Raw genomic sequence first — 57,671 nt, forward strand, 5'->3', positions numbered from 1 at the left:
CGCGGCAATCACGCTGATGATCAGCGGGTTGCTGAACACGCTTTTGCAGATGCTCCACGGATCGGACTTGATCACCGGGCTGTACACCGCCAGGACAATGGTCGACAGGGTGTTGTAAAACAGGATCACCAGCGCGGCGAGAATCGCCCCGAGGGAAATTCCGTAATCACCGTACATGCTCGCCGCCAGTGCCAGACCGATCACCCCGTTGTTGCCGCGAAACGCGCCTTGGGTGTAGATGCCGCGATCTTCGCGAGGGCAACGCAGAATCGCCCAGCCCCAGGCCAGGGCAAAACTCGCCAGCGTGGCGACGGCGAAGTAGATCAGCAGTGCCGGTTGCAGTGCGGCGTGCAGATCCGCATGCAGAATGCCGAGAAACAGCAGCGCCGGCATGCTGACGTTGAACACCAGCGACGAGGCGGTGTGGATGAAGTTGTCGTTGATCCAGTCGATGCGTTTGAGCAACACACCGAGAAACAGCATGGCAAACACCGGCGCGGTGATGTTCAGGGTTTCGAGGAAGATTGCCAGCATGCCGGGGGAGCCTTGGGTGAGCGTCGTTAGGTGGCAATGATAAAGCAAAAGCCCCTCACCCTAGCCCTCTCCCAAAGGGAGAGCGGACCGATCGCGGGATATTGGAGAAATCCATCGACCTGAAATGACATGGCTGAATCCAGCAATGCCTGTAGCAGGCCATAATCAACTCGGTCGGCCCCTCCCTAGCCCTCTCCCCAAGGGAGAGCGGACCGATCGCGGGATCTTCAGTCAATTCATCGACCTGAAATGACATCGCCAAATCCATAATCGACTCGGTCTTTCAGGTCGATGTAATGCGCAAGACACCTCGGTCGGCCCCCTCTCCCTCCGGGAGAGGGCTGGGGTGAGGGCCAAGCCGATCACGCATCAAGTAATCGGCGCCGGATTGAACAGCGTGATGTCGTTATGCAGCTTGTGCTTCTCCGCCCACGTCTGCTGCTTGCCGCTCGCCACATCCAGATAGTAGTGGAACAACTCCCAACCCAACTCCTCGATGGTTGCGCGACCGGTGGCAATCCGTCCGGCGTCGATGTCGATCAGGTCCGGCCAACGCTGCGCCAGCTCGGTCCGGGTCGAGACTTTTACGACCGGTGCCATCGCCAGCCCGTAGGGCGTGCCGCGACCGGTGGTGAACACATGCAGGTTCATCCCCGCCGCCAATTGCAACGTGCCGCAGACAAAATCGCTGGCCGGGGTCGCGCAGAAGATCAAACCTTTCTGCTTGAAGCGCTCGCCCGGGCCGAGCACGCCGTTGATCGCGCTGCTGCCGGATTTGACGATCGAGCCCAGCGACTTCTCGACAATGTTCGACAACCCGCCCTTCTTGTTGCCTGGCGTGGTATTGGCGCTGCGATCCGCTTCACCCTTGGCCAGATAACGGTCGTACCAGTCCATTTCGCGCACCAGTTCCTCGGCGACAGTTTTGCTCTGCGCACGTGAAGTCAGCAGGTAGATCGCATCGCGCACTTCAGTGACTTCGGAAAACATCACCGTCGCCCCGGCGCGCAGCAGCAGGTCCGAGGCGTAACCCAGTGCCGGGTTGGCGGTGATTCCGGAAAACGCATCGCTGCCGCCGCACTGCATGCCGAGGATCAGCTCGGAGGCCGGCACGGTTTCGCGGCGGCGCTGGTCGAGCTTCTTCAGGCGGACTTCGGCCAGCGCCATGATCTGCTCGATCATCTCGGTGAAACCGTGACCGGAATCCTGCAGGCGATACAGCCACGGCTCGCTCAGATCAACCGAAGCGTCGTCCTCGTGCATCACCTGCCCGGCCTGCAATTTCTCGCAACCGAGACTGATCACCAGCGCCTCTCCCCCCAGATTCGGGTTGCGCGCCAGATTGCGCACGGTGCGAATCGGGATGTAGGCGTCGGTGGCGGTGATCGCCACGCCGCAGCCGTAACTGTGGGTCAGCGCCACCACGTCATCGACGTGCGGGTATTTGGGCAGCAACTCGTCCTTGATGCGCTTCACCGCATGATCGAGCACACCAGTGACACACTGCACCGTGGTAGTAATCCCGAGAATGTTGCGCGTGCCGACAGTGCCGTCGGCATTGCGATAACCCTCGAAGGTGAAGCCTTCCAGCGGTGCCTGGGCGGGCGGCACTTCGGTGGACAGCGGCAGGCTGTCCAGCGGCGGCGCGGTCGGCATGCGCAGTTGATCTTCCTTGACCCAACTGCCGCGCGGAATGGGCTGCAACGCGTAGCCGATGGTCTGGCCGTAGCGAATCACCTGGCCGCCCTCGGGAATGTCTGCGAGGGTGACCTTGTGGCTCTGCGGTACAAAATCCACAGTCACCAGACCGTCGGGAAATTCGGTGCCGGCCGGCACGCCCTGGTCGTTGACCACAATCACTACGTTGTCCCGCTCGTGCAGGCGGATGTAGCGCGGCGAGTCGGAATGTTCAATCAACTGCATGACGCCGCTCCTCAGGAATGCGCTTGAGACAATTTGCCGGTGGCTTCAGTACCGCCATGGGTTGGCGGCTCTTTGAGTACCACGCGTTTGATCGGGCCGACGATCACCAGGTAGCTGAACACCGCAACCAGTGCGTTGGCACCAACGAACACCAGCGCCCATTTGAACGATCCGGTGGAGCTGATGATGTAGCCGATCACGATCGGCGTGGTAATCGAAGCGATGTTGCCGAAGGTGTTGAACAGGCCACCGCTCAGACCGGCGATCTGTTTTGGCGAGGTGTCGGAGACCACCGCCCAGCCCAGCGCGCCCACGCCTTTGCCGAAGAACGCCAACGCCATGAAGCCCACGACCATCCATTCAACGTCGACATAGTTGCAGGCCACGATGCTGCTGGACACCAGCAACCCGGCGATGATCGGCGCCTTGCGGGCGAAAGTCAGCGAATGCCCTTTGCGCAGCAGGTAATCGGAAATCACCCCGCCGAGCACGCCACCGATGAAGCCGCAGATCGCCGGCAACGAGGCGATGAAACCGGCCTTGAGAATGGTCATGCCACGCTCTTGCACCAGGTACACCGGGAACCACGTCAGGAAGAAGTAAGTGATGCCGTTGATGCAGTACTGGCCCAGGTACACGCCGAGCATCATACGGTTGGTCAGCAACTGACGAATGTAATCCCATTTCGGCCCGTCAGCCTTTTTGCCTTTGTTCTGGTCCATGTCGACCATGCCGCCGTTGTCGGCGATGAACTGCACTTCCGCTGCGTTGGCCATCGGATGCTGACGCGGGCTGTGGATAACCTTGAGCCAGATCCCCGAGAAGACGATGCCGAACACGCCCATGACAATGAACACGTGCTCCCAGCCAAAGCTATAGACGATCCAGCCCATCAGCGGCGCGAACAGCACGGTGGCGAAGTATTGCGCCGAGTTGAAGATCGCCGAAGCGGTGCCGCGTTCAGCGGTTGGAAACCACGCGGCGACGATGCGCGCGTTGCCCGGGAAGGATGGCGCCTCCGCCAGACCGACGAGGAAGCGCAGCATGAACAGCGCAACAATCGCCGTGGACATGCCGAACTCACCGACAAAGCCTTGCAGCACGGTGAACAGCGACCAGGTGAAAATGCTCAGGGCATAGACTTTTTTCGAGCCAAAGCGGTCGAGCAGCCAGCCGCCGGGGATTTGCCCGGCCACGTAGGCCCAACCGAAGGCAGAGAAGATATAGCCGAGGGTGACCGCGTCGATGCCCAGATCTTTTTGCAGGCTGGAGCCGGCGATGGCGATCGTGGCGCGGTCGGCGTAGTTGATCGTGGTCACCAGAAACAGCATGAGCAGGATCAAATAGCGGACGTGAGTCGGCTTGGACGATTGCATGTAGATGTACTCCCACTGATTATTTTTATGCGCGGGTGAATCTTCTTTGGTCTGTTTTTTGTGGGAGCTGGCCTGCCGGCGATAGCATCACTGCGGTTGTTCAGTTACACCGCGGTGATGCTATCGCTTGCAGGCAAGCCCCCACAGGTATTGCGTGTGTCAGGAGCCTATGTAGGCGGTTTTCACCACGGTGTAGAACTCTTGCGCATAGCGGCCTTGCTCACGTGAGCCATAGGATGAACCCTTACGGCCCCCGAACGGAACGTGGTAATCGACGCCAGCGGTCGGCAAATTGACCATCACCATTCCGGCCTGCGAGTGACGCTTGAAGTGGTTGGCGTACTTCAGCGAAGTGGTGGCGATACCCGCCGACAGACCGAACTCGGTGTCATTGGCCATTGCCAGCGCCGCGTCGTAATCCGCCACGCGAACAATGTTGGCCACCGGGCCGAAGATTTCTTCGCGGCTGATACGCATCGACGCTTCGCTGTCGGCAAACAGCGTTGGCGCGAGGAAATAACCTTCGGTGTCACAGGTCACCAGACCGCCGCCGCTGACCAGACGCGCACCTTCGGACTGGCCGATGTCGATGTACTTCAGATCCTGTTCAAGCTGCGCCTGGGAAACCACTGGACCGATGTCAGTGCCGGATTTCAGGGCGTGGCCGACCTTGATCGACTTCATGCGCTCGGCCATCGCCTCGACGAACTTATCGTGGATCCCGGCAGTGACGATCAAGCGGCTGGAAGCGGTGCAACGCTGGCCGGTGGAGTAGAACGCACTCTGCACCGACAGCTCGACCGCTTGTTTGAGGTCGGCGTCGTCGAGAATGATCTGCGGGTTCTTGCCGCCCATTTCCAGTTGCACTTTGGCTTGGCGCGACACGCAGTTGACCGCGATCTGCCGACCCACGCCCACCGACCCGGTGAAGCTGATGCCGTCGACTTTCGGGCTCTGCACCAGCGCATCGCCAACCACACGACCGCTGCCCATCACCAGGTTGAACACGCCGGCCGGAAAGCCTGCCCGGGAGATGATTTCGGCCAGTGCCCAGGCGCAACCCGGCACCAGATCGGCCGGTTTCAATACCACGCAGTTGCCGTAGGCCAAGGCTGGCGCGATTTTCCACGCCGGAATTGCAATCGGGAAGTTCCACGGGGTGATCAGACCGACCACGCCGAGTGCTTCGCGGGTGACTTCAACATTGACGCCCGGACGCACCGACGGCACGTAATCGCCGGACAGACGCAGGCATTCACCGGCGAAGAATTTGAAGATGTTGCCGGCACGAGTCACTTCGCCGATGGCTTCGGGCAGGGTCTTGCCCTCTTCCCGGGCCAGCAAGGTGCCGAGTTCTTCGCGACGGGCGAGAATTTCGCTGCCGACTTTATCCAGCGAATCGTGACGGGCCTGAATACCCGAGGTCGACCATGCCGGGAAGGCCGCGCGGGCGGCGTCGATGGCGGCGTGAACCTGAGTCAGATCAGCCTTGGCGTAATCGCCGATGGTGTCGCTCAGTTCCGACGGGTTGATGTTGGCCGAGTAGTCGGCACCGGCAACCCATTCGCCGTTGATGTAGTTGTCGTAGCGTTTTGCAGTTGTCACAGGGGCAGCCCTCAAATCTCAAAGCCTTCACGCAAAAAGCCGCTGATTGCTCAGCGGCCTCGCTTATATCGGGTGTTACTGCGCACCTTGCTTGTCGATCAGCGCGGCGAGCATTTCGTACTCTTCGCCGGTCAGGTCGGTCAGCGGGGCCCGCACCGGGCCTGCGTCATAGCCGGCGATTTTCGCGCCTGCCTTGACGATGCTCACGGCATAACCAGCCTTGCGGTTGCGAATGTCGAGGTACGGCAGGAAGAAGTCGTCGATGATCTTGCCGACGGTGGCGTGATCTTCACGAGCGATCGCGTGGTAGAAGTCCATCGCGGTTTTCGGGATGAAGTTGAACACCGCCGAGGAGTAAACCGGCACGCCCAACGCCTTGTAGGCTGCGGCGTAGACTTCGGCGGTCGGCAGGCCGCCGAGGTAGCTGAAGCGATCACCGAGGCGGCGGCGGATCGACACCATCAACTCGATATCGCCCAGACCATCCTTGTAGCCGATCAGGTTCGGGCAGCGCTCGGCCAGACGTTCCAGCAGCGGTGCGTTGAGGCGGCAAACGTTGCGGTTGTAGACGACCACGCCGATGTTGACCGATTTACACACAGCTTCAACGTGAGCGGCAACGCCGTCCTGGCTGGCTTCGGTCAGGTAGTGCGGCAGCAGCAACAAGCCTTTGGCGCCCAGACGCTCGGCCTCTTGAGCGTATTCGATGGCCTGGCGGGTTGAACCGCCAACACCGGCCAGAATCGGCACGCTGGTCGCGCAGGTGTCGACGGCCGTCTTGATGATTTCCGAGTATTCGCTGGCAGCCAGGGAGAAGAACTCACCGGTGCCACCGGCGGCGAACAATGCTGAAGCGCCATACGGGGCCAGCCATTCCAGACGTTTGATATAGCCCGCGCGGTTGAAATCACCCTGCGCGTTGAAATCGGTGACCGGGAAGGACAGCAGGCCGGCGGAGAGGATGGACTTCAGTTCTTGTGGATTCATTTTTCGAACACCCTGGGTGGCAACGTTTTTTGTGAGTTTTATGATTCAGCCAGCGCTGAAGTTGTAGGTCATCGTACAACTTAAAAGATAACCGTCAACTGCATTTCATCGCTGACCAGCATTTTTTGTCGGACAGGATTCTTTCTTGACGTAGGAAAATTCTCATCTAGGCTCAATTCAACTGTATATATATACAGTTAAATTAAACCCACCGATGACATATCAAGGAGAAAGAAATGTCCGGACTACAGCCCAAACCACAGGAAAGACCCAAGCCGGTCATCGCCCGTTTCGATGATCTGTTCACCAAGACCGGCATCCGCTTCAGCACCGACAACCCGCATCTGGTGCTGCACATTGCCGACGCCCACAGCGATGTCGAACCGGTCACCGGCCTCCCCGGCAAACCGCTCAAAGGCAAAGCGCAATTGCGCTTCGAAGGCGCTGAACACACGGCCATCGGCGACAACACCCTGCTGCGCTTCAGCGAAACCGCCGAACCGATCCGTGCGCAAAACGTGCCGTTACACCTGCCCAACGGCCTCGCCCTGACCTACGGCCAGATCCTGGCACTGGGCGGCGATTTCTACGGTGTGGTCGACCGGCCGATCAACGAAGGGGCGACCCCGGCCGATCGCCTGAACCGCTTCAACGCTGCCTTCGATTCCCTTGCCGTGCTGTCGGCGTCCCGTGCTGAGGCGCCGCAGATCCTCGCGGTCATGCAGAAAGAAATCGACGCGGTTAAACAGGCGATCAAGGACGGTAAACAACCGCATGAAGCCTACGATGCGCTAGGAGATACGTTGTCGGAAGAGTGGAACAAGCTCACCGGCGGCGGCAGCTTTGTTTCGGCGCTGTTCCCGCTTGGGCGTTATCTGAAACTGGCGGCGAACAACGCCGATCACTTCGGCGAATGGGCCAGACTGGCCTACATCGCCGGCCACACCGCCGCCCTGCAGACCGCCGTCGCGGCCCGGGCCAGTCACGATGAGCAACAGCTGGAAAGGGCCTACGCGATGAACGCGTTCGCCGACCATTTCCTCACCGACCTGTTCTCCTCCGGGCACCTGCGCGTGCCGCGCAAAGAGATGGCGGCGGTGGTGACGCCCAGCGATCTTGGCTCGCTGGTAACCCGCTTCATGCATGACGAAGACAGCAAATTCGGCCTCAAGGTGCGCAACGCCCATGGCGCTCAATGGCGTGCCTTCGGCGACAAGCGCTATTTCGAGGCCAGCGACGCGGACAACCGCACCCAGGTCAATCTGGCTGTGCAGGCCTCGGCGGATGAAGTCTTTGCCGCCTACCTCAGCGGCAATGCGCCCGCTCCGTCGGCGTTCGCCGCGCTGCAACGGCTGCCGGATCTGACGGCGGTACTGAATCTTTCCAGCAACTTCTCGCCGCTGTTCCGGGTCGAGGGCGGCAAAGTACTGCGGCGCAAGGACGTCAACAACCTCAACGACACCGCGACCATCGACGACTGGTGGGGCTGGAGCACCTATCTATTGCTAAAGGACTACCAGCCCACCGGCAACGTCAATTGAGGAGAACACCATGAAGATCACATTGAAACTGGAACTGGCCTCAGGCCAATCGCTCAAGGGTGCGCCGCTGGAACTGTTGGCCAAAGGCCTGCCAATTGCCCGGGCGACCGTGGATGATCAGGGATACGCGACGTTTAACGCCAAACCCGTCACCGGGCCGCTGGCCGTGAGAGTGGATCGCTGGATTCTGCCCACCCTCTAAACCCTTCCCAGCAGGAGCTACCGCAGGCTGCGATCCTTTGACGTTGATTTTTAATGATCAAGATCTAAAGGTCGCAGCCTGCGACAGCGCTTGCAAAAGGAAATTGAAATAGCTGGCAACGAACGGTTTAAAGCACCTCTGCGCAAAGGCCCGTACCGTGCACAAACCGCCGTGAACGGATCACGGCTCACCTCGCACGGAGAGCGAACCCATGACTTTTGCCCCACCAATCCTTTCCCAAGCCCCCGGTCACCCACCGGAAAAAGCCACTGTCAGCCTGTCGACACTCGGCGACGAATTGATTCTTCAGGTGCCTGACGCGACCGACATTCCGGCGAACTGGGAGGTCTACCCGATTCTCGGCGCCGATCCCGAAGACCCCGACTGGCAAGGGCAGACCCAGCCCACCGGGATCTGGGACGATGCCAGCGAAGAGGCAATGAAACTCAACGGTATCGAGTTGCGCATCCCCAGGGAGGCGCTCGAAACCTATCTGAACGAAGAGGTTGAGCTGCGCTACAAGTTCGCCGATGAGTCCAGTCTGGAGCCGTGTTCCGAGCTGCTGATGCTCTGCATCGAAACCTGAGGCTCAGCGCTGCGCCTGTGCCTCTTCATGGGCCTGGCGCAATCGTTCGCGGCTGTTGGTCAGGTGCAGACGCATGGCGGCACGGGCCGCATCGGAATCCTGACGGGCGATCGCTTCGTAGATTTCTTCGTGCTCGCGGCTCAGACGGCTCATGTAGTGCTGCTGATCGTCATGCGCCAGCCGCGCGGAATTCAGCCGCGTACGCGGAATGATGCTGGTACCCAGGTGGGTCATGATGTCGGTGAAATAACGATTGCCGGTGGACAGCGCGATTTCCAGGTGAAAGGCGAAGTCCGACGCAACCGCGTCACTGGCGTGTGCAGCGCTTTCGTTGAGCGCATCGAGAGCGGCACGCATGGTTGCCAGTTGCTCCGGGCTGCGGCGTTGCGCCGCGAGCCCGGCCGACTCGACTTCCAGGCTGATGCGCAATTCGAGAATGGCCAGCACATCCCGCAGGGTAACGACGGTGGCCGGATCAATCCGGAAACCGCTCGGGCTCGGGGTATCGAGCACAAAAGTGCCGATGCCGTGGCGGGTTTCCACCTGACCGGCGGCCTGCAAACGGGAAATCGCCTCGCGCACCACTGTGCGGCTGACCCCATGAGCTTCCATGATCGCCGACTCGGTGGGCAGCTTGTCGCCACGCTTGAGCAGGCCATCGCGGATCTGCTCGCTCAGCACCGTCACCAGTTCCTGGGCCAGGCTGCGGCGCTTGCGTGGGAGGCGCGGGGTGTCGATCAGGTTTTCCATGGTGTGCATCGGGTCTCGAAAATTCGGCTTGTGGGCATGATAGCTCAAGCGGGTTGTACGATCACTTTCCATTTCCATACAAAACCTGTGGGAGCTGGCTTGCCAGCGATGAGGCCATACCTGTCGACGAAAATGTCGACTGAACCGACGCCATCGCTGGCAAGCCAGCTCCCACATGGGATGTGTGTTGATCAGGCAGTCACGGTCTGTTCAACCAAATGGCCGCTGTCGATCCGCACATGCCGTGGGTGGAAGCGTTTCAGACTGCTGCGATGGCCGACGCTGACAATGCTCAGCCCCGGCAATTGATCGATCAGCGCTTGGTATAGCGTTGCCTCATCCTCTTCATCCATCGCTGAGGTAGCTTCATCCATGTACAGCCACTGCGGTGCGTAAAGCATTGCACGAGCGAAGGCCAAACGTTGCTGCTCGCCCGGCGACAGCATGCGCTGCCAGTGATTGGCCTCGTCCAGCCGCGCGACCAGATGCGGCAAGCGGCAGGTTTCCAGCACTTGTGCATAACGTTCCGGCGCGTAGGTGTCGCCCGGTTGTGGATAACTGAGCGCCTCGCGCAGGGTGCCGATCGGCAGATACGGTTTCTGCGGCAGGAACAGATACCGCGCCGCCGGCAGCCGAATGTTGCCGTGCCCCGCCGGCCACAAATGCCCCATTGCCCGCAGCAACGTGGACTTGCCGCTGCCGGAGCGGCCGCTGAGCATCACCCGCTCGCCCGGCTCGACAGTCATATCGGCATTGGTCAGCAGATGACGACCGTCGGCCAGATCCAGGCCAAGGTTGCGTACGTTCAATTCGCTCCCCTGATTCTGCACAACGATGGCCGGCGCGCGGTCTTCGTTGTCGGTCATGGCCTGGCGGAAACTCAGCAGTCGATCACAGGTGGCGCGCCAGGAAGCGAGGCTCTGGTAAGCATTGATGAACCAACTGAAGCTTTCCTGAACGTTGCCGAATGCCGAGCTGATCTGCATCAGCTCACCGAGCTCAATCTTGCCGGACAGGTAACGCGGCGAAGCCACGATAAACGGAAAGATGATGGCCGCCTGACTGTAACCGGCGGTAAAGAATGTCAGGCGTTTGGACACTTTCATGATGTCCCAGAAGTTGTGCCAGACATTACCGAAGCGGGCGCTCAATCGGCGATTCTCGTTCGGTTCGCCGTTGTACAACGCGATGCTTTCGGCATTCTCGCGAATTCGCACCATGGAAAAACGCAGGTCGGCTTCGAAACGTTGTTGCTGGTTATTCAGACCGATCAAGCGACGACCGATCAAATGCGTCAGCCAACTGCCCACCACAGCGTAAACCAGCACACACCAGAACATGTAGCCGGGAATGGTGACGCCGTACACTTCAATACTGCCCGACACGCCCCACAAAATGATCGAGAACGACACCAGGCTGACAATATTGCGCAGCAGCCCGATGCCCAGTTCAAGCGTGTTGGAGGTGAAGTTGTTGAGGTCTTCGGAAATCCGCTGATCCGGGTTATCGGTGTAACCACCCTGCTCCAGCTGGTAATAATTCTTGTCGGCAAGCCATCGGGAAAAATGCTTTTCAGTGAGCCAGGCCCGCCAGCGAATCGTCAGCATCTGAGTCAGATAAAGCCGGTAAACGGCACCGATAATCGCCACAGCCGCAATCACACAGAAATACAGGATCAGTTGCCAGAACGCCGCTTCATCCTTCTTTTGCAGCGCATTGTAAAAGTCCTTGTACCAAGTGTTGAACCACACCGAGATACCCACGCTCAGTAGCGAGAGCGCGATTACTGCGATCAACAGCGTCCAGGCCTTGCCCTTCTCTTCACTGCGCCAATAAGGCGTGATGATTCCCCAAACCTTGCGAAAAAACTGCCCGCGCACAGCATCGTTGACCGCGGAATATTCAGCGTTCTGATTCATGGATAAGGCTCAATATAGAAAAGAACAGACACGCACCGATCATAGTAGATCGGTGCGTTTTATCGCGAGGGCTGAAGATAGCCGTTCAGCGCAGGTTCAGCGACGAACCGGGCGCTTCTGCAGTTTGCGCTGCAGGGTGCGGCGGTGCATGCCCAAGGCGCGGGCAGTGGCGGAGATGTTGCCTTCGTGCTCGGTCAGCACACGCTGGATGTGCTCCCACTGCAGGCGATCGACCGACATCGGGTTTTCCGGCACCAGGCTGTCGAGGTCGGCGTGCTCGGAGAGCAGCGCGGCCAGCACGTCGTCGGCGTCGGCCGGTTTGCACAGGTAGTTGCAGGCACCGCGCTTGATCGCTTCGACGGCGGTGGCAATGCTCGAGTAACCGGTGAGGATCACTACGCGCATTTCCGGGTCCAGTTCCAGCAACTTCGGCAGCAGCACGAGGCCGGAGTCGCCGTCCATTTTCAGGTCCAGCGCGGCGTAGTCCGGCAGGTCAGCCTGGGCGATGGTCAGGCCCTCTTCAGCGGAACCTGCGGTACTCACGCGAAAGCCGCGGCGGGCCATGGCGCGAGCCATGACTCGGGTAAAGGTCGCGTCGTCGTCGACCAGCAGCAGATGCGGCAGCTCTTCGCCTTCGACTTGGATTTCGTCACTCATGTTGGTCTCCTCGGGCGCCGTGGGGCAGGCGCAGCTCGGTGAGCGTGCCGCCTTCCTCATGACTGTAGAGTTTCACTGAGCCGCCGGCGCGTGTCACGCTGGCCTTGCTCAAAAACAGGCCCAGGCCGAAACCTTTGCCCTTGGTGGTAAAAAAAGGTTTGCCGATCTGCTCGGCGATGGCCAGCGGCACGCCGGCACCGTGGTCACGAATGCTGATGGTCACGTTCTCGACGTCCCAGTCCAGGGTGACCTGGAGATTTTCCGGGCAAGCGTCGGCGGCGTTGTTGAGCAGGTTCAACAGCGCCTGAGTCAGATCCGGCGGCGGCGCCATGCGCGGCACACTGCCCTGACCGAGACGCTGGAAGCGGTAACTGGCTTCCGGACGCATCAGATGCCAGCGGTTCAGTGCTTCGTCGAGCCACTGGGTGACGTCCTGCATCTCCACGGCCATCCGCCGGTTGGCCTCGGCAGCACGCACCAATTGTTGCAGGGTCTCTTTGCACAGTTTGACCTGATCCTGCAGCACTTTCAGATCGTCTTGCAGCATCGGGTCGGGATGATCCTGCTGCATTTCCTTGAGCAATACACTCATGGTTGCCAGCGGCGTGCCCAGTTCATGCGCCGCGCCGGCAGCCTGGGTGGCGACGGCGAGCAACTGCTGATCGCGCAGGCCTTCTTCACGGCGGATCGCCCGCAGCTCTTCCTGGCGGCGCAGCTCCTCGGCCATGCGTGCAGCAAAGAACGTGATGACCGCCGCCGCGAGGGCAAAGCTCAGCCACATGCCATAGATCTGCAGGTTCTCGCGGGCCACCGGCAGGGTTTCCAGCGGGTAGAAACGCGTCAGCATCAAGGTGTACAGCGCCAGCGCAATACCCGACAGAATCACCGAATAACGCCACGGCAGCGTCACGGCGGCGATGGTCAGCGGCACCAGGTAATAGGAAACGAACGGGTTGGTCGAACCGCCGGAGAAATACAGCAGCGCACTGTGGATCACCAGATCGCACGCCAGCTGCAACGCGTATTCGAGCTCGGTCACCGGCCACGATGTGCGCAGGCGCACGGCGGTGAACACGCACAGCAGCGTCGAGCAACCAAGGGTCATCGCCAACTGCACCCACGGCAACGGCAGCAGTTGCAGCCAGTAGGCCAGGCCGACGGAGCCCGCCTGCGCAGCGAGCACCAGGGTGCGAATGAAGGTCAGCCGCCAGAGGTTCTGGCGAGTGGCGGAAGTCAGTTGTACGGGGGCGAGCATGAGCTCTCCTGATGAGCGCTCCAGGCGGATCGCACGGAGTATAACCAAGCCGCGGCCTTGAGAGGCGAAAGTGCGGCAAACGACCACATGGCGTAGCGGGCAAATTCGGCTAAGCCGCCCTCAACTTCTCAGTGAGTAGAGTCCAATTGTGGCGAGGGTGTTTATCCCCGATGGGTGGCGAAGCCGCCCCAAAAATCTCCAGCGCCGTTCTTTCAGGCATTTCTCGGCAGCTGGATTGGCGACTGCTTCGCAGCCGATCGGGGATAAATCCCCTCGCCACATGAGCGCTCTCAGTCCAGCCTTGGCCATCTGTATAGAAGTTGTAACTGGGCGAACCGGATCGCAGAAGCTAGAGTCTGATGGTTCACGCAGGCCCGAACCAACACCTGCGCCCTTATCAAGGAGCCTTCATGCACACATTTCGCCGCAGCGCCGCCCTTCTCGCCCTGACCGTCGGCAGCGCCGCTAGCCTTCCAGCCCTGGCCGCCGATGAGCTGCACTACAACCAGATTGCCCTGCGCGCCGAAGTCAGCCAGGAAGTGGCCCGCGACCTGATGATCGTGACCCTCTACACCGAAGAACAAAACACCGACCCGGCCAAACTCGCCGCCGACGTCAGCACCACCATGAACAAGGCTCTGGCCCAGGCCAAGCAAGTCAAAGACATCACCCTGCGCCAGGGCAGCCGCAACAGCTACCCGATCTACGACACCAAGGGCCAGAAAATCACCGGCTGGCGCGAACGCGCCGAACTGCGCCTGGAAAGCGCCGACTTCGCCGCCCTGTCCAAACTCACCGGCGAACTGCTGACCGACCTGAAAATGGGCGGCATGGACTTCGCTATCGCCGACCCGACCCGCAAGGCCAGCGAAGACCAATTGCTCAAGGAAGCCGTCACCGCCTTCAAGGCCCGCGCCCAACTGGCCACCGACGCTCTGGGCGGCAAGGGCTACAAAATCGTCAACCTGAACCTCAACAGCAACGGTTATCCACAACCGTACATGCGCGCCCCGATGATGATGAAAGCGGCGGCCATGGATTCGGCGCCAGTGACGCCGGAAGTTGAAGCCGGTACCAGCCAGGTCAGCATGACGGCTGATGGCTCGATTGAAGTGTTGATGCAGTGATTTGATGTGGGCTGAATGAAAAACCGCCGATCGGTGAATGATCGGCGGTTTTTTTATTCCCGGGATTCTTGGTGATTCGTCTGACGCCATCGCGAGCAGGCTCACTCCTACAATTTGCAATGTGTTCCCCTGTAGGAGTCAGCCTGCTCGCGAAGAACGATAAAGCGGTCTCAGGTCTGCGGATCAACCCGATCCAGCGCCCGGTTCACCGCCAGCTCGGCCAGCATGATGATCTGCTGGATCGCCAACGCCGTATTACGCTCGGGCCGGCCCAACTGATCGGCAAAATTACCTGCCAGCGTATTCGCCGACGCCAGTGACTCACAGGCATGCGCCAGCAGGCTTTCAGTGTCGATGTTTGGCTGAATCAGGAACATCGTACTGGGTTGCCGGGGTTTGACCGGGTCGGGGCTGAGGTAAAAATCCAGGGCGCGTTTGATGGCTTCGCGGTTTTTGGCGAGGTCGTCGGCGCGGATGGCTTCGGCGAGTGGGGTTGTGGGTTCGAGGGGTGGATCGGGGACAATTTTATCTTTCATAAAAATCTGCTCGTCATTCGAGCCAGCCCTTAGCCATTTCTCACGTGGTAAAGGGTGGCAGCTATGTGCGGAGTGAGAAACCGGTGAGCAGAAAACCGGCCAGACCGAAGTCTGCCCGCACACAGCCGCCATAAGGCATCGCGACAGCTTATAAGTCGGCCGCAATTATGGTCTTACTGGTGCTAGTTTCAAGCTCGACGGGTTCTCACACCCGATCGCTGAACATTCAGCGACAACCAGAGCCTAGAGAGCCCACGTCCGACGGACAACCTGAAAACCTTGTGGGAAGGTTCTGATTATTTGACACAAATTTAAACAACCAAAAGCCAACCCTCACCCTAGCCCTCTCCCGGAGGGAGAGGGGACTGACCGCGTGGACTGGAAGAGATACGCCGACGTGCGATACCGAGTCGAACTCAGATTCTGAAAAGCCCACAAATCGGCCCCCTCTCCCTCGGGAGAGGGCTGGGGTGAGGGGCGAATCCAACACAAAACCAAAGCCGAACACGTCGTGCTCTTCACCACTCAATAGGCCGAGTGTCAGCTCGCCTGCTTTTGATCTTGATCCACGGGCGACATCGGAAGGCTGAGTGGAGGGATTGATCCGGGCGTGGGAGCGCAGCGACCGTTTGGCGCAGCCAAACACAGCGAGAGGAGGTGCAGCGAAGCAAACCGTAGGCGCTGCGCCCGGATCGATCCCGGAGCGAAGGAACCCCGAGCCCCAGCGAGCGGGCCGCACGCAGGAGCAAGCGTTTTTGGTTACTTTTGAGGCGTTTGTCAAAAGTGACCCGCCGTAAGGGCGGAACCCTAAGCAGCCATCACCGCAGCAACGGATATGCCCACAATCGCTGGATATACCGAGATAGACACTCCCCCAAGAAAAACGATATTTCCGAAGCCCCCCAAATCCCCGCTACCCTAAAAACACAACCACCTCCAACTCCCCGGGGACTCCATGGAAAGATTCACCCTCAAGCCACTATTAATCACCCTCGCCCTAACAGCCATAGCCCCGATCGCCAACGCCGCCACCACCCTGGTCTACTGCTCCGAAGCCAGCCCCGCCGGCTTCGACCCCAGCCAATACACCAGCGGCACCGACTTCGACGCCTCCGCCGAAACCGTCTTCAACCGCCTCACCCAATTCAAACGCGGCGGTACCGACATCGAACCCGGCCTGGCGACAAAATGGGACGTCTCCAGCGACGGCCTGCAATACACCTTCCACCTACGGCAAGGCGTGAAATTCCACACAACGGAATATTTCACCCCGACCCGCGACTTCAACGCCGACGACGTCCTCTTCACCTTCCAGCGCCTGCTCGACCCGGACAACGCCTTCCGCAAGGCCTACCCCGCCGAGTCCCCGTACTTCACCGACATGGGCCTGAACACCACGATCAAATCCGTGGAAAAGATCGACGACCAGACCGTGCGCTTCAACCTGAACAACGTCGACGCCGCCTTCGTGCAAAACCTCGCCATGAGCTTCGCCTCGGTGCAATCGGCCGAATACGCCGCGCAACTGTTGAAGGAAGGCAAAGCCGCCGACCTCAACCAGAAACCGGTGGGCACCGGCCCGTTCGTGTTCAAGCGCTACCAGAAGGACTCGCAAATCCGCTACGCCGCCAACACGGCGTACTGGAAACCCGAAGACGTCAAAATCGACAACCTGATTTTCTCGATCACCCCGGACGCCGCCGTACGCTTGCAAAAACTCAAGGCAGGCGAATGCCAGGTCAGTGGCTACCCACGCCCGGCCGACATCGAAGTGATGGAAAAAGACTCGAACCTGCGCGTGCTCAAACAAGCCGGTTTCAACCTCGGCTTCCTCGCCTACAACACCACTCACCCGCCACTCGACCAGCTCAAAGTGCGGCAGGCACTGGACATGGCCATCGACAAACTGGCGATCATCAAAGCCGTTTACCAAAGCGCCGGCCAACTGGCCCAAAACGCCTTGCCGCCGGCGCAATGGTCGTATGACCCGAACATCAAGGATGCTCCGTACGACCCGGTCAAAGCGCGGGCGCTACTGAAAGAAGCCGGGGTTGCACCGGGTACAACCATCAATCTCTGGGCGATGACGGTGCAGCGCGCCTCGAACCCGAATGCGCGAATGTCGGCACAAATGATCCAGCAGGACTGGGACAAGATCGGCATCAAGGCCAACATCGTCAGTTACGAATGGGGCGAGTACATCAAGCGCGCCAAGAATGGCGAACACGACGCGATGATCTATGGTTGGACAGGTGACAACGGCGACCCGGACAACTGGCTCGGCGTGCTCTACAGCTGCGCGGCAGTGAAAGGCAGCAACTACGCCAAATGGTGCGACCCGGCATACGACAAACTGGTGCAGCAGGCCAAGGTCTCCACCGACAAGGCGCAACGGGTAAAACTGTATCAACAGGCGCAACTGATCCTTAAACAGCAGGTGCCGATCACGCCGATTGCCAACTCCACGGTGTTCCAGCCGCTGCGCAAGGAAGTCACTGACTTCCGCATCAGTCCGTTCGGGCTGACCCCGTTCTATGGCGTGGGTATAAATAAGTAACACCAAGCCCCAAGGCGGCGCGCACAACGTGACCCGCGCACCAATTTGGGGCCTCGTTTGCACCGTAAAAACCACCCGCAAACGGTCAAATGCGTCAGAAGTTACACAGATGCGACATTAAGGTACGTTCGTGCCACGCTTTGAGGCCAGCAGCCGCTCTGGATCTTGCAATGGGTATGGTCGCTGCATAAGTATCCGCAGGCACGACTCACGAGGTCGTACCTCAAATCAAAAAATGACAACAAATCATGAGGCCAACATGCTTAAACACGCGGTCATTCCGTTTTTAGTCGGCGCAGGCTTGTTAGCCTCCGCACCTTTCGCATCCGCTGCGACTAACCTGGTGTTCTGCTCCGAAGGGAGCCCGGCTGGATTCGACCCAGGCCAATACACCACCGGAACCGACTTCGACGCCTCAGCCGAAACCATGTTCAACCGCCTGACCCAGTTCGAGCGCGGCGGCACCGCCGTGATTCCTGGTCTGGCGACCAAGTGGGACATTTCCGAAGATGGCCTGACTTACACCTTCCACCTGCGTGAAGGCGTCAAGTTCCACACCACCCCGTATTTCAAGCCGACTCGTGAGTTCAACGCCGACGACGTGCTGTTCACCTTCAATCGCATGATTAACAAGGATGACCCGTTCCGTAAGGCGTACCCGACCGAATTCCCGTACTTCACCGACATGGGGATGGACACCAACATCACCAAGATCGATAAAGTCGACGACCACACCGTCAAGTTCACGTTGAAAGAAGTCGATGCCGCGTTCATCCAGAACATGGCCATGAGCTTCGCCTCGGTTCAGTCCGCTGAATACGCAGCGCAGCTGTTGAAAGAAGGCAAGGCAGCCGACATCAACCAGAAACCGGTCGGCACCGGCCCGTTCGTGTTCAAGAGCTACCAGAAAGACTCCAACATCCGCTACACCGGCAACAAGGACTACTGGAAGCCTGACGACGTGAAGATCGACAACCTGATCTTCGCCATCACCACCGACCCGTCGGTACGTATCCAGAAGCTGAAAAAGAACGAGTGCCAGATCACCCTGTTCCCGCGTCCAGCGGATCTCGCGGCCCTCAAGGCCGACAAGACCCTGAAGATGCCTGACCAGGCCGGTTTCAACCTGGGCTACATCGCCTACAACGTGATGGACAAGGTCAAAGGCAGCAACGAACCGAACCCGCTGGCTGACCTGCGCGTGCGCCAGGCGCTGGACATGGCCGTGAACAAGCCACAGATCATCGACTCGGTTTACCAGGGCGCCGGCCAGTTGGCCGTCAACGCCATGCCGCCGACCCAGTGGTCTTACGACACCACCATCAAGGACGCCAAGTACGACCCTGAGAAAGCCAAACAGCTGCTCAAGGAAGCCGGCGTCAAGGAAGGTACCGAGATCGTGCTGTGGGCGATGCCGGTGCAGCGTCCGTACAACCCGAACGCCAAGCTGATGGCTGAAATGCTCCAGTCCGACTGGAAGAAGATCGGCCTGAACGTGAAGATCACCAGCTACGAGTGGGGCGAGTACATCAAGCGCTCCAAAGGTGGCGAGAACCAGGCCATGATCATTGGCTGGAGCGGTGACAACGGTGACCCGGACAACTGGCTGAACGTGCTGTTCGGCTGCGACTCGCTCAGCGGCAACAACTTCTCCAAGTGGTGCGACAAGAAGTTCGACGGCCTCGTCAAGGAAGCCAAGCGCACGACCGACCAGGCCAAGCGCACCGAACTGTACAAAGAGGCGCAACACGTCCTCAAAGATGCAGTCCCTATGACACCTATCGCTCACTCGACGGTGTACCAACCCATGCGCGCCAACGTGCAGGATTTCAAGATCAGCCCATTCGGCCTGAACTCCTTCTACGGCGTCAGCGTCAGCAAATAAGGCACGGCGACGGCGACGTTTTTAACGTCGCCGTTGTTTTTCCTGCCGGGAAGTTAGGAATTTGCCTACATCCAAATCCGCTGCGGATGACTGCATCGGTATAGGACGTGTCGCCTTTTCCTACGAGTATTCAGGCAATTACGCATTTACTGCCAGACCCACGGCCCCTACCGTCGGGATCCGACCAGTTTCTGCGTGGGCCACCGGCTTGCCGTACGCACTGGATTGAGCTCAATGCGACCACACCGTCTCCGGATGAGACTGCGGCGCATTGCACAACACTAAAAAAGAGGGAGCGTCATATGCGCCATACCTTGGTTTTTTCCGCATTGCTGGGCGCCGGCCTGTTGGCCGCCACGTCCGCCAGTTACGCCGCCAGCAACAGCCTGGTGTTCTGTTCCGAAGGCAGTCCCGCTGGTTTTGATACCGCGCAATACACGACGGCGACGGACAACGACGCCGCCGAGCCGCTGTATAACCGTCTGGTGGAATTCGAAAAAGGCGCAACCAATGTCGTCCCAGGCCTGGCAACCAAGTGGGATATTTCCGAGGATGGTCTCAAGTACACCTTTCACCTACGTGAAGGTGTGAAATTTCATACCACGCCTTATTTCAAACCGACCCGCGATTTCAACGCCGACGACGTGCTGTTCACGTTTAACCGCATGCTCGATCCGCAACAGCCCTTCCGTAAGGCTTATCCGACCGAGTTTCCGTATTTCAACGGGATGAGCCTGAACAAGAATATCGCCAAGGTCGAAAAGACCGGGCCACTGACCGTGGAGTTCACGCTCAACAGCGTCGACGCCGCGTTCATCCAGAACATCGCCATGAGCTTCGCGGCCATCCTGTCCGCCGAATACGCCGACAAACTGCTGGCAGAAGGCAAGCCGAGCGACATCAATCAGAAGCCGGTCGGCACCGGGCCGTTCGTGTTCAAGAGTTATCAGAAAGACTCGAACATTCGTTACACCGGTAATAAACATTACTGGGACCCGAGCCGGGTCAAACTCGACAACCTGATCTTCGCGATCAACACCGATGCTTCGGTCCGTGTGCAGAAACTCAAGGCCAACGAGTGCCAGATCACCCTGCATCCGCGTCCGGCCGATGTCGATGCGCTGAAGAACGATCCGAAACTGCAACTGATCTCCAAGCCGGGTTTCAACCTCGGCTACATCGCCTACAACGTGCGCCACAAGCCTTTCGACCAGCTCGAAGTGCGCCAGGCGCTGGACATGGCGGTGAATAAACAAGGGATTCTCAACGCCGTTTACCAAGGCGCCGGCCAACTGGCCGTCAACGCCATGCCGCCGACCCAGTGGTCCTACGACGATACAATCAAGGACGCCGCCTACAACCCGGAAAAAGCCAAAGAGCTGCTCAAGGCTGCCGGCGTGAAAGAAGGCACCGAGATCACCCTGTGGGCGATGCCGGTGCAGCGTCCGTACAACCCCAACGCCAAATTGATGGCCGAAATGCTCCAGGCGGACTGGGCGAAAATCGGTCTGAAGGTGAAGATCGTCAGCTACGAATGGGGCGAATACATCAAGCGCACCAAGAACGGCGAGCACGACATCAGCCTGATCGGCTGGACCGGTGACAATGGTGACCCGGACAACTGGCTCGGCACGCTGTACAGCTGCGACGCCATTGGCGGCAACAACTACTCCATGTGGTGCGATCCGGCGTACGACAAGCTGATCAAACAGGCCAAAGTCGTCACCGACCGCGACCAGCGCACCACGCTCTACAAACAGGCACAGCAATTGCTCAAGCAGCAAGTGCCGATCACGCCTGTCGCCCACTCGACGGTCAACCAGCCGTTAAGCGCCAGGGTTGAAGGCTTCAAGGTCAGCCCCTTCGGTCGCAATGTGTTTTCAGGCGTCAGTATCGATTAACCCAGCCGAATAGCCGCAACGCTGAGGGGGACCGTCTATCCCCCTCTCGCAAGCGCTTTGCCGAAATTCGCCAATCCGGCCTTTTGCAAACGTTTGCGGTGTGTAAATGAGTTCTAAACCAATAACCGGCCAACCCAAAAAAGCCGGCATAAAAAGAAAGTAAAGGAGCTTCACCCATGAAACTGAGCAGCACCGCGATACTGGCTCTGGCCATTAGCAGCATCACCGCCGGAGCCCACGCTGAAACAGTCAGCCAGGACTTCATGCCGACGCAACTGGCCAGCACCAACGCCCAGTCCGAAGCCAAAGGTTTTATCGATGGCCAGAGCCTGTCGGGTTCGACCCGCAACTGGTACGCCAACGAAGAAAAAAAGCGCGGCGGCACCTTCAAGTATGAGCGTCACGGCGAAACCCTGAACGGTTCGCGCCGGATCAACTGGGTTCAGGGCACCATCCTGAACTACACCTCGGGCTTCACCCAGGGCACCGTGGGTTTCAGCACCGAAGTCGCGGCCTACAACGCCATCGCGCTGGATCGCAGTCGCGAAGACATCAAGGGCGGTTCCAACCGTACCCTCGCCCACTCCAACGGCGATGCGGTTGACCAGTGGAGCAAACTGGGCCTGGCCAACGTCAAGGCACGGATCTCCAACACCACCCTGACCGCCGGCCGCATGAACTTCAGCAGCCCGATCGTCGACGTCATCGGCAACCGTCCATTGCCTTCGAGCTTCGAAGGTGTGGCGATCCACAGTGAAGAATTCGACAACCTGTCGTTCGACCTCGCCACCTTCGACCGCGTGTCGCCACGTACCGAACAGAGCCTGTCGAAATTCCGTACCGAATACAGCAACACCGGCGTTGAAACCGATCACGTCAACACCGCCGGCGTGAACTACCAGCCGCTCAAGAGCCTGAAAACCAGCCTCTACGCGACCCAGGCTGAAGACTTCTGGAACCAGTACTACTTCGGCGCCACTCACGAACTGGGCGACAGCTCGGTACTGAGCCTGACCACCGGCCTGAACTACTACAAGACCGTCGACGAAGGCAAAAAGCTGATGGGCGAGATCGACAACGACACCTACTCGCTGTCGTTCGGTCTGACTCACCAGGCGCACACCCTGACCTTCTCGTATCAGGAAGTGAACGGTAACGAGTACTTCGACTACCTGCACGAAACCAACGGTATCTACCTGGCCAACTCCCTGCTGTCCGACTTCAACGGACCGAACGAGAAATCCTTCCAGATCGCCTACGGCATCAACATGGCCGAATACGGCATTCCGGGCCTGAAGTTCAACGCCTACAGCGCTCGCGGCTGGGGCATCGACGGTACTCACTACGTCGGCACTGCTTACGATGTCCGCAACATGGACGGCGAGCACCACTACGAATACGGCATCGGTTCTTCTTACGCCGTGCAAAGCGGCCCGCTCAAGGCCACGACTATCCGCGCGACCTACACCACCCACCGCGCCAGCGAAAACCAGGCTGACGGCAGCATCAACGAGTTCCGTCTCGTGACCACCATTCCGTTCAACATCCTGTAAAAACCGCCAACCGACGGCTGACTCATGATGAGTCGGCCGTTCGGTTTTTGTCTTCAACCGATTGCAGAGGGTTATCGATGAAAATGCTTCCCCTACGTGCGGCCGTCGCTGCCGCGTTGTTGAGCGCCGCCATCGGCGTCTCGGCCAAACCCTTGGTGGTCTGCACCGAAGCCAGTCCGGAAGGCTTCGACATGGTCCAGTACACAACTGCAGTCACTGCCGATGCGGTGGCCGAAACCATCTTCAACCGTCTGGCGGACTTCAAGCCCGGCACCACCGAGGTGATTCCGGCGCTCGCCGAATCCTGGGACATCAGTGAAGACGGCCTGACCTACACGTTCCACCTGCGCAAAGGCGTCAAGTTTCACACCACCGAATACTTCAAGCCGACCCGCGACATGAACGCCGACGACGTGGTCTGGAGCTTCCAGCGTCAGCTGGACCCGAATCACCCGTGGCACAAACTGTCGAGCGTGGGCTTCCCGTACTTTGAAAGCATGGGCTTCAAAGAACTGCTCAAAAGCGTAGAAAAAGTCGACGACAACACGGTCAAGTTCAACCTGACCCGCCGCGAAGCGCCGTTCCTGGCCGACATCGCCATGGCGTTCTCCTCGATCTACCCGGCCGAATACGCCGACCAGTTGCTCAAGGCCAACAAGACCGGCGACCTCAACAACAAGCCTGTCGGCACCGGCCCGTTCATCTTCCAGCGTTATGCCAAGGATGCGCAGGTGCGCTTCAAGGCCAACCCGGACTACTTCCGTGGCAAGCCACCGGCCGACGCGTTGATCCTGGCGATCGCCACCGACAACAACGTGCGCCTGCAGAAGCTCAAGGCCAACGAGTGCCAGATCGCCCTGTATCCGAAACCGGATGACATCCCGAGCATCAAGAAAGACAGCAACCTGAAAGTCGACGAGCTGGACGCGATGACCGTCTCGTACATCGCCATGAACACCCAGCACAAATACATGAACGACGTGCGCGTGCGTAAGGCCATCGACATCGCCTTCGACAAGGAAGCCTACGTCAACGCCCTGTTCGGCAAAGGCAACGCCTCGGTTGCGGTCAACCCGTACCCGCCGACCCTGCTGGGTTATAACCACGACCTGAAGAACCCGCCTCGCGATCTGGACAAGGCCCGCGCCCTGCTCAAGGAAGCCGGGGTTCCGGAAGGTACGGTGTTTACCCTGTTTACCCGTAACGGCGGCGGTCCGACCAACCCCAATCCGATGCTCGGCGCACAGATGATGCAGGCTGACCTGGCGAAAGTCGGGATCAAGATCGACATCCGCGTGATGGAATGGGGCGAAATGCTCAAGCGTGCCAAGGCCGGCGAACACGATATGGTGTCGGCCGGATGGGCGGGCGACAACGGCGACCCGGACAACTTCCTGACGCCTATGCTCAGTTGTGAAGCGGCCAAGAACGGCGAGAACTACGCGCGCTGGTGCAATGAGAAATTCCAGGCGCTGCTGGACGAAGCACGGGCTAAAGTAGATCCGGCCGAACGTGCGAAACTCTACGAGCAAGCCCAGGTCCTGTTTAATCAGGACCAGCCATGGATCAGCATGGCCCACACCCGGATGTTTACCGCAATGCGCAACAACGTAGAGGGTTATCACATCAGCCCTCTCACCACTAATAACTTCGCCACTACCCAGGTGAAGTAGATAAGAAACTCCCGGCCTCCCTGACCCCAGGGAAGCCGGGCACGCCTAACCGGCTGATGAGGTACCACACACGATGTTTAGTTTTATTGCCCGCCGACTGGGGTTGTTGATCCCCACGTTTTTCGGCATCACCTTGCTGACTTTCGCGTTGATTCGCATGATTCCGGGCGACCCCGTGGAAGTGATGATGGGCGAACGTCGGGTCGACCCCGAAATGCACGCTCAGGCAATGGAACGCCTAGGTCTGAACAAGCCACTGTATGCCCAGTACCTGGACTACATCGGCAAACTGGCCCACGGCGATCTCGGCGAATCCCTGCGCACCCGTGAGAGCGTATGGACCGAGTTCACCTCCCTTTTCCCGGCGACCCTGGAACTGTCCATGGCCGCCCTGCTGTTCGCCGGCATCCTGGGCCTGTTGGCCGGGGTGATTGCGGCCCTCAAGCGAGGATCCCTGTTCGACCATGGGGTGATGGGTATCTCCCTGGCGGGGTACTCGATGCCGATCTTCTGGTGGGGCCTGATCCTGATCATGTTCTTCTCGGTGAGCCTGGGCTGGACCCCGGTGTCCGGGCGGATCGACCTGCTCTATGACATCGAGCCGCGCACCGGTTTCATGCTGATCGACACGCTGCTGGCCGATGACATGGGTGCGTTTCTCGACGCCCTGCATCACCTGATCCTGCCGGCCATCGTGCTCGGCACCATTCCGCTGGCCGTGATCGCGCGGATGACCCGTTCGTCGATGCTCGAAGTGCTGCGTGAGGACTACATCCGCACCGCCAAGGCCAAAGGCCTGTCGCCGTCGCGCGTGGTGTTCGTGCACGGTCTGCGTAACGCGCTGATTCCGGTACTCACCGTGGTCGGTCTGCAAGTCGGCACCCTGCTGGCCGGTGCGGTCCTGACCGAAACCATCTTCTCCTGGCCCGGTATCGGTAAATGGCTGATCGAAGCCATCGGCGCCCGGGACTACCCGGTTGTGCAAAACGGCATCCTGTTAATCGCCTGCCTGGTGATTCTGGTCAACTTCGTAGTGGACATCCTCTACGGCTTTGCCAACCCACGCATCCGTCATCAGCGCTGAGGTCCATACCATGAGCACTCCAACATCCTCAGTAGCCACTTCCGCCCCAAACGCGGATCAAAGCCTGCTGTACCCGTCTCCGTACAAAGAATTCTGGCAAGCCTTCTCCAAGAACAAGGGCGCGGTGGCCGGCCTGCTGTTCATGCTGCTGATCATCTTCTGCGCGATCTTCGCGCCATGGGTCGCGCCGCATAACCCGAGCGAGCAATACCGTGACTTCCTGCTGACGCCGCCGGCATGGCTGGAAGGCGGGCAGTTGCAGTTCCTGCTCGGCACCGATGAACTGGGCCGTGACCTGCTGTCGCGTCTGATCCAGGGTTCGCGCCTGTCGCTGCTGATCGGCCTGTCGTCGGTGGTGATGTCGCTGATCCCGGGGATTCTGCTGGGTCTGTTCGCCGGTTTCTTCCCGAAGATGATCGGCCCGACCATCATGCGTCTGATGGACATCATGCTGGCCCTGCCGTCGCTGCTGCTGGCGGTGGCGATCGTCGCCATCCTCGGCCCAGGCCTGATCAACACCGTGATCGCCATTGCTGTGGTATCGCTGCCGTCCTACGTGCGTCTGACCCGTGCTGCGGTGATGGGCGAACTGAACCGCGACTACGTGACCGCTGCGCGCCTGGCCGGTGCCGGCCTGCCACGCCTGATGTTCATCACCGTGCTGCCCAACTGCATGGCACCGCTGATCGTTCAAGCGACCCTGAGCTTCTCTTCGGCGATTCTCGACGCGGCGGCGCTGGGCTTCCTCGGCCTTGGCGTACAACCGCCAACCCCTGAGTGGGGCACCATGCTGGCCTCGGCCCGCGACTACATCGAACGCGCTTGGTGGGTGGTGAGCCTGCCTGGTTTGACCATTTTGCTCAGCGTGCTGGCAATCAACTTGATGGGCGACGGCCTGCGCGATGCGCTGGACCCGAAACTCAAGAACGCCGCCTGAGGAGATTCCCATGTCACTGCTAGAAATCAAGAATCTCAACGTTCGCTTCGGCGACAAGACCGCGACGCCCGTTGTCGACGGCCTCGACCTGAAAGTCGACAAGGGCGAAGTACTGGCCATCGTTGGCGAATCGGGCTCGGGTAAATCCGTGACCATGATGGCGCTGATGGGCCTGATCGAGCATCCCGGCATCGTCACCGCCGACTCGCTCAGCTTTGACGGCAAGGACATGCTCAAGCTGAGCAATCGTCAGCGTCGGCAAATCGTCGGCAAAGACCTGTCGATGGTGTTCCAGGACCCGATGACCGCGCTCAACCCGAGCTACACCGTCGGTTTCCAGATCGAAGAAGTGCTGCGCCTGCACCTGAAGATGTCCGGCAAGCAAGCGCGCAAACGCGCCATCGAGCTGCTGGAAAAAGTTGAAATCCCGGGCGCCGCCAGCCGCATGGACGCCTACCCGCACCAACTGTCCGGCGGTATGAGCCAGCGTGTGGCGATTGCCATGGCGATTGCCGGTGAGCCGAAACTGCTGATCGCCGACGAACCGACCACTGCTTTGGACGTGACGATTCAGGCGCAGATCATGGACCTGCTGCTGGCGTTGCAGAAAGAACAGAACATGGGCCTGGTGCTGATCACCCACGACCTCGCGGTCGTGGCCGAAACCGCCCAACGCGTGTGCGTGATGTACGCGGGGCAAGCCGTTGAAGTCGGTCAGGTGCCCCAACTGTTCGACATCCCGGCGCACCCCTACAGCGAAGCGCTGCTCAAGGCGATTCCCGAGCACAGCCTCGGCGCCTCGCGCCTGTCGACCCTGCCGGGCATCGTTCCAGGCCGCTACGACCGTCCGCAGGGTTGCCTGCTGTCGCCGCGCTGCCCGTACGTGCAAGACAGCTGCCGTGCGCAGCGTCCGAGCCTTGACCCGAAAGCCAACAGCCTCGCCCGCTGCTTCTACCCGCTGAACCAGGAGGTGGCGTAATGGCCGTCGTACTTACCGCCCGCGACCTGACCCGTCATTACGAAGTCTCCCGTGGCCTGTTCAAGGGCCATGCGACCGTGCGCGCACTGAACGGCGTGTCGTTCGAGCTGGAGGCCGGCAAGACCCTCGCCGTGGTCGGCGAGTCGGGCTGCGGCAAATCCACCCTCGCCCGCGCCCTGACGCTGATTGAAGAGCCGTCGTCCGGTTCCTTGAAAATCGCCGGCCAGGAAGTCGCCGGTGCCGACAAGGCCCAGCGCAAACAGCTGCGCAAAGACGTGCAGATGGTGTTCCAGAGCCCGTACGCATCGTTGAACCCACGGCAGAAAATCGGTGATCAGCTGGCTGAACCTTTGTTGATCAACACCAACCTGTCGGCGACCGAACGTCGCGAGAAAGTCCAGGCGATGATGAAGCAGGTGGGCTTGCGTCCCGAGCACTATCAGCGCTATCCGCACATGTTCTCCGGCGGTCAGCGCCAGCGCATTGCGCTGGCCCGGGCGATGATGCTGCAACCGAAAGTGCTGGTGGCGGACGAACCGACCTCGGCGCTGGACGTGTCGATTCAGGCGCAGGTGCTCAACCTGTTCATGGATCTGCAGCAGGAGTTCAACACGGCTTACGTGTTCATTTCGCACAACCTGGCGGTGGTGCAACACGTGGCCGATGACGTGATGGTGATGTACCTCGGTCGCCCGGTGGAACTGGGCCCGAAAAACGACATCTACGAGCGCCCGCTGCACCCTTACACCCAGGCACTGCTGTCGGCGACCCCGACCATTCACCCGGACCCGAACAAGCCGAAAATCAAGATCGTCGGCGAACTGCCCAACCCGCTGAACCCGCCCGCTGGCTGCGCTTTCCACAAACGCTGCCCGTATGCGACCGAGCGCTGCAGCACGGAAGAGCCGGCGTTGCGCCAACTCGATAGCCGGCAGGTGGCTTGCCACTACGCCGAGCAGTTCCTCGACGGCGCGGCATAAGCAAATCCGGAGAGCGATACAAAACACTGTGGGAGCGAGCTTGCTCGCGAAGGCGCTGGATCATTCAACATAGATGTCGCCTGATACACCGCTTTCGCGAGCAAGCTCGCTCCCACAGGGATCGCATTTCAAACAGGGTGACTTGTTAACCAAACCCCTTCCGTCTCGATTGCGCATCAGTCGAGGCAGAAGGGGTTTTCTTTTGCCTGCGGTTTACGTCTGGCTGTCGCCTTCGTCGTCCGGATCATCGGTAGTCGAGTCGTCATCATCGGCGCTGCCACCCTGCCCCTGATCGCCCGGCTCGGATTCAGACTTGGCGAGCATCAAGCCGCTGTGCCCGACCTGGCCGTTAAAGGCCTGGGAATCGTGATCCTCGCACTCGGCCCAGGCCGTCGCGGTGCCGAGGGACAACATGACCATCACTTTCAACAGCAATAAAACCCGTAGCAATCTGCTTTTCATAGCGGACTCCATCCTTTTTCAGGTGAGACATGCGTGCCTGACTGGCGCTGTGTGAAATCTAGTTCCGATCCATCGGGTTCACCAGATAGGACGTCGACGGGCAGGCAGAAATGCCCTGCGCAGACAGACAGGTTTCGAATAACGTCTATCGCGGGATCAGCTAAGCGGACGGGTCGCTTGCCACGTCAAGGGAATCGACATCAGTACCAACACGGTGCTGCTCAGCCAGACACTGTGGCCGCCGAACTGACCGTACAACTGAGCGCTGAGCACCGGCGACAACAACGCGCTGGCACTCCAGCTCATAAAGAACAGGCCAAAGTACTGACCGCTTTTGCCACTCTGGGCAAACTGCATCACCAGCACATTCAGCGGCGGCATGAACAACGCTTCACCCAAAGTCCAGATCAGCGTCGACAGACAGACGAACGCCAGCCCGGAACCGAACGGCAACATGCCCAAACCGACGGCCAGCAACAAACTCCCTGCGAGCATTTGCCACCGCGTCCCCCAACGCTCGCCGCAGTGCGACAGGGGAATCTGCAGCGCGATCACCAGCAACGCATTGAGCCCGAACTGCCAGCCGATCGCCTCGGTGCTCAACTGGTAGTAATCGCGCAGATAGTTACCCAGCGTGCTGTAGACCGTGTCGAAGGCGATGCCGAGCACGGCCGTCGCTGCCAGCAACCACAGGAACGGTTTGTCACGAAACGGCCCACCCGCCCCACCTGTACCGCTCGTGGATGGCTCGTCATTGATCAGCACCGGCCGCTGCCACGTGGTGCGAACAAACCACAGTAACGCCAGCAACGTCATCGCCGCACTGCCAAAAAATACCCAGCGAAAATCCGTCTGCGCCAACACCCCTCCCGCCACGCCCGCGGCGGCCATGCCGAGGTTGCGCGCAACGCGACTCAAAGCCTGCGCACGCGAACGCTGCGCCACTTCGCAATATTCCATGATCAGGCGCTGATGCAGCGTGCGAATGGCGCCATCAATGGCTCCGCTGAGCAACAGCAATGCCGCGAGCAACGGCACTTGCGTCACCAGCCCCAGCAGAATCAACACCCACACCGAAACAAAGAACAACGTCGCGGTCAGCCGCGCCGTACGCACATGATCACTGAGCCAGCCACCGAGCATCGAGCCGACCAGCAACCCCGCACCATACGCCGACAGCAACCAGCCCACGGTCTCAATCGCCAGCCCCAACTCCTGACGCAGGTACAACGCCATGAACAGCTTGACCATGCTACTCAGGCGATTGATGAACAGCAGCGCACCGAGCACCCAGGCCATCACACCGAAATAACTGCCGAGGCGCAGCAGGTGAGTCAGTCGACTCGTCATTCCATTGACCTCTCAAAGCGACTTGCGTGGAGCTGGAACACTAACGATCAGCATGCCGTTTGTCGCGTTCGGAACATCGTGATCACAAAATCGGAGCCGAAGATCAAAAGCCCCTCACCCTAACCCTCTCCCGGAGGGAGAGGGGACTGACCGCGGTGTTTGGGCGAACTACGCCGACGTGCGATACCGCGTTGAACTCAGGTTCTGAAAAGCAAACAAATCGGCCTCTCACCCTCCCAGAGAGAGGGGCTGATCGCGGTGTTTGAGAGAGCTACGCCGCCGTGCGATACCGAGTCGAACTCAGGTTCTGAAAAGCAAACAAATCGGCCTCTCATCCTCCCAGAGAGAGGGGCTGATCGCGGTGTTTGAGAGAGCTACGCCGACGTGCGATACCGAGTCGAACTCAGATTTTGAAAAGCCCACAAATCGGCTCCCTCTCCCTCGGGAGAGGGCTGGGCGGGCGGCGTTCCGATGAGGGGTAAATCCACCACAAATCCAAAGCCGAATACCCGTGCTCTTCACCACTCAATAGGCCGAGTGTCAGCTCGCCTGCTTTTGATCTTGATCCACGGGCGACGTCGGAAGGCTGAGTGGAGGGATTGATCCGGGCGTGGGAGCGCAGCGACCGTTTGGCGCAGCCAAACACAGCGAGAGGAGGTGCAGCGAAGCAAACCGTAGGCGCTGCGCCCGGATCGATCCCGCAGCGAAGGAACCCCGAGCCCCAGCGAGCGGGCCGCACGTAGGAGCAAGCGTTTTTTTGCTTACTTTTTTTAGGCGTTTGTAAAAAAAGTGAGTCGCCGTAAGGGCGAAACCGTAATCAGCAACACCCGCAGAAACGGATATACACCCAAACCCACCAAGCAAAAAAAAGCCCCCTAGGCACACACCGAGGGGGCTTTTCGAACAAACCAGCTCAACGCTTAGTGATGCTCACGCGTCGCACGGAACTTCACATCCGGCCAGCGCTCTTCCATCAACGCCAGGTTAACCCGCGTCGGCGCAAGGTAGGTCAGATGCCCACCGCCATCCAACGCCAGGTTTTCCACAGCCTTGTTGGAAAACTCCTCAAGCTTCTTCTTGTCGCTGCATTCAATCCAGCGCGCGGAGTAAACAGTGATCGGCTCATAAGAGCATTCAACCTTGTATTCCTCCTTCAAACGACTGGCGACCACATCGAACTGCAGCACACCCACGGCGCCAAGAATGATGTCGTTGCTGCGTTCCGGGAAGAACACCTGCGTTGCGCCCTCTTCGGCCAGCTGTTGCAGGCCCTGACGCAGTTGCTTGGACTTCAGCGGATCACGCAGACGCACGCGGCGGAACAGTTCCGGGGCGAAGTGCGGGATACCGGTGAAACCGAGGACTTCACCTTCGCTGAAGGTGTCGCCGATCTGGATCGTGCCGTGGTTGTGCAGGCCGATGATGTCGCCGGCGTACGCCTCTTCCAGCTGTTCACGCTCGGAGGAGAAGAACGTCAGGGCGTCGCCGATGCGCACGTCCTTGCCGGTACGCACGTGGCGCATCTTCATGCCTTTTTCGTACTTGCCCGAGCAGATGCGCATGAAGGCGATGCGGTCGCGGTGTTTCGGGTCCATGTTCGCCTGGATCTTGAAGATGAAGCCCGAGAACTTCTCTTCCACCGGCTCCACGGTGCGCTCGTTGGCGACACGGGCCAGCGGACGCGGTGCCCAGTCAACGACGGCATCGAGCACGTGGTCGACACCAAAGTTGCCCAGTGCAGTACCGAAGAACACCGGGGTCAGTTGACCGTCGAGGAATTCCTGCTGGTTGAACTCGTGGCAGGCGCCCTGCACCAGTTCCAGTTGTTCGAGGAAACGCTCGTACTCATCGCCCAGGTGCGCACGCGCTTCATCGGAGTCGAGTTTCTCGATGATCTTGGTTTCGGTGCGTTCGTGACCATGACCGGCGGTGTAGACAATGATGTAGTCGTCGGCCAGGTGGTACACGCCCTTGAAGTCGCGGTAGCAACCGATCGGCCAGGTGATCGGCGCTGCCTTGATCTTCAGCACGGCTTCGATTTCGTCGAGCAGTTCGATCGGGTCGCGGATGTCGCGGTCGAGTTTGTTGATGAAGCTGACGATCGGCGTGTCACGCAGACGGCAGACGTCCATCAGGGCGATGGTCCGTGGCTCTACACCTTTACCGCCGTCGAGAACCATCAATGCCGAGTCGACCGCCGTCAGGGTGCGGTAGGTGTCTTCGGAGAAGTCTTCGTGGCCCGGGGTGTCGAGCAGGTTGATCATGTGTTCGCGATACGGGAACTGCATGACCGACGTGGTAATGGAAATACCCCGTTGTTTCTCCATCTCCATCCAGTCGGATGTCGCATGGCGATCGGATTTACGGGATTTCACCGTACCGGCCACCGCAATCGCCTTGCCCATCAACAGGAGCTTTTCGGTGATCGTGGTTTTACCGGCATCGGGGTGGGAAATAATGGCGAAAGTGCGGCGTTTCGCGACTTCGGCGGCCTGGTTGGTCATGGGAAATCGCCTGGCGGTGATTCAAAAAAGGGCCGCGATTATAGCCCAACTCGATGCAATAACCGAACCGTTGAGCACATTAAGGGTGGCCAAATGCTGTCTCAGATGGGAACCTTTTAAAGCACGGAGACGTCCATCCCCTGTTACGACATTTCGTCAGGGGCTGAAAAATCAGCAAGTTAGCCTGACGTGGCTGCGCTCATGGCTCGCTTTCAGACCGCTTTTTGCCGGTGCTGAGGGAGCTGCTTCTCGCGAACGTTTATTCCCGGCAGCCAAGGCTTGGCATGCCACTCGGGAGAGCGTTCGCCGACTACAAAAAAAGGAGTCCGCCTGTGGCTATCCGCTATGGCAAAGGGCTGATGGGAGGTGCGGTGGTGATCGCGCTCCTGGCCCTGCTGGTCCACTGGATCGGCATCAACACGATCGAACACTACCGCGACGATTTGTTGTTTTACCTGCAAGCTCATCTGATTCTCGTCCTCGCTTCAATGCTGGCCGCCCTGGTCGTGGGCATCCCCGCCGGCATCTTCCTCAGTCGCCCGACCATGGTCGGCCGCGCTGAACGCTTCATGCAGATCTTCAATATCGGTAACACCGTGCCACCGCTGGCCGTACTGGCGATTGCCCTGGGGATTCTCGGCATCGGCAGTGGTCCGGCGATCTTCGCTTTGTTCCTCGCCTCCCTGTTGCCGATCGTGCGCAACACCTACGAAGGCCTGAAAAACGTCCAGGGCTCGCTGAAAGAAGCCGCCGTCGGCATCGGCATGACCCCGCGCCAGGTGCTGTGGAAAGTCGAATTGCCCAACGCCGTGCCGATCATCGTCGGTGGTGTGCGTGTCGCGCTGGCAATCAACGTCGGCACCGCGCCATTGGCGTTCCTGATCGGTGCGAACAGCCTCGGCAGCCTGATCTTCCCCGGCATCGCCCTGAACAATCAGCCGCAACTGCTGCTCGGCGCCGCGTGCACCGCGCTGCTGGCCCTGCTGCTCGATGGCGTCGTCACCCTCGCCAGCCGACTCTGGCTGGAACGCGGTTTGCGCCCGTCTTAAGGCTTTGTGAAGGAATACCTATGAAACGATTGAGCTTGATTCTGGGCTGTATCCTGCTGTTCGCAGGCGTCGCCCAAGCCGCTGAAAAACCGGTTATCCGCCTCGGCGCACGAGTCTTCACCGAACAGACCCTGCTCGCGGAAATCACCGCGCAATACCTGCGCAGCAAAGGTTACGACGCGCAGATCACCGGCGGCCTGGGCAGCAACCTGGCCCGCAGCGCCCACGAAAGCGGGCAACTGGACATGCTCTGGGAATACACCGGCGTGTCGCTGGTGGCCTACAACCATGTCACCGAAAAACTCGACAGCGAACAGTCCTACGCCCGGGTGAAAGAACTCGACGCGAAAAAAGGCCTGGTCTGGCTGACCCCGTCGAAATTCAGCAACACCTACGCCCTCGCCCTGCCGAAAAAAGTCGCCGAGGAGTACCCGCAGATCAACAACATCAGCCAGTTGAACGAGGTGTTGCAGGCTGAAGCCAAGACCAACCATCTGGTGGCGCTGGACACCGAGTTCGCCAACCGCTCTGACGGTCTGGACGGCATGGTCAAGCTCTACGGCATGAACCTGACCCGCAAGAACATCCGCCAGATGGACGCGGGGCTGGTCTACACCGCATTGCGTAACGGGCAAGTGTTTGCCGGTCTGGTCTACACCACTGACGGTCGCCTCAACGCGTTCGGCCTGAAACTGCTGGAAGACGACAAGCACTATTTCCCCGACTACACCGCCGCTCCGGTGGTGCGTCAGGCGTATCTCGACGCGCACCCGCAACTGGCCGAGCAACTCAAGCCACTGGCGGAGCTGTTCGACGACGAAACCATGCGCCAGCTCAACGCGCGGGTCGATGTCGATCACGAGAGCCCGTCGAAAGTCGCCGCCGATTTCCTGCGCCAGCATCCACTCAACTAAGGAGGAAAAGTCATGGAATTTCTGAACGCCTTTTCCCACCTCGACTGGCAGCAGGTGATGCACCTGACCTGGCAGCACATCACTCTGGTCGGCATCGCGGTGACGCTGGCGATCCTCATCGGCGTGCCGCTGGGGATCCTGATGACGCGTTTCCCGAGCCTCGCCGGTCCCTTGCAGGCCAGCGCCACGGTACTGTTGACGGTGCCGTCGATTGCCCTGTTCGGCCTGCTGCTGCCGTTCTACTCCAAGTTCGGCCAGGGTCTGGGGCCGATGCCGGCCATCACTGCGGTGTTCCTCTATTCGCTGCTGCCGATCATGCGCAACACCTACCTCGCCCTGACCGGCGTCGAACCGGGCATCCGTGAAGCCGCACGCGGCATCGGCATGACTTTCGGCCAGCGCCTGCGCATGGTCGAGCTGCCGATTGCGGTACCGGTGATCCTCGCCGGCGTGCGCACCGCCGTGGTGATGAACATCGGCGTGATGACCATCGCCGCGACCATCGGCGCCGGTGGCCTCGGCGTGTTGATCCTCGCCTCTATCAGCCGCAGCGACATGTCGATGCTCATCGTCGGCGCGCTGCTGGTCAGTCTTCTGGCGATCTTCGCCGACCTTCTCCTGCAGTGGCTGCAACGTACGCTGACTCCAAAAGGACTCCTCAAATGATCGAACTTCAAAACCTCAGCAAGACCTTCCAAAGCAACGGCAAAGATGTCAAAGCCGTGGACTCGGTAAGCCTGACCGTCAATGAAGGCGAAATCTGTGTGTTCCTCGGGCCATCGGGTTGCGGCAAAAGCACCACGCTGAAGATGATCAACCGCCTGATCAAACCGACCTCGGGCAAGATCCTGATCAACGGCGAAGACACCACCGACCTCGACGAAGTGACCCTGCGTCGCAACATCGGTTACGTGATCCAGCAGATCGGCCTGTTCCCGAACATGACCATCGAAGAGAACATCGTCGTCGTGCCGAAGCTGCTCGGCTGGGACAAACAGAAATGCCACGACCGCGCCCGCGAGTTGATGAGCATGATCAAGCTCGAACCCAAGCAGTATCTGCATCGTTATCCGCGTGAACTGTCCGGCGGCCAGCAACAACGGATCGGCGTGATCCGCGCATTAGCGGCGGATGCGCCGCTGTTGCTGATGGACGAGCCGTTCGGTGCGGTCGACCCGATCAACCGCGAAATGATCCAGAACGAGTTCTTCGAGATGCAACGGGCGCTGAACAAGACCGTGATCATGGTCAGCCACGACATCGACGAAGCGATCAAGCTGGGCGACAAGATCGCGATTTTCCGCGCCGGCAAACTGTTGCAGATTGATCACCCCGACACCCTGCTCGCGCATCCGGCGGACGATTTCGTCAGCAACTTCGTCGGCCAGGACAGCACACTCAAGCGTCTGTTGTTGGTGAAGGCAGAAGATGCGGCGGACAACGCACCGTCGGTGAGCCCGGAAACCCCGGTGGCCGATGCCCTGGAACTGATGGACGAGCATGACCGCCGCTACGTGGTCGTCACCTGTGCCGAGAACAAGGCGCTGGGCTATGTGCGTCGTCGCGATCTGCACCGCCAGACCGGCACCTGTGCGCAGTTCCTGCGCGAGTTCAACGCCACGGCGGCGTACGACGAGCATTTGCGCATCCTGTTGTCGCGGATGTACGAGTTCAACCGTTCGTGGCTGCCGGTGATGGATGCCGAGCGAGTGTTCCTTGGCGAGGTCACGCAGGAGTCGATTGCGGCTTATCTGAGCTCGGGTCGCTCGCGCGGGATGAAGACCAATATCGTCTCGCCTGCTGAAGCGGTAGTCGCCTAAAAAATACACAACCTGTGGGAGCGAGCTTGCTCGCGAAAGCGGAATATCAGTCAACAACGATGTCGACTGTGAAAATGCCTTCGCGAGCAAGCTCGCTCCCACAGGATCCGGGTGATTTTTTCTTCACTTATCAGGCGGAAAAGAATCTCAACACCGAATAAGCCCATAGTCTGTCTAAGGCGACCTTCGAAACAGCCAAAATCCCTCTCAAACCCCTCTCTCGCGGCCAACGTCGCCGATGTTGTCGCCATCACACTTACCCACGATTTAGCCGACAAAAGCCGCGAACGTGCAGGTATTTTTAACACTTGAAAATTCTCGGGGAACATCTGTCCGTCATCTCGGTCGGCTACAAAGAGTGATGAACGCGACGCACGTCAGAAGCGTGCAAAAACGCGACATTTTTAGTTGATCTCACGCCCCTCACGCCCTAAAGTTCGCGCCGAACGTCCATGCTGGAAACGATCCATCCGGCTCAAGTACTGACGACGAGACAGCAAGGCCAAGGGCAACGCCCCATGGCCTTTTTGCTTTCGGCGACATGCCTTGGGAAGTAGGCGAACCAAAGTGGGGATACGGAGGACGTTCATTTGCACCCATTGTTTAACTTAGTTTGCCAGTAGGAGTTCCCAGCATGTCGATCCAGGTCGAAGACTATTTCGCGCGCGCTACATTCGACAAAATGAAGGCGTTCGCCGACAAACAGGAAACCCCGTTCGTGGTGATCGACACCGCGATGATCGCCCAGGCCTACGATGACCTGCGCGCCGGTTTCGAATTCGCCAAGGTCTACTACGCGGTCAAGGCCAACCCGGCCGTCGAGATCATCGACCTGCTCAAAGACAAAGGTTCGAGCTTCGACATCGCCTCGATCTATGAGCTGGACAAGGTGATGGATCGTGGCGTCAGCCCGGACCGTATCAGCTACGGCAACACCATCAAGAAATCCAAGGACATCCGCTACTTCTACGAGAAGGGCGTGCGTCTGTTCTCCACCGACTCCGAAGCCGACCTGCGCAACATCGCCAAGGCTGCACCGGGTTCGAAAGTCTATGTGCGCATCCTCACCGAAGGCTCGACCACGGCTGACTGGCCGCTGTCGCGCAAATTCGGCTGCCAGACCGACATGGCCATGGACCTGCTGATCCTCGCCCGCGACCTCGGCCTGGTGCCGTATGGCATCTCGTTCCACGTCGGTTCGCAGCAACGCGACATCAGCGTCTGGGACGCAGCGATCGCCAAGGTCAAAGTGATCTTCGAGCGTCTGAAAGAAGAAGACGGCATCCACCTGAAGCTGATCAACATGGGCGGCGGCTTCCCGGCCAACTACATCACCCGCACCAACAGCCTGGAAACCTACGCCGAAGAAATCATCCGCTTCCTGAAGGAAGACTTCGGTGATGACCTGCCGGAAATCATTCTCGAACCGGGCCGTTCGCTGATCGCCAACGCCGGCATCCTGGTCAGCGAAGTGGTATTGGTTGCACGCAAGTCGCGCACTGCCGTCGAGCGCTGGGTCTACACCGATGTGGGCAAGTTCTCCGGCCTGATCGAAACCATGGACGAAGCGATCAAGTTCCCGATCTGGACCGAGAAGAAAGGCGAGATGGAGGAAGTGGTGATCGCCGGCCCAACTTGCGACAGCGCCGACATCATGTACGAAAACTACAAATACGGCCTGCCGCTGAACCTGGCAATCGGTGATCGTCTGTACTGGCTGTCGACCGGTGCGTACACCACCAGTTACAGCGCCGTAGAGTTCAATGGCTTCCCGCCGTTGAAGTCGTTCTACGTGTAAGCGCTGAAGCCGTAATGCAAAAAGCCCATGACGTGTCATGGGCTTTTTTGTGTCTGTGCGTTCGGCTTGAAGTTTTGCGGGGTACTTGAGACCGAGGCCCCTCACCCCAGCCCTCTCCCAGAGGAGAGGGAGCCGACCGCGGTGTAAAGCGTCATTCACCGACCGGAAATACCGCGTCGCTTATGGATTAGGCAAAGCACTCTCAGGTCGGCGTTCTTATCAAGCATCCCCCAATCAGTCCCCTCTCCCTCCGGGAGAAGGAGCCGACCGAGGTGTAGCACGTCACGCACCGACCGGAAAGACCGCGTCGCTTATGGATTCGGCAAAGCACTCTCAGATCGGCGCACCTCTCAAGCATCCCCCAATCAGTCCCCTCTCCCTCCGGGAGAGGGTTAGGGTGAGGGCTTGCGAATTCAGACGCGCTGCAACTCTGCATATCGAATCGCGAACTGCGCAGCCATCCCTTGGATTCTGGGATCGGGCGCACTCGACAGTGTTTGACTCGCCACCCGCAGAAAATTCAGATTGCCGCCGGCCAAGGCTTTCTCAAGCCAATCGAGCGCCTCATCAATCCGTCCTTCCCCCGCCAACACCGCCGCGAAACTGAACTGCCCGCGAAAATCCCCGCCTTCAGCCGAACGTCGATACCACTCACGTGCCGCAGCAGGATCCGCCGGGCACACCTGCCCTTCTTCCAGATACCGCCCCAGCAGATTCATTGATTTCGCATGACCCCATTCAGCCGCGCGCCGATACAGCGCCAGCGCCTGTTGATGATCCACCGCCACCCCGCGCCCGGTCGCGAGCAGATTGGCCAGGTTGTACATCGCCCAATCCAGCCCGGCATTCGCTGCGATCCGATAATGCCGCGCCGCAATTGCCGCATCCGCCGCACAGCCCCAACCGTGCTCGTGGCAGCGCCCGAGCATGTTGCGCGCCATCAGGTGACCTTGCCCGGCAGCGATGCCGAACCAGCGCAGTGCCAGCGGTTGATCCTGGGCGATGCCCTGACCGTCGAGCAGGATTTGCCCGAGCAATGCCTGCGCTTCAACTTCACCCTCACCCGCCGCCAGCAAAATCGCCTGCGCGGCACGGGCCGGGGTTTCTTCGAGCATGGCGCTGAGTTGCGCAGCGTCGAGGACTTCCTCGCGGCGGAGTTGAAAACTCATACCTCGACCCAGCGCCGCAGCAGGTTGTGATACGTGCCGGTGAGGCGGATCAACGCAGGGTGATCTGGCATGTCCCGGGTCAGTTGCTGGATCGCCCCGTCCATCTCGAACAGCAACGCACGCTGACTGTCTTCGCGCACCAGGCTTTGCGTCCAGAAGAACGACGCATAGCGTGCGCCACGGGTGACGGCATTGACCTTGTGCAGGCTGGTGCCGGGGTACAACACCATGTCGCCGGCCGGCAACTTCACCCGTTGCGTGCCGAAAGTGTCCTGAATCTCCAGCTCGCCGCCGTCATAATCCTCAGGCTCGCTGAAGAACAGCGTGGCCGACAGATCGGTACGCACCCGTTCGATGCTGCCCTTGGGCTGGCGCACGGCGTTGTCGATGTGGAAATCGAAACTGCCGCCGGCCGTGTAACAGTTCACTAACGGCGGGAAGACTTTGTGCGGCAGCGCGGCGGACATGAACAGCGGATTTTTCCACAGGCGTTCAAGCATCGCGGCGCCGATTTCCTTGGCCAGCGGATGACCTTCGGGCAGTTGCAGATTGTGCTTCGCCTTGGCCGACTGGAAGCCGGCGGTAATCTTGCCATCAGCCCAATCGGCCTGCTCCAGCGCCTCGCGGATACGCTGCACTTCGTCTTTCGCGAACAGTCCGGGGATGTGCAGCAGCATGGCAATGTCACCTGATGGCAAAGAGGCGGCAATGGTATTGATTCTTATTGACTGTGTAAAACCCGAGAGACGAATGAACTGGCAAAAACCGTAAGGTTAAATTGTAAAGAATGTAAATTCAGTGCGAATAACAATGTTTCGCAATTGATACGAATACCTGTTTACCCTATATTCCGCCGCCTCAAATCCTTGGGGAGGGGAATAAAAATGGCACGTCAACACGCACAATTACCGGTCAGTTCACCACGTCTGCTCGCCTCTGCAATCGGTGTGGCAATCACCGCCGGCTCCGCTGGTCACATGGTGTTCGCCGCAGAAAAACCCGACAGCAAAGCCACCGGCAATGCCATCGCCCTGGACGCCACCTCGATCACGGGCGAAGCCCAGGACTCGACGTCCTATCAGGTCGAGAAAGCCTCCTCACCCAAGTACACCGCGCCGCTGGTCGACACGCCGCGCTCGGTCACCGTCATTCCGCAACAAGTCCTGAAAGACACCGGCGCGCTGAACATGCAGGACGCCCTGCGCACCGTGCCGGGCATCACCTTCGGCGCCGGTGAAGGCGGCAACCCGCAGGGCGATCGCCCGTTCATTCGCGGCTTTGACGCCCAAGGCGACACCTACCTCGACGGTGTGCGCGACACCGGTTCGCAGAGCCGCGAGATCTTCGCCGTGGAAAACATCGAAGTCAGCAAGGGCCCGAACTCTGCCATTGGCGGTCGCGGCGCGGCGGGCGGCAGCATCAACCTGGTGAGCAAGAAAGCGCACTTGGGCAATTCGTTCGACGGCGGCTTCACCTGGGGCTCCGACCAGACCCAGCGCTACACCCTCGACGGCAACTACCAGTTCAGCGACACCGCTGCTGGCCGGCTGAACCTGATGAGCCACGAAAGCAACGTCGCCGGTCGCGACAAGGTCGACTACGACCGCTGGGGCATCGCCCCGTCGCTGGCGTTCGGCCTGGGCACCGACACCCGCGTCAACCTCGATTACTACCACCTCGAAAGCAATGACACCCCGGATTCGGGCATCCCGTACACCATCCCGGCTGGCGGTTCGGCTGCACGCACCAAGTCCAACCCGGACAAGCCATACGCCGGTGGCGATCACAGCAACTTTTACGGTCTGGATCGCGACTTCCGCAAGGGCCGCACCGACACCGCGACCTTCGCCATTGAGCATGACCTGAGCGATTCGCTGACCATCAAGAACACCCTGCGCCACGGCACCAGCATGCAGGATTACATCCTCACCCAGCCGGACGACAGCAAGGGCAACGTCAACAATGGCAGCCTCTGGCGTCGGGCGAATACGCGGGTGAGCAACACCGAGACCACCACCAACCAGACTGACCTGTTCGGTAACTTCTACGTCGCCGGCTTCAAGAACAGCTTCTCCACCGGCGTCGAATACACTCGCGAGGAAAGCCAGAAGTCTTCATACAACGTCAACACTGACACTACCCCGCGCACCAGCGCCGCGACCAGCAACTGCACCCCGTCGATGATCGGCGCGTCCAGCGGCTACAACTGCACCTCGCTGTCGAACCCGAACCCGAACGATCCGTGGAACGGCGCGATCTCGCGCAACTACGCCGGCACCGACACCCAGGCCAACACTTACGCACTGTATGTGTTCGATACGCTGGAGCTGTCCGAGCAGTGGCTGGTGAACATGGGCCTGCGTTACGACCACTTCGACACCGACTACAAAACCTACAACGCTGCCGGCACCAACACGTCCAAGGGCGATGACACCAGCGAGTTCGTCACCGGTCAGTTCGGCGTCGTCTACAAGCCTGCGGAAAACGGCAGCATCTACGCCTCCTACGCCACCTCGGCCACGCCACCGGGCAACACCTTGGGCGAAGGTCAGGAAGGCAACCCGTTGGGCGGCACCCCGGATCGCAGCGGCAACCTGCTGAGCAGCGACATGGAGCCGGAAACCACCAAGAACTATGAAATCGGCACCAAGTGGGATCTGCTCAACGATCGCCTGTCGCTGACCGCTGACATCTTCCGCACCGAGAAAGAAAACGCTCGTGTGCAAGTCGACACCACGTCGTACGAAAACGCCGGCAAGACCCGCGTGCAAGGTATCGAGCTGTCGGCCAGCGGCAAAATCACTGACAAGTGGCAAGTGTTCGCCGGCTACGCCTTCATGGACAGCGAACAAGTCGACGGCGGCCCGATGGGCAAGGCCAACGATGGCAACGAACTGCCTAACACGCCGAAAAACAGCGCCAGCCTGTGGACCACTTACCAGGTCACGCCGAAGCTGACCCTCGGGGGCGGCGCGTTCTACGTCGACGACGTGTACGGCAGCGTGGCCAACACCACGATGGTCGATTCGTATGTACGTTATGACGCGATGGCCGCCTACAAGCTGACCAAGAACGTCGACCTGCAACTCAACGTGCAAAACCTGACCAACGAAACCTATTACGACAAAGCCTTCTCGACTCACTTCGCCAACCAGGCGGCGGGGCGTACGGCGCTGTTGAGCACCAACTTCCACTTCTAAGCAAGGTGGAACCTGTGAAACCTGTGGGAGCGAGCTTGCTCGCGAAAGCGCTGGGTCAGTCAGACTTCATGTCACTGACAGATTGCATTCGCGAGCAAGCTCGCTCCCACAGGTGATGTGATCAAAAGGCTTGGCCCCGTTCATTCCATTGAACGGGGCTTTTGTGCGTAATAAAGAACGCTTCTCGATAACCCACGGCATAATGCGCGCCGTGAAAACAACTTTCGAACGGACGACGAGTGACGTGTTGAAGAAAACCCTGTTCCAGTTGCACTGGTTTTTTGGCATCACCGCAGGCCTGGTACTGGCGCTGATGGGCATCACCGGCGCGGCCTATTCGTTTCAGGACGAAATCCTGCGGGCGCTGAACCCTTCCGTGCTGCAGGTGGAAAAACACGTTGCCGGCGTCCTGCCGCCCGTTGAACTGGTCGAGCGCATCGAAGCCACGTCCGGCAAGAAAGTCTCGATGCTCTGGGTCGAAACCGACAGCGGCAACGCAGCCAAGGTGTTCTTCACCCCGCCCAAAGGCGAGCGGCGTGGCGAGATGCGCTACTTCGATCCGTACACCGGCGAGTTCATGGGCAATGCGGTCGGCCAGGATTTCTTTGGCCTGATGCTGCAACTGCACCGTTTCCTCGCCATGGGCGACACCGGGCGTAACATCACCGGCGCCTGCACCCTGATCCTGTTGTTCTTCTGCCTCTCCGGCCTGTACCTGCGCTGGCCGCGCCAGTGGAACAGCTGGCGCGTGTGGCTGACCCTCGACTGGCAGAAAAAGGGCCGCGCCTTCAACTGGGATCTGCATTCGGTGGCCGGCACCTGGTGCCTGCTGGTGTACCTGCTGCTGGCGCTGACCGGGTTGTCGTGGTCGTACGAGTGGTACAACAAGGGCCTGACCAAATTACTCTCCGACGCACCGCAGAACGAGCGCGTGCGCGGTGGTCGCGGCCCGGCACCGGAAGGCCCGGCGCCGACCGCCGATTACGCGGCGATGTGGAGCAGCATCTACAGCGCCGCCGGCCCGGGCCTGGCCGCATACAACATCCGCATGCCGGCCGTCGCGGGCCAGACAGCGACCGTGTTCTATCTGCTCGACAGCTCGCCGCACGATCGCGCGCTGAACCAGATCACCCTCGACCCGGCCACCGGCGTGGTCAAACGCGTCGACCGTTACGCCGACAAGAGCTTCAAGGCACAACTGCTGACCAGCATTTACGCGCTGCACGTCGGTAGCTATTTCGGCCTCGTCGGGCGAATCATCATCACCCTCGCTGCCGTGTGCATGCCGCTGTTTTTCATCACTGGCTGGCAGCTGTATCTGGATCGCCGCCGCAAGAAAAAACAGATCCAGGACGCGCGCCAAGGCCTCGCCCAACCGACCGGCGATGGCGCGCCGTGGCTGATCGGCTTCGCCAGCCAGAGCGGTTTCGCCGAACAACTGGCATGGCAGACCGCCGGTCAACTGCAGGCGGCGGGATTGCCGGCGAAGGTGCTGCCGCTGGCGAATGTCAGCCAGCAGGATCTGCGCGAATCGCCCCATGCGCTGTTCGTCGTCAGTACCTTTGGCGATGGCGAAGCGCCGGACAGCGCCCGTGGGTTTGAACGCAAGGTACTGCGCAACGCCGCGAATCTCGATGGGCTGAACTACGCCGTACTGGGTCTGGGTGACCGCCAGTACGCGCACTTCTGCGGCTTCGCCCGACGCCTGCATCAATGGCTGAGCGAGCACGGCGGCAAGACTTTGTTCGCCCCGGTCGAAGTCGACAGCGGCGACCCCTACGCCCTGCGTCACTGGCAGACTCAGCTCGGCCTGATCACCGGACAAGCGCCGGTCGACACCTGGCAGGCGCCGAGCTACGAAAACTGGACGCTGGTGCGCCGCGAACTGATGAACCCCGACAGCAGTGGCTCACCGGTCTACCTGCTGGGCCTGAGCGCACCGAGCACCAGCAGTTGGCTGGCCGGCGATCTGGTGGAAGTGCTGCCGCGCAATTGTGCATGGGCGGTCGAGCATTTCCTCGACGGTCTCGGCATTCGTGGCGAAACCCGAGTGAAGATCAATGGCCTCGAAGAGCCGCTGGACGTCGCCCTCGCCTCGCGCCAGTTGCCTGAACATCGCGCACATCTGGTCGGCCTGCACGCCCAGGCGCTGGTCGATGCCATGGTGCCGCTGGCCATGCGTGAATACTCGATTGCCTCGATTGCCGCCGACGGTGTGCTGGAGCTGATCGTGCGCCAGGAACAGCATGCCGATGGCCGCCTTGGCATCGGTTCCGGCTGGCTGACCGAGCATGCCCCGGTGGGCGGCAGCATCAGTTTGCGCGTACGTCGCAACAGCGGTTTCCATCTGCCGAACGCGCCGGTGCCGATGATTCTGCTCGGCAACGGCACCGGACTCGCCGGGCTGCGCAGCTTGCTCAAGGCGCGGATTGCCGACGGTCAACAGCGCCAGTGGCTGCTGTTTGGCGAGCGCAATCGCGAACACGATTTCCTCTGCCGGGCAGAGCTGGAAGAGTGGTTGATCAATGGCGATCTGGCGCGACTGGACCTGGCGTTTTCCCGGGATCAGGCGCAGAAGATCTATGTGCAGGATCGCCTGCGCGAATCCGCTGACGAACTGAAAAAATGGCTGGCTGAGGGTGCGGTGATCTACATCTGCGGCAGCCTGCAGGGCATGGCCTCCGGCGTCGATCAAGTGCTCAACGACGTACTGGGTGCAGCCGAAGTCGAGCGTCTGATCGAACAAGGCCGCTACCGCCGCGACGTGTACTGACACAACCAAAGCCCCCCTCACCCTAACCCTCTCCCGGAGGGAGAGGGGACTGATTGGGGGATGCCTGATAAATACGCCGACCCGAGGTGCTTCACCGAATCCATAATCGACCCGGTCTTTCAGGTCGATGAACAACTCGACACAACTCCGTAGGCTCCCTCTCCCGGAGGGAGAGGGGACTGATTGGGGGATGCCTGATAAACACGCCGACCCGAAGGTGCTTTACCGAATCCATAATCGACCCGGTCATTCAGGTCGATGAACAACTCGACACAACTCCGCAGGCCCCCTCTCCCGGAGGGAGAGGGGACTGATTGGGGGATGCCTGATAAATACGCCGACCCGAAGGTGCTTTACCGACTCCATAATCGACCCGGTCATTCAGGTCGATGAACAACTCGACACAACTCCGCAGGCCCCCTCTCCCGGAGGGGGCACTGACTGGGGGATGCCTGATAAATACACCGACCCGAAGATGCTTTACCGACTCCATAATCGACTCGGTCGTTCAGGTCGATGAACAACTCGACACAACTCCGTAGGCTCCCTCTCCCGGAGGGGGCACTGACTGGGGGATGCCTGATAAATACGTCGACCCGAAGGTGCTTCACCGAATCCATAATCGACCCGGTCTTTCAGGTCGATGAACAACTCGATACAACTCCGTAGGCTCCCTCTCCCTCCGGGAGAGGGCTGGGGTGAGGGTCCTCGGCTACAGTGAGATTTCCAGCCACTTCACAAGGATCGTGAAGCATGCAAAATCGCCTCACTCTCGCTCAGTTTGCCCGCCAGTTACGCGCCAACCAAACCAACTGCGAACAATTGATTTGGCAAAAGCTTCGGTCACGGCAGATCGCCAATCTGAAATTTCGCAGGCAGTTTCCGTATCCACCCTACGTTTTGGATTTTTACTGCGTAGAGCTGAAGCTGGCGATTGAGCTGGATGGGGGGCAACACTATGAAACGGCGGGCCTGATCCACGATCAACGTCGGACGCTTTTTCTGGAACGTCAGGGCATTGAAGTTATGCGGTTCAGTAATCTTGAAGTGATGCAGCAGATGGAAGATGTACTGGAGCAAATCACGAGAATGGCGACGAATAAAAAAATGCCCTCCCCCTAACCCTCCCGAAACGTCGGTCGGCCCCCTCACCCTCCGGGCGGTCCGATGTTTCGGGAGAGCTGGGGTGAGGGTAGTTTTTGATCTTCAAACCGGCTGCAATTTCTGCTCGAACACCGCGACCCCATTCAAATCCCGCAATACCACGCTCATCTCCCCGCTCTGCCCCTCAATGTTCACCTCGCCAAAAAACTGAAATCCGGCGAACGGTGACATGTTCTGCGCCGTAGGTGCTTTCTGGAACACCACTTCAGGACCAAAGGTTTTATCCAGCGGATTGGGACCGAAGCTCCCGGCATTCAGCGGTCCGGCGACAAACTCCCAGAACGGCTCGAAATCCTGAAATGCCGCGCGATCCGGATGGTAATGATGCGCCGCGCAGTAATGCACGTCGGCGGTGAGGAAAACGAAATTGCGCACTTGCTGCGCCCGCAGAAAACCGAGTAATTCGGCGACTTCCAGTTCACGCCCCTGAGCCGGGCCGGGGTCACCGTTGGCCACCGCCTCCCAGCGCGCCACACCCGGGCTGACTTCACCGTCCGGCACACCGAGGCCGATCGGCATGTCGGCGGCGATCACCTTCCACTGCGCCTTGGAGCGCTGCAGCCCACGCTTGAGCCAGTCCAGTTGCTCACGCCCCAGAAACGGCTTGGCCGCGCCGAGATTGTCGTCGTTAGCGCCGCGATAGCTGCGCATGTCGAGCACGAACACATCGAGCATCGGCCCGTAGCTGAGCTTGCGATAAATCCGCCCGCCGCCATCGGCCGCCTGCAGACGCATCGGCGAATATTCCAGCCAGGCCTTGCGCGCACGGCCGACCAGGGTGTGGATATCTTTCTCTTGATAACGCTCGTCGAGCTGCTTGCCCGGCGACCAGTTGTTGACCACTTCGTGGTCGTCCCACTGCCAGATCTGCGGCACTTCGGCGTTGAAGCGACGGATGTTTTCGTCCATCAGGTTGTAGCGGTAATTGCCACGATAGTCGTCCAGCGTCTGCGCGACTTTGCTCTTGGCTTCGGTGGTGAGGTTGCGCCAGATGCGCCCACCCTCGGTGGTCAGTTGCGCCGGCACCGGGCCGTCGGCGTAGATGGTGTCGCCGCTGTGGATAAAAAAGTCCGGCAGGCGCAGGCGCATGGATTCGTAGATGCGCATGCCGCCGATGTCGGGGTTGATGCCGAAGCCCTGGCCGACGGTGTCACCGCTCCACACGAAACGGATGTTGCGCCGCGCCGTTGGTGCGCTGCGCAAGTGGCCGAGCCACGGTTCGCTGGCGACGCCGGTTTGCGCGTCCTTGAAATACACCCGATAGAAAATCGCCTGATCGGCGGGCAACCCGGTCAGTTCAACCCGGGCGGTGAAATCCGTGCGCGCATCGGCCAGCGCCGAGACCACCCGGCGCGGGTGGCGAAACTGGCTGCGGGTGTCCCACTCGACCACCATTCGCGCCGGGCGATCGCTGCGGCTCCAGATCATCGCGCGGTCGCCTTGCAGGTCGCCGGACTGCACGCCATCGGTCAGTTGCGGACGGTCCTTGACCGACGCGATCACCGCCGGCGCCAGACCCGGCATCAGCAGACCGGCACCGATACCTTGCACGACACGCCGGCGACCGGGGTTGAAATCGCTCATGGTGTTCTCCCTGAAAAAAGGAAAACTTAAGCACGCCTATATGAACTCGCCATGACACCACTAACCATTGTGGGAGCGAGCCTGCTCGCGAAAGCGGTGTGCCAGTCAACATGTATGTCGCTGGCAGATTGCATTCGCGAGCAGGCTCGCTCCCACAGAAGGGTTGTGTTGTCCGTCAGGCCTTGGCAGGCTCCAGCGCCAGCTCGACCGCTTCCGGGCGTTTGACCGTCGCGTAGACCACAGCAGTCAACAAACTCCCCGCGACAATCGCCAGCAAATACAACAACGCATGGTTGATCGCATTCGGAATCGCCAGCACAAACAAGCCACCGTGCGGCGCCATCAGTTTGCAGCCGAAATACATCGACAGCGCACCGGTCAGCGCGCCACCGGCAATGCTCGCCGGGATCACCCGCAACGGATCTTTCGCGGCAAACGGAATCGCCCCTTCGGAGATAAAGCACAGCCCCAGCACCAGCGCCGCTTTACCCGCCTCGCGCTCGGTCTGGGCGAACTTGCGGCGGGCGATGAAGGTGGCGATGCCGAGGCCAATCGGCGGCACCATCCCGGCGGCCATGGTCGCGGCCATCGGCGCGTAACTCTGCGACGCCAGCAACCCCACCGAGAACGCATACGCCGCCTTGTTGATCGGCCCGCCGAGGTCAACGCACATCATGCCGCCGAGCAGCACGCCAAGCAGAATCGCGTTGGTGGTGCCCATGCTGTCGAGGAAATGCGTCAGCGCCGCGAGCATGCCGGCGACCGGTTTGCCGACCACGTAGATCATCACCAGCCCGGTAAACAGGCTGGCGAACAGCGGGATGATCAGAATCGGTTTCAGCGCTTCAAGGCTCTGCGGCAAGGCGACGTAACGACTGATGGCCTTGGCCGCATAACCGGCGATGAACCCGGCGACGATGCCGCCGATGAACCCTGCCCCCAACGTACTGGCGAGCAAGCCACCGATCATCCCCGGCGCCAGGCCCGGACGATCCGCGATCGAGTAGGCGATGTAGCCGGCGAGCAGCGGCACCATCAGCTTGAACGCGGTCTCGCCGCCGATCTGCATCAGTGCCGCCGCCAGCGTGCCTTCTTCCTTGAACGCAGTGATGCCGAAGACGAACGACAAGGCGATCATCAAACCACCGGCCACCACCATCGGCAGCATGAACGACACACCGGTCAGCAGGTGTTTGTAGACCCCGGTTTTCTCTTGCTTGGCCGGGGCCTTGCCGTCACTCGCGGTGCTTTCCACCTGACCTTCGGCCAAGGCTTTTTTCAGCGTGGCTTCGGACTGCTTCAAGGCAATCCCGGTGCCGCAACGGTAGATTTTCTTGCCGGCGAAACGCTCGGTGGCGACTTCGATGTCCGCTGCCAGCAGCACCACGTCGGCCTCGGCAATCGCCGTGGCGCCGAGCGGGGTTTTCGCGCCGACAGAGCCTTGGGTTTCGACGTGCAGTTCATAGCCCAGACGCTTGGCGGTTTGCTGCAACGCCTCGGCGGCCATGAAGGTGTGGGCGACGCCGGTCGGGCAGGCAGTGATCGCGACGATGCGCGGTGCACGCGGCGCAGCGACAGCCGGCGCCGCCTCTGCAGCGACATACACTTCAGCCTCTTCAGCGCCACGACGCAGCACCGCTTCGACATCCTGCAGCGCTTGCGCCGGGGCAATGCGGAACACGCGCTTGCCGACGAAACGTGTCATGTCGATGTCGCCGGTGGCCACCAGCAACACCCATTCTGCCGCTTCGATGGTCGCCGCCGACAATTCACGCTCCGGGTGCGCCGCATCGACCACTTCAACACTGGTGCTCCAGCCCTGGCGCTGCGCGGCGGCATCGAGCAAACGCGCACACAGCACACTGGTGACCATGCCGTTCGGGCAAGCCGTAACAATGGCTAATTTCATGACAAACCCTCTTATTGTTCTGTCAGGGGACGCACGCGCACGCCCTGTTCGAGCGGCGTCAATTGCGCCACATCGTCGATGCCGAAGCCGATCTGCGTCACCGCCAGTGCGGCAATCGCCGTAGCTGTACGCAGGGTTTGCTCGGGTGTGTGGGCGTTAAGCAACCCGTGGAGCATGCCGGCCAACAGCGAATCGCCGGCGCCGACGGTGCTGGCGACCGTGACCTTCGGTGGCGTCGCGTGCAGCGCCGAGCCGACGCTGAACCAGTTCACACCGTCAGCACCGTGGGAAATCACCACATGCTCGATGCCTTGGGCGTGTAAACCTGCAGCCGCCAGCGCCTCTGCTTCGTGGGACACCACCTCGCAACCGAGCGCATCGGCGAGTTCTTCCGTGTTCGGCTTGATCAGCCACGGACTGGCCTGCAACGCCGCGCGCAACGCTTCGCCGCTGGTGTCGAGGGCGACTTTCAGGCCGAGCTGATTCAGCCGTTCGATCAACTCACGCAACCATTGCGCGCTCACGCCACGGGGCAGACTGCCGGCCACCACCACCGCGTCATGACCCGGCGCGATCTGCACCAGACGTTCGAGCAACGCCTGCTGCGCCGCCGCGTCCACCACCGGTCCCGGACCGTTGATGTCGGTGATGCGGCCGTCGTGCTCGGCGACTTTGATATTGCTGCGGGTTTCACCTGGCACGCGGATAAACGCGTCGACAAAGCCGCGTCTGGCGAACAGGGTTTCAAACGCTTGCAGATTGTCTTCGCCGAGAAAACCGCTGACCGTCAATTGATGCCCCAGGTCAGCCAGCACCTGGGCAACGTTCACACCTTTGCCGGCGGCGTGGGTGTGCATCTCGTCGCTGCGGTTGACCTGACCGGCCTCCAGGCGTGACAACTCGACCGTAAGGTCCAGCGCCGGGTTGAGGGTCAGGGTGAGAATCTTGGCCATTACAGGGCCTCCACTAATGCACGCACTTCATTCGCGCTGCCCAAGGTGAGGGCGTGTTGAGCAAGGGTTTGCGCCTGGGTCAGGCTGAGTTCGCGGATGCACGCCTTCACCTCGGCGATGCTGCGCCCGGACACGCTCAGCTCATCGACGCCGAGGCCGACCAGTACCGGCACCGCCAGCGGGTCCGCCGCCAATTCGCCGCAGACGCCGACCCATTTGCCGTGGGCATGGGCCGCGCGCACGGTGATGTCGATCAATTGCAGCACCGCCGGATGCAAGCCATCGGCCTGGGCCGAGAGCGTCGGGTGACCACGGTCGATGGCCAGGGTGTATTGCGTCAGGTCGTTGGTGCCGACGCTGAAGAAGTCCACTTCTTTCGCCAGCACCGGCGCCAGCAAGGCAGCGGACGGCACTTCGATCATGATCCCCAATTGCAGGTCGGCAACCGGGATTTCCAGGCGCAGACGCTCGGTCATGTCGCGGGCCTGACGCCATTCTTCGACGCTGCCGACCATCGGGAACATGATGCGCAACGGCCGGTTGTCCGCCGAACGCAACAAGGCGCGCAGTTGCGCCTCCATGACCTGCGGACGCTGCAAAGTGAGGCGAATGCCGCGCACACCGAGGAACGGGTTTTCTTCCTTGGCGATCGGCCAATACGGCAGCGGTTTGTCGCCGCCGACGTCCAGCGTACGCACCACCAGCGGTCGCCCGGCGAGGCCGTCGAGGACGCGGCGGTATTCGGCTTCCTGAGTCGCTTCGTCCGGCGCCTGCGGGTGGGCCATGAAAATCAGTTCGGTGCGCAGCAGGCCGATGCCTTCGGCGCCCTGCTCCACCGCTGCGGTGACCCCGGCGCTTTCGCCGATATTGGCGAACACTTCCACGGCGTGACCGTCGATGGTGTGCGCCGGTTGATGACGCTGTTCGGCCGCGATCTTCAGGCGTTGCTCGCGGGTGTCGCGTTCTTCGGCAGCGCGTTGCAGGGTCGCGGCATCGGCGTCGACGTGCAGGCGACCGCGCTGGCCGTCGAGCAGCAACGGCGTGCCCGGTTTGAGCAACAACACCGCAGCGCCGGCACCCACCAGTGCCGGAATGCCCAAGGCACGGGCGACGATGGCGCTGTGTGCGGTGGCACCGCCGCGAGCGGTGAGAATCCCCGCCACACGCGCCGGATCGAGTCGCGCCACATCCGACGGGCCGACTTCGTCCATCACCAGAATGTACGGTTGCTCCGGCTCGCTCGCCGTTTGCACGCCACACAGTTGCGCCAGTACCCGGCGACCGATGTCGCGCAGATCCGCCGCCCGCTCGGCGAGCAGCGCATCCTGCAACGATTCCTGTTGTCTGGCCGCCGCTTCGATCACCGCCATCCACGCCGCTTCGGCGCTTTCGCCTTGCTTGAGGCGAGTGTCGACTTCGTCGGTCAGTTCCGGGTCGTCGAGCATCTCCTGATGAGTGATGAAAATCTCGCGAATGGCCTTGGCCTTGCTGCGTTCGATCAGGCCCTGGATGTCAGTTCTTACGTCACTCAGGGCTTGCTTGAGACGCTCGCGCTCGACGGCGGCGGACTCACCGCGCAACGGGTAATCAATGGCTTGCTGCACCTGAATGTGCGCCGGGCCGATGGCGATGCCCGGTGCCGCCGGGATCGCTTGCAATTGAGCGCCGGACGCCGGCGCGATCAGCACTTCAGCGATATCGGCAATGACTTCGCGTTGCTGGCTTACCACTGGCAACGGTTCGACTTCTTCACCCAGACCTTCTTCGATCGCGGCCAACAGGGCCGGCAAGGCATCGGCGGCGATGCTCGGCTCGGCGATCAACTCCAGCACCTGACCGCGCCGGGCGCCGAGGCTGAGCAACTTGCTCAGGCTCTTCACCGACACGGCACTGTCCTGGCTGTCGACGATGCGCACGCGAATCTCGCCATCGAAACTCTTCGCCAGTTGCGCGAGGATCTTCGCCGGGCGCGCATGCAAACCGTGGGCGTTGGCCAGCGCGATTCGGGCGCTCGGCCAGTCGGCCGGCAGTTCGCCGCCGAGCACTTCGAGGACCTTGCGGCTGCTGGTGGCGCGGCCCAGTTCATGGCCGCGACCTTCAATCAACAACGCGCACAGACGCTCGAGCAAGGCCTGATGGGCCTCACCGAGACTGGCCAGGCAGAACAGCCCGCTGAGCGGCTGACCGAGGTAACGCATCGGTTTGTCCGGAGTGACGAACGCCAAGCCAGGACGCTTCACGGTTTGCTCGCTGTGCAGCCACCACAAGCCATCGCCCAGCGGCAGCGCTTCGACTTGCTGCAATACGCCGGCAAAGCCATTGCTCACACAATCGGCCTGACGCAACAGACGCGCGCCACGCCAGACCAGTTCTTCGAAATCATCTGCCGACACACCGAGGCCGATCATCTGTGCATCGAGCGCCAGTTCCTGCGGCGCGCCTTGCAGCAGTTTCAGCAGCGCTTCGGGCGAGCTGGCGCGCCGCAGCGCCTGGCCCAGATCGGTCTCGCCGAGCGCACGGGTCAGCAGTTGCAGCAGGCGCAGGTGTTCATCGGATTTGGCGGCGATGCCGATCGCCAGATAAACGATTTGCCCATCGCCCCAATCCACACCCTCGGGAAACTGCATCAGGCGCACGCCGGTGGCGAATACCTGATCACGGGTTTGCGGGGTGCCGTGGGGGATGGCAATACCTTGACCGAGAAAGGTCGAGCCCTGGGCTTCCCGTGCCTGCAGCCCGGCGAGGTAGCCGTCGGCGACCAGACCATCGGCGACCAGGTGATTGGCGAGCAATTGCAGGGCGGCGGGTTTATCCACAGCCGATTGGCCCATGGATATCTGCTCTATAGTGAGCTCGAGCATGCGATCTCCTTTTTGGCGCCTGATGACGCCAGGTATTGTTTTGAATGGTTGCAGCTTAGGCGCTTGTCAGCTTCCCTTTCAGGGGGCAGTTTTGGCGGTTTCACGGCAGAACCGGCCAAAGGCGTCTAAAACGTAGAAAATACGCCTGCTGAAACGTTTAATCTAGATTGATCGGCACGTTACTCGATAATGTCTCATCCTTGAAGTCCAACTTGTCGGATGCGCTGCGACAATAGTCGCCTGCCCTAATCGGGTAGGATTGGCGAAAATCTCGGCGCACGCTCGAAAAAACAAGGAAATCCCGGGTTGAAACTCAGTGATATCGCGCGGTTGGCCGGAGTGTCCGTGACCACCGCCAGCTACGTCATCAACGGCAAGGCCGAACAGCAACGCATCAGTCACGCGACCGTCGAGCGGGTGCGGGCGGTGGTCGACCTGCATGGCTTTACACCAAACCCACAAGCGGCCGGGCTGCGCAGCCGGCATACGCGCACGTTGGGGTTTATTCTGCCGGATCTGGAAAACCCCAGTTACGCGCGGATTGCCAAACTGCTGGAACAAGGTGCGCGGGCCCGCGGCTATCAGTTGCTGATCGCCAGCTCCGACGATGCGCCGGACAGCGAGCGCCAGTTGTTGCAACTGTTCCGCGCCCGCCGTTGCGATGCGTTGATCGTCGCCAGTTGTCTGCCGGCCGGTGACGACAGCTACCGCCAGTTGCAGGCCAAGGGCCTGCCGATCATCGCCATCGACCGGGTCATGGAACCGGAGCATTTCTGCTCGGTGATCAGCGACGACCGCGAAGCCAGCCTGCACCTGACCCAGAGCCTGCTCGATCCGCAACCGAAGCAGATCGTCCTGCTCGGCGCCCGCCCCGAGCTGAGCATCAGCCAGGAACGTGCCGCCGGGTTCAAACAGGCCCTGGTCGATTTCAAAGGTGAAGTGCTGGTCGAGCATGCCGAATCCTTCAGCCGCGAATGCGGCAAACAACTGATGGAAGAACTCCTGCAACGTCTGGGGCATCTGCCGGATGCGCTGGTGACCACTTCCTACGTGCTGTTGCAAGGTGTGTTCGACGCGCTGCATGACTTCCCGCTGAAATCACGTCCGCTGCGCCTCGGCACCTTCGGCGATACGCAGTTGCTGGACTTCCTGCCGCTGCCGGTCAACGCCATGGCCCAGCAGCACCAGTTGATCGCCGACAAGGCGCTGGAACTGGCACTGGCCGCCGTCGAGCAAGCCGAATACGAGCCCGGTGTGCAGGCCATTCCCCGTACCTTCAAGCAGCGCATTTTGCGGGACTGAGCCGTGGAGCTGATCGACAGCCACACCCACCTCGACTTCCCCGACTTCGACGCCGATCGCCCGGCTTTGTTGGCGCAAAGCCGCGCCCTCGGCGTGCGGCGCATGGTGGTGCTGGGGGTCTATGAGGGTAATTGGCAACGGGTGTGGGATCTGGTGCAGAGCGATCCTGATTTATACGCGGCGTTTGGTCTGCACCCGGTGTACCTCGATCAGCATCGCCCCGAGGATTTGCAAACGCTGGGCGACTGGCTGGCGCGATGGCGCGGCCACCGCCAGTTGTGCGCAGTGGGCGAGATCGGTCTGGATTACTTCATCGAAACCCTCGACCGCGAGCGGCAACAGGCGTTGTTCGAGGCGCAGTTGCAACTGGCGGTGGATTTCGCGTTGCCGGCGCTGATCCATGTGCGCCGCAGTCATGCCGCGACGATTGCCACACTCAAACGCTTCAAGCTCAAACGCGCCGGGATCATCCACGCCTTCGCCGGCAGCCGTGAAGAGGCGCGCGAATACATCAAACTCGGTTTCAAACTGGGCCTGGGCGGCGCCCCCACCTGGCCGCAAGCGCTGCGCATGCATCGAGTGCTGGCCGAGCTGCCGCTGGAGTCGATCGTGCTGGAAACCGATTCACCGGACATGGCGCCCGTCATGTTCCCCGGCCAGCGCAACAGCCCGGCGCATCTGCCGGCGATCTGCGCGGCGCTCGCTGAACTGATGAACATCAGCCCGCAACAACTGGCCAGCGTCAGCACCGCCAACAGCTGCGAAGTGTTCGGCTGGTAATCAGTCGGCGTGGGCCTTGGCCGCGTCGAGAATCAGCGTCAGATCCTGTCGCTGACGCGCATGACGCACGAACACGAAGTACACAAAAATCGTAATCAGCGAAGCATTCAGTTGCTCGCTGACACTGAGCAGCCCAATCCACTCCATCACCAACGCCACCAGCAACGCGGTGCACACCGTGAGCGAGGCGCTGAAGCGCAACAGCGCCAGCGAATCGAGGGACTTGAAGCGCTTCCTCTGTTGCGGGCAGCGCAGCTCGAGGGTTTTCTGGCAATGCTCGCAGGTGAAGGCTTCATTGATTGCGATCGCGTTGAGTTGCCAGGGCTTGAGCACAAGCGTGGTATGGCAATGAGCACAACGGCCCTGGATTCCCAGGGTTGCGACAGACATGAGCGGGGCGCCTCCTGTTGGCGATCAACGGAGCAAGGATACTGGCTGATGAATGACAAAAAGCCAGCAGCTGGAGGCAAACAGGAATTGGCTTACGACCGTCAGCAAAAAAGGACTACAAAAGATTCAGACAAGACGCTGCCCCTGTGGAGGAGTGAGCCTGCTCGCGATGGCGGTGTGTCAGCAAAATATTGATGAATTGGCACACCGACATCGCGAGCAGGCTCACTCCTACAAGGGATTAGCGTTCTACCTACACACGAAAGGCGCTGATCAGCTGTTTCAGCTCCACCACCTGGGCCGAGAGCGCACGGCTGGCGTCTTCGGTCTGGTGGGCGCCTTGCGCCGTGCGCTCGCCGGCACGGTTGATCTCGACGATGTTCTGGTCTATGTCATGGGCCACCGCAGTCTGTTGCTCTACCGCGGCGGCAATCTGCTGGTTCTGATCGACGATCATGCCCACCGCACCGAGGATGTTTTCCAGCGCCTGCTGGACCTTTTCCGACTGCCCCACGGTGCCGTTGGCCATTTGATGGCTGACCCCCATGGCCTTGACCGCCGCCCCGACGCCGCCGTGCAGCTTGGCGATCATCTGTTCGATTTCTTCGGTCGATTGCTGGGTGCGTTTGGCCAGGGTGCGCACTTCATCGGCGACCACTGCAAAACCACGGCCCTGCTCGCCTGCGCGCGCCGCTTCGATCGCGGCGTTAAGCGCCAGCAGATTGGTCTGTTCGGCGATGCTCTTGATCACCTCCAGCACGCGACTGATCGACTGGCTGTCGCTGGCCAGCTGGTTGATCACCAGCACCGACTGATCAATCTCGCTGGCCAGTGCGGCAATGCTGCCCTGCTGTGACTCGACCAGGCCGCGACCGCTGAGGGTCTCGTCGTTGACGCTGTGCGCACTGCTCACCGCCGCAGCGGCACTGCGCGCCACTTCCATGGACGTGGCCGACATCTGGTTCATCGCCGTCGCCACCTGCTCGATCTGCGTGCGCTGCCCGGCCACTGCCAGATTGCTTTGCGCCGAGACGTTTTCAACCTGCCCGGCCTGGCGCTCGACCTCAGCAACGGTCTGGCCGACGCGCTCGATCAGGTCGTGAATCTTTCTCACTGTGCCATTGAACACTTCGCCCAGCTCA

45 protein-coding genes (2 of these 45 running past the window's edge) are annotated in these 57,671 nt (G+C 60.4%); 24 read left to right on the top strand and 21 right to left on the bottom strand.

Going from position 1 to position 57,671, the window contains the following annotated elements; genetic code table 11:
* The 5 genes from K5Y35_RS03200 to kdgD all read right to left on the bottom strand — a co-directional run.
* Window positions 1–534: the 5' portion of an AEC family transporter gene (locus K5Y35_RS03200; RefSeq protein ID WP_123464628.1), read on the bottom strand. The gene continues 408 nt to the left of window position 1, outside the view; the window shows 534 of its 942 coding nt (coding positions 1–534); its start codon is at window positions 532–534; its stop codon lies off the left edge, out of view.
* A gap of 369 nt (window positions 535–903) precedes the next feature.
* A complete protein-coding gene (garD, locus tag K5Y35_RS03205) occupies window positions 904–2,457 on the bottom strand; it encodes a galactarate dehydratase (RefSeq protein WP_222833657.1) in 1,554 nt (517 codons plus the stop codon).
* A gap of 11 nt (window positions 2,458–2,468) precedes the next feature.
* Window positions 2,469–3,833, bottom strand: coding sequence for an MFS transporter (locus tag K5Y35_RS03210; RefSeq protein ID WP_123464624.1), 1,365 nt, complete (start codon window positions 3,831–3,833; stop codon window positions 2,469–2,471).
* A gap of 159 nt (window positions 3,834–3,992) precedes the next feature.
* Window positions 3,993–5,438: an aldehyde dehydrogenase family protein gene (locus K5Y35_RS03215; RefSeq protein ID WP_222833658.1), complete on the bottom strand. Its 1,446-nt coding sequence runs from the start codon at window positions 5,436–5,438 to the stop codon at window positions 3,993–3,995.
* A 75-nt stretch (window positions 5,439–5,513) separates the two neighbouring features.
* Window positions 5,514–6,425, bottom strand: coding sequence for a 5-dehydro-4-deoxyglucarate dehydratase (gene kdgD / locus K5Y35_RS03220; protein WP_007915340.1), 912 nt, complete (start codon window positions 6,423–6,425; stop codon window positions 5,514–5,516).
* Window positions 6,426–6,661: 236 nt separating this feature from the next.
* Between kdgD and K5Y35_RS03225 the strand changes: the two genes are divergently transcribed.
* The 3 genes from K5Y35_RS03225 to K5Y35_RS03235 all read left to right on the top strand — a co-directional run bounded on the left by K5Y35_RS03225 (window position 6,662) and on the right by K5Y35_RS03235 (window position 8,754).
* Complete coding sequence (locus tag K5Y35_RS03225; protein ID WP_222833659.1) at window positions 6,662–7,966, top strand: phospholipase; 1,305 nt, start codon at window positions 6,662–6,664, stop codon at window positions 7,964–7,966.
* Between the two features lie 10 nt (window positions 7,967–7,976).
* Window positions 7,977–8,168, top strand: a complete 192-nt coding sequence (locus K5Y35_RS03230) for a hypothetical protein (protein ID WP_222833660.1) — start codon at window positions 7,977–7,979, stop codon at window positions 8,166–8,168.
* 211 nt (window positions 8,169–8,379) lie between these two features.
* Complete coding sequence (locus K5Y35_RS03235; protein WP_222833661.1) at window positions 8,380–8,754, top strand: hypothetical protein; 375 nt, start codon at window positions 8,380–8,382, stop codon at window positions 8,752–8,754.
* Window positions 8,755–8,757: 3 nt separating this feature from the next.
* On the opposite strand, the gene K5Y35_RS03240 is transcribed toward K5Y35_RS03235, so the two are convergent.
* The 4 genes from K5Y35_RS03240 to K5Y35_RS03255 form a co-directional block, all read right to left on the bottom strand.
* On the bottom strand, window positions 8,758–9,504 hold the full coding sequence (locus tag K5Y35_RS03240) for a FadR/GntR family transcriptional regulator (protein ID WP_177490658.1): 747 nt from the start codon (window positions 9,502–9,504) through the stop codon (window positions 8,758–8,760).
* Window positions 9,505–9,695: 191 nt separating this feature from the next.
* Window positions 9,696–11,423: an ABC transporter ATP-binding protein/permease gene (locus K5Y35_RS03245; RefSeq protein WP_222833662.1), complete on the bottom strand. Its 1,728-nt coding sequence runs from the start codon at window positions 11,421–11,423 to the stop codon at window positions 9,696–9,698.
* 96 nt (window positions 11,424–11,519) lie between these two features.
* Complete coding sequence (locus K5Y35_RS03250) at window positions 11,520–12,080, bottom strand: response regulator transcription factor (protein WP_003221630.1); 561 nt, start codon at window positions 12,078–12,080, stop codon at window positions 11,520–11,522.
* Window positions 12,073–13,335 carry an ATP-binding protein gene (locus K5Y35_RS03255; RefSeq protein WP_123464611.1) on the bottom strand — a complete coding sequence of 421 codons (1,263 nt, stop codon included), beginning with the start codon at window positions 13,333–13,335 and terminating at the stop codon, window positions 12,073–12,075. Before K5Y35_RS03255 ends, K5Y35_RS03250 begins: the two co-directional genes overlap by 8 nt.
* Window positions 13,336–13,745: 410 nt before the next feature.
* Between K5Y35_RS03255 and K5Y35_RS03260 the strand changes: the two genes are divergently transcribed.
* Window positions 13,746–14,462, top strand: a complete 717-nt coding sequence (locus K5Y35_RS03260) for an SIMPL domain-containing protein (protein ID WP_123464609.1) — start codon at window positions 13,746–13,748, stop codon at window positions 14,460–14,462.
* A gap of 170 nt (window positions 14,463–14,632) precedes the next feature.
* Here K5Y35_RS03260 and K5Y35_RS03265 read toward each other — a convergent pair whose 3' ends face one another.
* Window positions 14,633–14,998 (bottom strand): DUF6124 family protein, encoded by a 366-nt coding sequence (locus tag K5Y35_RS03265; protein WP_128614580.1) that lies wholly within the window; start codon window positions 14,996–14,998, stop codon window positions 14,633–14,635.
* Window positions 14,999–15,953: 955 nt separating this feature from the next.
* Here K5Y35_RS03265 and K5Y35_RS03270 point away from each other — a divergent pair.
* The 9 genes from K5Y35_RS03270 to K5Y35_RS03310 all read left to right on the top strand — a co-directional run bounded on the left by K5Y35_RS03270 (window position 15,954) and on the right by K5Y35_RS03310 (window position 28,547).
* Window positions 15,954–17,555: an ABC transporter substrate-binding protein gene (locus K5Y35_RS03270; RefSeq protein ID WP_222833663.1), complete on the top strand. Its 1,602-nt coding sequence runs from the start codon at window positions 15,954–15,956 to the stop codon at window positions 17,553–17,555.
* A 259-nt stretch (window positions 17,556–17,814) separates the two neighbouring features.
* Window positions 17,815–19,440 (top strand): ABC transporter substrate-binding protein, encoded by a 1,626-nt coding sequence (locus K5Y35_RS03275; RefSeq protein ID WP_222833664.1) that lies wholly within the window; start codon window positions 17,815–17,817, stop codon window positions 19,438–19,440.
* Window positions 19,441–19,742: 302 nt separating this feature from the next.
* Complete coding sequence (locus K5Y35_RS03280) at window positions 19,743–21,341, top strand: ABC transporter substrate-binding protein (RefSeq protein ID WP_123464600.1); 1,599 nt, start codon at window positions 19,743–19,745, stop codon at window positions 21,339–21,341.
* 176 nt (window positions 21,342–21,517) lie between these two features.
* The gene (locus K5Y35_RS03285; protein WP_123464598.1) at window positions 21,518–22,894 is read left to right on the top strand and encodes an OprD family porin; all 1,377 of its coding nucleotides are present in this window, start codon (window positions 21,518–21,520) and stop codon (window positions 22,892–22,894) included.
* Window positions 22,895–22,971: 77 nt separating this feature from the next.
* Window positions 22,972–24,567, top strand: coding sequence for an ABC transporter substrate-binding protein (locus tag K5Y35_RS03290; protein ID WP_222833665.1), 1,596 nt, complete (start codon window positions 22,972–22,974; stop codon window positions 24,565–24,567).
* A 73-nt stretch (window positions 24,568–24,640) separates the two neighbouring features.
* Entirely contained in the window at window positions 24,641–25,651 is a 1,011-nt protein-coding gene (locus K5Y35_RS03295; protein WP_007953665.1) for an ABC transporter permease subunit, read from the top strand.
* A gap of 10 nt (window positions 25,652–25,661) precedes the next feature.
* Window positions 25,662–26,588 (top strand): ABC transporter permease subunit, encoded by a 927-nt coding sequence (locus K5Y35_RS03300; RefSeq protein WP_123464594.1) that lies wholly within the window; start codon window positions 25,662–25,664, stop codon window positions 26,586–26,588.
* A gap of 10 nt (window positions 26,589–26,598) precedes the next feature.
* Entirely contained in the window at window positions 26,599–27,567 is a 969-nt protein-coding gene (locus tag K5Y35_RS03305) for an ABC transporter ATP-binding protein (RefSeq protein ID WP_186748607.1), read from the top strand.
* Entirely contained in the window at window positions 27,567–28,547 is a 981-nt protein-coding gene (locus tag K5Y35_RS03310; protein WP_025109499.1) for a peptide ABC transporter ATP-binding protein, read from the top strand. The genes K5Y35_RS03305 and K5Y35_RS03310 overlap by 1 nt, the downstream gene beginning before the upstream one ends.
* Before the next feature lie 213 nt (window positions 28,548–28,760).
* On the opposite strand, the gene K5Y35_RS03315 is transcribed toward K5Y35_RS03310, so the two are convergent.
* From K5Y35_RS03315 to K5Y35_RS03325, 3 genes are all read right to left on the bottom strand, one after another.
* The gene (locus K5Y35_RS03315) at window positions 28,761–29,009 is read right to left on the bottom strand and encodes a hypothetical protein (RefSeq protein ID WP_123464589.1); all 249 of its coding nucleotides are present in this window, start codon (window positions 29,007–29,009) and stop codon (window positions 28,761–28,763) included.
* A 156-nt stretch (window positions 29,010–29,165) separates the two neighbouring features.
* Entirely contained in the window at window positions 29,166–30,359 is a 1,194-nt protein-coding gene (locus K5Y35_RS03320) for an MFS transporter (protein WP_128615076.1), read from the bottom strand.
* Window positions 30,360–31,279: 920 nt separating this feature from the next.
* Window positions 31,280–32,863 carry a peptide chain release factor 3 gene (locus K5Y35_RS03325; protein WP_007965665.1) on the bottom strand — a complete coding sequence of 528 codons (1,584 nt, stop codon included), beginning with the start codon at window positions 32,861–32,863 and terminating at the stop codon, window positions 31,280–31,282.
* Window positions 32,864–33,222: 359 nt separating this feature from the next.
* On the opposite strand from K5Y35_RS03325, the gene K5Y35_RS03330 reads away from it, so the two are divergent.
* The 5 genes from K5Y35_RS03330 (at window position 33,223) to K5Y35_RS03350 (ending at window position 38,444) form a co-directional block, all read left to right on the top strand.
* Window positions 33,223–33,912, top strand: coding sequence for an ABC transporter permease (locus K5Y35_RS03330; RefSeq protein WP_172667905.1), 690 nt, complete (start codon window positions 33,223–33,225; stop codon window positions 33,910–33,912).
* Between the two features lie 20 nt (window positions 33,913–33,932).
* Window positions 33,933–34,826 (top strand): glycine betaine ABC transporter substrate-binding protein, encoded by an 894-nt coding sequence (locus tag K5Y35_RS03335; RefSeq protein WP_123464585.1) that lies wholly within the window; start codon window positions 33,933–33,935, stop codon window positions 34,824–34,826.
* Window positions 34,827–34,838: 12 nt separating this feature from the next.
* Window positions 34,839–35,492, top strand: a complete 654-nt coding sequence (locus tag K5Y35_RS03340) for an ABC transporter permease (RefSeq protein ID WP_007965673.1) — start codon at window positions 34,839–34,841, stop codon at window positions 35,490–35,492.
* Entirely contained in the window at window positions 35,489–36,646 is a 1,158-nt protein-coding gene (locus K5Y35_RS03345; protein ID WP_047291222.1) for a betaine/proline/choline family ABC transporter ATP-binding protein, read from the top strand. Before K5Y35_RS03340 ends, K5Y35_RS03345 begins: the two co-directional genes overlap by 4 nt.
* Window positions 36,647–37,280: 634 nt before the next feature.
* Window positions 37,281–38,444, top strand: coding sequence for a type III PLP-dependent enzyme (locus K5Y35_RS03350; protein ID WP_016771733.1), 1,164 nt, complete (start codon window positions 37,281–37,283; stop codon window positions 38,442–38,444).
* Window positions 38,445–38,857: 413 nt separating this feature from the next.
* Here the strand turns inward: K5Y35_RS03350 and K5Y35_RS03355 are convergent, their stop codons facing one another.
* A complete protein-coding gene (locus K5Y35_RS03355) occupies window positions 38,858–39,613 on the bottom strand; it encodes a tetratricopeptide repeat protein (RefSeq protein WP_222833666.1) in 756 nt (251 codons plus the stop codon).
* Window positions 39,610–40,290, bottom strand: a complete 681-nt coding sequence (locus K5Y35_RS03360; RefSeq protein ID WP_123464579.1) for a Fe2+-dependent dioxygenase — start codon at window positions 40,288–40,290, stop codon at window positions 39,610–39,612. Before K5Y35_RS03360 ends, K5Y35_RS03355 begins: the two co-directional genes overlap by 4 nt.
* A 207-nt stretch (window positions 40,291–40,497) precedes the next feature.
* Here K5Y35_RS03360 and K5Y35_RS03365 point away from each other — a divergent pair, with 207 nt between their 5' ends.
* From K5Y35_RS03365 to K5Y35_RS03375, 3 genes are all read left to right on the top strand, one after another.
* Entirely contained in the window at window positions 40,498–42,813 is a 2,316-nt protein-coding gene (locus K5Y35_RS03365) for a TonB-dependent receptor (RefSeq protein ID WP_222833667.1), read from the top strand.
* A 244-nt stretch (window positions 42,814–43,057) separates the two neighbouring features.
* Complete coding sequence (locus K5Y35_RS03370; protein WP_222833668.1) at window positions 43,058–45,586, top strand: PepSY domain-containing protein; 2,529 nt, start codon at window positions 43,058–43,060, stop codon at window positions 45,584–45,586.
* Window positions 45,587–46,339: 753 nt separating this feature from the next.
* Window positions 46,340–46,708, top strand: coding sequence for an endonuclease domain-containing protein (locus K5Y35_RS03375; RefSeq protein ID WP_222833669.1), 369 nt, complete (start codon window positions 46,340–46,342; stop codon window positions 46,706–46,708).
* An 84-nt stretch (window positions 46,709–46,792) separates the two neighbouring features.
* Here K5Y35_RS03375 and K5Y35_RS03380 read toward each other — a convergent pair whose 3' ends face one another.
* From K5Y35_RS03380 to ptsP, 4 genes are all read right to left on the bottom strand, one after another.
* Window positions 46,793–48,334 (bottom strand): alkaline phosphatase D family protein, encoded by a 1,542-nt coding sequence (locus K5Y35_RS03380; protein ID WP_222833670.1) that lies wholly within the window; start codon window positions 48,332–48,334, stop codon window positions 46,793–46,795.
* A 175-nt stretch (window positions 48,335–48,509) separates the two neighbouring features.
* Window positions 48,510–50,243 (bottom strand): PTS fructose-like transporter subunit IIB, encoded by a 1,734-nt coding sequence (locus K5Y35_RS03385; protein ID WP_222833671.1) that lies wholly within the window; start codon window positions 50,241–50,243, stop codon window positions 48,510–48,512.
* A gap of 11 nt (window positions 50,244–50,254) precedes the next feature.
* Window positions 50,255–51,196: a 1-phosphofructokinase gene (gene pfkB / locus K5Y35_RS03390; protein WP_123464569.1), complete on the bottom strand. Its 942-nt coding sequence runs from the start codon at window positions 51,194–51,196 to the stop codon at window positions 50,255–50,257.
* Complete coding sequence (gene ptsP / locus K5Y35_RS03395) at window positions 51,196–54,057, bottom strand: phosphoenolpyruvate--protein phosphotransferase (protein WP_222833672.1); 2,862 nt, start codon at window positions 54,055–54,057, stop codon at window positions 51,196–51,198. Before ptsP ends, pfkB begins: the two co-directional genes overlap by 1 nt.
* Before the next feature lie 306 nt (window positions 54,058–54,363).
* Here ptsP and cra point away from each other — a divergent pair, with 306 nt between their 5' ends.
* Window positions 54,364–55,359 (top strand): catabolite repressor/activator, encoded by a 996-nt coding sequence (gene cra / locus K5Y35_RS03400; RefSeq protein ID WP_128615776.1) that lies wholly within the window; start codon window positions 54,364–54,366, stop codon window positions 55,357–55,359.
* A 3-nt stretch (window positions 55,360–55,362) separates the two neighbouring features.
* Window positions 55,363–56,139, top strand: coding sequence for a TatD family hydrolase (locus tag K5Y35_RS03405; protein WP_123464559.1), 777 nt, complete (start codon window positions 55,363–55,365; stop codon window positions 56,137–56,139).
* Here K5Y35_RS03405 and K5Y35_RS03410 read toward each other — a convergent pair whose 3' ends face one another.
* Entirely contained in the window at window positions 56,140–56,529 is a 390-nt protein-coding gene (locus tag K5Y35_RS03410) for a hypothetical protein (protein WP_222833673.1), read from the bottom strand. It abuts the gene before it with no gap.
* Window positions 56,530–56,577: 48 nt separating this feature from the next.
* Between K5Y35_RS03410 and K5Y35_RS03415 the strand changes: the two genes are divergently transcribed.
* A complete protein-coding gene (locus K5Y35_RS03415) occupies window positions 56,578–56,724 on the top strand; it encodes a hypothetical protein (RefSeq protein ID WP_222833674.1) in 147 nt (48 codons plus the stop codon).
* 58 nt (window positions 56,725–56,782) lie between these two features.
* Here K5Y35_RS03415 and K5Y35_RS28050 read toward each other — a convergent pair whose 3' ends face one another.
* Window positions 56,783–57,671: the 3' portion of a methyl-accepting chemotaxis protein gene (locus tag K5Y35_RS28050; protein WP_410055918.1), read on the bottom strand. The gene runs 41 nt beyond the window's last position; only the last 889 of its 930 coding nucleotides appear in the window; its start codon lies beyond the right edge, outside the window; the stop codon is at window positions 56,783–56,785.

The organism is Pseudomonas sp. SC3(2021), from assembly GCF_019856535.1.
Taxonomy (GTDB): Bacteria; Pseudomonadota; Gammaproteobacteria; order Pseudomonadales; family Pseudomonadaceae; genus Aquipseudomonas; species Aquipseudomonas monsensis.

Bases quoted from the DNA above. Each gene is read 5' to 3' on its own strand.
- garD (WP_222833657.1), bottom strand. From the start codon at position 2,457: ATGCAGTTGATTGAACATTCCGACTCGCCGCGCTACATCCGCCTGCAC.
- K5Y35_RS03210 (WP_123464624.1), bottom strand. From the start codon at position 3,833: ATGCAATCGTCCAAGCCGACTCACGTCCGCTATTTGATCCTGCTCATG.
- kdgD (WP_007915340.1), bottom strand. From the start codon at position 6,425: ATGAATCCACAAGAACTGAAGTCCATCCTCTCCGCCGGCCTGCTGTCC.
- K5Y35_RS03225 (WP_222833659.1), top strand. From the start codon at position 6,662: ATGTCCGGACTACAGCCCAAACCACAGGAAAGACCCAAGCCGGTCATC.
- K5Y35_RS03230 (WP_222833660.1), top strand. From the start codon at position 7,977: ATGAAGATCACATTGAAACTGGAACTGGCCTCAGGCCAATCGCTCAAG.
- K5Y35_RS03235 (WP_222833661.1), top strand. From the start codon at position 8,380: ATGACTTTTGCCCCACCAATCCTTTCCCAAGCCCCCGGTCACCCACCG.
- K5Y35_RS03240 (WP_177490658.1), bottom strand. From the start codon at position 9,504: ATGGAAAACCTGATCGACACCCCGCGCCTCCCACGCAAGCGCCGCAGC.
- K5Y35_RS03245 (WP_222833662.1), bottom strand. From the start codon at position 11,423: ATGAATCAGAACGCTGAATATTCCGCGGTCAACGATGCTGTGCGCGGG.
- K5Y35_RS03250 (WP_003221630.1), bottom strand. From the start codon at position 12,080: ATGAGTGACGAAATCCAAGTCGAAGGCGAAGAGCTGCCGCATCTGCTG.
- K5Y35_RS03255 (WP_123464611.1), bottom strand. From the start codon at position 13,335: ATGCTCGCCCCCGTACAACTGACTTCCGCCACTCGCCAGAACCTCTGG.
- K5Y35_RS03260 (WP_123464609.1), top strand. From the start codon at position 13,746: ATGCACACATTTCGCCGCAGCGCCGCCCTTCTCGCCCTGACCGTCGGC.
- K5Y35_RS03265 (WP_128614580.1), bottom strand. From the start codon at position 14,998: ATGAAAGATAAAATTGTCCCCGATCCACCCCTCGAACCCACAACCCCA.
- K5Y35_RS03270 (WP_222833663.1), top strand. From the start codon at position 15,954: ATGGAAAGATTCACCCTCAAGCCACTATTAATCACCCTCGCCCTAACA.
- K5Y35_RS03275 (WP_222833664.1), top strand. From the start codon at position 17,815: ATGCTTAAACACGCGGTCATTCCGTTTTTAGTCGGCGCAGGCTTGTTA.
- K5Y35_RS03280 (WP_123464600.1), top strand. From the start codon at position 19,743: ATGCGCCATACCTTGGTTTTTTCCGCATTGCTGGGCGCCGGCCTGTTG.
- K5Y35_RS03285 (WP_123464598.1), top strand. From the start codon at position 21,518: ATGAAACTGAGCAGCACCGCGATACTGGCTCTGGCCATTAGCAGCATC.
- K5Y35_RS03290 (WP_222833665.1), top strand. From the start codon at position 22,972: ATGAAAATGCTTCCCCTACGTGCGGCCGTCGCTGCCGCGTTGTTGAGC.
- K5Y35_RS03295 (WP_007953665.1), top strand. From the start codon at position 24,641: ATGTTTAGTTTTATTGCCCGCCGACTGGGGTTGTTGATCCCCACGTTT.
- K5Y35_RS03300 (WP_123464594.1), top strand. From the start codon at position 25,662: ATGAGCACTCCAACATCCTCAGTAGCCACTTCCGCCCCAAACGCGGAT.
- K5Y35_RS03305 (WP_186748607.1), top strand. From the start codon at position 26,599: ATGTCACTGCTAGAAATCAAGAATCTCAACGTTCGCTTCGGCGACAAG.
- K5Y35_RS03310 (WP_025109499.1), top strand. From the start codon at position 27,567: ATGGCCGTCGTACTTACCGCCCGCGACCTGACCCGTCATTACGAAGTC.
- K5Y35_RS03315 (WP_123464589.1), bottom strand. From the start codon at position 29,009: ATGAAAAGCAGATTGCTACGGGTTTTATTGCTGTTGAAAGTGATGGTC.
- K5Y35_RS03320 (WP_128615076.1), bottom strand. From the start codon at position 30,359: ATGACGAGTCGACTGACTCACCTGCTGCGCCTCGGCAGTTATTTCGGT.
- K5Y35_RS03325 (WP_007965665.1), bottom strand. From the start codon at position 32,863: ATGACCAACCAGGCCGCCGAAGTCGCGAAACGCCGCACTTTCGCCATT.
- K5Y35_RS03330 (WP_172667905.1), top strand. From the start codon at position 33,223: ATGGGAGGTGCGGTGGTGATCGCGCTCCTGGCCCTGCTGGTCCACTGG.
- K5Y35_RS03335 (WP_123464585.1), top strand. From the start codon at position 33,933: ATGAAACGATTGAGCTTGATTCTGGGCTGTATCCTGCTGTTCGCAGGC.
- K5Y35_RS03340 (WP_007965673.1), top strand. From the start codon at position 34,839: ATGGAATTTCTGAACGCCTTTTCCCACCTCGACTGGCAGCAGGTGATG.
- K5Y35_RS03345 (WP_047291222.1), top strand. From the start codon at position 35,489: ATGATCGAACTTCAAAACCTCAGCAAGACCTTCCAAAGCAACGGCAAA.
- K5Y35_RS03350 (WP_016771733.1), top strand. From the start codon at position 37,281: ATGTCGATCCAGGTCGAAGACTATTTCGCGCGCGCTACATTCGACAAA.
- K5Y35_RS03355 (WP_222833666.1), bottom strand. From the start codon at position 39,613: ATGAGTTTTCAACTCCGCCGCGAGGAAGTCCTCGACGCTGCGCAACTC.
- K5Y35_RS03360 (WP_123464579.1), bottom strand. From the start codon at position 40,290: ATGCTGCTGCACATCCCCGGACTGTTCGCGAAAGACGAAGTGCAGCGT.
- K5Y35_RS03365 (WP_222833667.1), top strand. From the start codon at position 40,498: ATGGCACGTCAACACGCACAATTACCGGTCAGTTCACCACGTCTGCTC.
- K5Y35_RS03375 (WP_222833669.1), top strand. From the start codon at position 46,340: ATGCAAAATCGCCTCACTCTCGCTCAGTTTGCCCGCCAGTTACGCGCC.
- K5Y35_RS03380 (WP_222833670.1), bottom strand. From the start codon at position 48,334: ATGAGCGATTTCAACCCCGGTCGCCGGCGTGTCGTGCAAGGTATCGGT.
- K5Y35_RS03385 (WP_222833671.1), bottom strand. From the start codon at position 50,243: ATGAAATTAGCCATTGTTACGGCTTGCCCGAACGGCATGGTCACCAGT.
- pfkB (WP_123464569.1), bottom strand. From the start codon at position 51,196: ATGGCCAAGATTCTCACCCTGACCCTCAACCCGGCGCTGGACCTTACG.
- ptsP (WP_222833672.1), bottom strand. From the start codon at position 54,057: ATGCTCGAGCTCACTATAGAGCAGATATCCATGGGCCAATCGGCTGTG.
- K5Y35_RS03410 (WP_222833673.1), bottom strand. From the start codon at position 56,529: ATGTCTGTCGCAACCCTGGGAATCCAGGGCCGTTGTGCTCATTGCCAT.
- K5Y35_RS03415 (WP_222833674.1), top strand. From the start codon at position 56,578: ATGAATGACAAAAAGCCAGCAGCTGGAGGCAAACAGGAATTGGCTTAC.